A 57,671-nucleotide genomic window follows, 5' to 3' on the forward strand; every position below is an offset into this window, starting at 1 on the left:
GCGTTAGTAGAAGTATTTTTCTTCTTTACAACACGTTTACTTTTAGAAGTTTGTTCTTTTTCGGCATCAACAGCTACAGCTACTTTCGGATTAGCTTTTGCTTTTGTACCTTTCGTGCTTTTTTCAGCTTTCGCATCAACTACTTTGCTTGCGCGGCTCGCTTTTGCATCGACTTTACTGGTACGACCTGCGCCAGATCCTTTTGCATCGACTTTACTGCTACGTTCTGCCCCAGCAACTTTCTCATCGGCTACTTTGCTTGTACGACCAGCCCCAGCGGCTTTCTCATCGGCTACTTTGCTTGTACGACCAGCCCCAGCGGCTTTTGCTCCTGTACCTTTTTCCCCAGCACTCGCACTAGTTTTCGAAGCTTTACCTCCACCTTTATTGGCAGGCTTCGCACCATCCACAACTGCCTTAGAACCATTGCCATTGATTACATCATCTGGCTCCTCATCAGACATGAACAATTCAAGCAAATCTAAAAAGCTTTCCTGCAAGAAGGATTCCGGTGTTTTCTCAGCCTTGCCGCCAGTCCGAGTATTCCCTTTCTTGCCTAAGTACTCTTCATATTTTTGTAAAACAACTTGTTCAATCTTATCCGCAACCTTCCCTTCAAATGACAGAGCAGAAGTGAAAAAGATTGAAATATCATCAACAAAAGGCACTATGTATCCTGATAAAAGTGCACCTTTTGCAGGAATTTCCGTTAATTTATCGATAATCTTAACCTTCTTCGTTTGCTTTGTAAAAATATCAGCAACCACTAGATTTCTATCATCGACCTCAACCACTTTTACTGCAGCTGGCGCTTGTCCAATCCAAGACTGAATAATAGCCTGAAGTCCTGGCCGCAAGTTCGACCCACCTGAGCCCTTTGGTCCTTTTCCATTTACAAATAACTCAACTGCTGTTTTCCCATTCGCAATTGTCTTCGTAAATAACGCCCAAATTCCGACAAAGAAGTAAAAAGTATTTCTCATATCTGTTTCGAGCTTGTACTTAGCAAAATTCTTCTGAACGGCTTGAGAAAAGGCAGAATATGAAAAAGCAAAGCGAAGGATCTCTGACTGCACATCTACAGTTTCCCGTTCCAAAACCGCTTGCTTGAGAGCATCACTTTCTTTCACTCCGCAGCATTTCTTATATTTTTTGCCGCTGCCACAAAGACAAGGCTCATTTCTTCCAATCGTTTGCATACAAAAAATGTCTCCCTTCAAAACAGACCAACATCCATGGACCTAATTCAAGATGTAGAAATTCTCAATTCTCAAAACGACAAATTAAACTGTTAAATATAGTATAACCTATTTTAGTGTAGGGTATTTTTCAAAATCAAGCAACGTTTTTCAGGTAATCTACCCTATAATTTTTCATTAAATTACCACATTTGACAATTTTTCATTTGATTAGAAAACTTCCCTATTATATACAATACCTCTATTATAGCGTTTTCATTCTTTTGATAAAAGGTTTTCTTTAACCGTTCCCCAAAAACCATCTTTTGCAATACTGACAAATACTTTTTCAAGATCGATTAAAAGCAACAAAATATCGTTTTCCTTGAAAAATATAATTTTATACTCGTCCACCAAATTTAATAAGGACAGTCTTTAACATGTTCCCATACATATTGAACGACAAAATAACTAACTCCCCTTTTGGAATTTCAAGTTTTTATCAATTTTTGTTTTTGTAAAAAAGTCCACATGATAACATTCGAAGGGAAGGACACAAACTTACTCATATGTGAATGCTCGTTAATGAATATAAATGTATGTTAAAAAAAGGAATTTTTACTATCATCGCGAATATTAATACCTTATAGGGTATTTAATAGAATGGGGATTTGTCCAGCAAAAGGGGGTGTTTTATAATGGAAATCTGTCCATCAAAAGGATCAATTATTCATTTGATTGCCGGCATATTTGTTTTGGGTAGCGTATTTCTAAGTATCTTTGTTCATAGTCATTGGATCTTTTTCACTGGGTTTGTCGGTTTTATGTTAATCCTCTCTTCCCTTACCGGTTTTTGTCCAATGGCTCTCATTTTAAAAGCAATTGGTGTAAAAGAAAACAAATGTTGTGCTAAATAAAAAATTTCTACCCTTCAAAATTTACAAATGAAAATCACGGCAGGTCAATATGTTCTTTTGATTAAAATTTTAGATCAATCTTTAGCCGTCGTTGAATGCTAAAAAGGAAAGTGGTACACACACTCTACAAGTGTACCACTTTCCTATATTTTCTGTAATTTTACATTTTCAACAAGTGACAGGCACCTCTATAAACGATATAGAAGTTTAGCAAGCTCTTTGTATATTTTAAATAATTGCATCCCGCTTCCTTAGATTAGAAGGTTTTCTCTATTTACCTAACAAGCTCTTTCAATTTGTTTACTAAAGAATCAAATATTGTTACATATTCATTTTTGATATTTTTATATATTTCTAATGCAGTTTCTTCGTCGTAAGTGTGAAATGTTCTGTTTCTGTCTTCTAACATTTTCAGCCATTTCTCTCCCTCAGTTATTAAGCCCACTTTAAATGCTTCTTTTATCACTGTCCTCGGACTATTTACTCCTAAATGACCATTAAATTCCAAGTGACTTTTCAACAGTTTCCATGAGAGCTCGTATGTGAATTCAAACCGTTGAATCGTTGCATCTATTACAAGATCATCCTTAATAGGATCTCTGTCTATACTTCGATGGAGTTTTTCTACAGCTCTTTCCAAATCAGCTAGCTTATCCAGTATTTTATTCATACTGACAATCACATTTCCATCCGAATTAGTCTGAAAAATTATCTTTCCTTCTGTATTAACATAATTCTTTAGCTTGTTATTAGAATTTTTTCATAATCAATAGCGTCAAATGTGGAGATAATATTTAATTGAGAAAGATCATCAATTATTTTATACAATTGGTCATTGCCTTTTCTAAATTTGATCGCAAGATCAATGTCTGAGGTCATTTTATAATCTCCTCTTGCTCTCGAACCAAATAAGGTTACACATTCGATTATTTCTGCATATCGCTCTAAAACATTGATAATCTTATAGAAAACTACTTTGCCAAGACCATACATTCCTTCTTTTCTCAATCATTATCACCACACAATTCATTTATTAGATACTATTATTTTATACTAGTTTCATATGAAATAATCAATGTACGATGAATTTTACAACAATTAAATTGTTTTTCTTTCTTTACCGCCGTTCGGCCTATAGCACATTCTAACTATATTTGTGCTTGTAACATTGTATCAGGAAAAATTTCTTTGCATTGACTTATTTCTAGTCGAATTTGGCCAAATCTAGGATCGGATTCGGCGCAAACAAACGGACTCCAGATCCGTTATTTGTTCAAAACCCTATGCTACAGCTATTTTGCCGGACACCAGGTCCGTTATTTGATGAAAAATATACATAAACAGCTCTTAGAAACGCAAATAGCGGAACGTGTGTCTGTTAAATTCAAAATACAAGCCTTTTTCGCTAGATAACGGATCTCCTGTCCGATAATTTTCAAATACCCATTGAATAGGATCTTTTTAATTCTTTTACGTGACCAACAGGGCACCTCGCCCTTCCCATTTTGAGAGCAAATCTAGGATCGGATTCGGCGCAAACAAACGGACTCCAGATCCGTTATTTGTTCAAAACCCTATGCTACAGCTATTTTACCGGACACCAGGTCCGCTATTTAATGAAAAATATACAAAAACAGCTCTTAGAAACGCAAATAGCGGAACGTGTGTCCGTTTGATATAGCCATAGGAAAACTGTAAATTTTTTGAGCAATAAGTCACTTTCAGCATTATTATCAAATACTTTTGACACACAAAAAACATCAAATAACTATTGAAATTTTCAGACATAATACTATAATAAAAATCAGTAAGTGCCATGATTAATTTTAGTGATTTATCTTTTTTTATGCAAATGTCGACTGAATTACTCAACAATTACACTGCTCCAATTGACGTGTTCAAGCTTATTCTTTACATGCTTATTCTTTACAAGCTTATACTTTAATTACTATTTTGACTTGATCAGCTTAATAATGTGTTGTCTATCAAATATCCTTTAAATATATACTATTTAATTATAACTAAATGTCGACCAGATCACTCGACATTTAAGCGAGGTGCAAAAATGAAAGTATCTAGTAAAGGTGAATACGCCTTACGTGCACTACTAGTATTAGGGCAGCAACAAGGGAAAGTAATTCCTATCCAGGAAATATCTGAAAAGACTCTTGTTACGACACAATATCTCGAACAAATATTACTTCAACTAAAAAAACTTGGCTATGTCGAAAGCAAAAGAGGATTGATGGGAGGCTACTTATTACAAAAAAACACAAATGAAATTATTATAGGAGAGGTAATTCGAAGTCTGGAAGGTCCATTATCACCAATGGGATGCGCTTCAGTAACAAAGTATGAGCCATGTGTATTGGAAGAAGGGTGTCAATTAAAACCTTTATGGTCTTTAATACGAGATACAATCGCTTATATTCTAGAACGAACAACACTTGAGGATTTACTACAAAATAACATCAAATTAAATGTAGGGGATGATTTAGTTGTTATCAAAAACTCAAATTGATAATGAGATTATTGAAAAAATAATCAGCGACTTGGAAAGTCTAAAATTTGGAACTATCCAAATCACAGTTCATGACTATCAAATTACACAAATCGAAAAAATTGAGAAACATCGTTTTCAATTACAAAAGACTCAGGACTCGAAAAAACATGCTAATTAATTTGAATAACCACAAATCAATACAATGCCGATCGGACACCCGAAGGCCCCTTTAGATTCCATTGTACTCATATGTACAGATGTCTATAGGGGCTTTTTATATTTTAGTTGCAAATTCAAAATGGGAGAGATTAATAAATGCTAAAAAAAACTCTAACTGCCTTAATAATACTGACCTTTCTTATTGGAATTGCGGGATGTGCTAATCAAAGTACGAAGGTAGATAAAAAAAATAATCCTTCAAAAAACGCAGTCGAGATATTGAACGTTTCATATGACCCAACAAGGGAATTTTACGAGGAGTTTAACAAAAGTTTTTCAGAATATTGGGAAGCAAAAACAGGTCAGAACGTAACAATTAAGCAATCACATGGTGGTTCAGGAAAACAGTCACGCTCTGTTATAGATGGTCTTGAAGCTGATATCGTGACGTTGGCACTTGCCTATGATATTAGCGCCATTGCTAAAGCAGGAAAACTATCAGAAAACTGGCAAAAAAGGCTAGAATACAATAGTTCGCCATATACATCTACAATAGTTTTTCTCGTTCGAAAAGGAAATCCGAAAGATATTCGGGATTGGAATGATCTGGTTAAAGAGGATATATCAGTCATAACTCCGAACCCTAAAACTTCTGGTGGAGCAAGATGGAACTATTTAGCAGCTTGGGGTTATGCTTTAAAGAAATATGGTAATGATGAACAAAAGGCTGAGAAATTTGTCACTAGCCTATTTCAGAATGTACCTGTGCTTGATTCCGGAGCCCGTGGAGCAACAACTACCTTTGTCGAAAGAGGCATAGGAGATGTATTAATTACTTGGGAAAACGAAGCTTTTCTTGCATTAAATAAGATTGGTAAGGATAATTTTGAAATTATTATTCCTTCTATAAGTATATTGGCAGAGCCACCTGTCACCATAGTGGATGAAATTGTGAAAAAACATGGCACCGAAGAAGTTGCAAATGCATATATTAATTATTTATACACTAAAGAAGGGCAAGAAATTGCCGCGAGAAATTACTATCGACCACAATTAAAAGAAGTCGCTGACAAATATGCAAATCAGTTTCCAGATATCAACTTATTTACGATTGATGAACTTTTCGGTGGTTGGGAAAATGCACAAAAGATTCATTTTGATGACGGTGGGCTTTTTGATAAAATTTACAAACCGTAGTTTATTCAAGAAATATTTAAAGTTTTACAGTCTTTTTGTAAAAACGGAATAAGGAGAACACCCTATGATTCATAAAAAAATTCAGCGCCATATTTTACCTGGTTTTGGTCTATCCCTTGGCTATACAGTTGTTTATTTAACTCTAATTGTATTAATTCCAATTTCACTCTTATTTTTAAAAGCTTCAGCAATGAGTTTGGAAGACTTTTTGACTACAGTTACTGACCCAAGAGTTGTAGCTTCCTATAAATTAAGTTTCTACACTTCTTTTATTGCTGCTCTTGTAAATGTTCTATTTGGTACATTAATTGCTTGGGTCTTAGTGAGATATGAGTTTACCGGAAAAAAGTATGTTGATGCGATGGTTGACCTGCCATTTGCGCTACCAACCGCAGTAGCTGGTATTGCTCTAACAAATATCTATTCTCCGAATGGCTGGATTGGGCATTTTTTTGATCAAGTGGGTGTGAAAATTGCGTATACGCCCATTGGCATTATGATTGCATTAACATTTATCGGACTTCCTTTCGTTGTTCGTTCTGTCCAGCCTGTATTACAAGATATTGATTTTCAGTACGAGGAGGCTGCGGCTTCACTTGGCGCCAATTCAACTCAAATTTTTTTGAAAATTATATTGCCCACCATCTTCCCTGCTATTCTAACCGGTTTTGCCCTTGCTTTTGCTAGGGGTCTCGGGGAATACGGCTCAGTCGTTTTTATATCCGGTAATATGCCAATGAAAACAGAGATAGTTCCACTCCTAATTATTACGAAACTAGAGCAATTTAACTATACAGAAGCAATAGCTATTGCTACAGTAATGCTTTTGTTTTCGTTTGCAATATTCTTTTTAATCAATGTTTGGCAGTCAAACACTATTAAAAAACAAAAGGCACTTTGAAAGGTTATTGATAAATATGATCAATAAAGAAAATAACAAAAGTATAAATAAGGAATATTTACATTTTCATCATGAGCAATTAACAAAAGTAGGATTGATCGGAATAGCTCTTAGTTTTTTAGGATTACTTATTTTAGTACCTTTACTTGCAATTTTCGCGGAAGCTTTTAGAGAAGGTTACCGAGTCTATTTTTCATCATTAGTAGAGCCGGATGCAGTAGCAGCAATTAAGTTAACTTTATTAACATCATTAATAGTTGTAACGCTAAATACAGTTTTTGGTATTCTAGCAGCATGGTCAATAGCAAAATTTGATTTTAAGGGTAAAAACATACTAGTCACTCTTATTGACATTCCTTTTGCTGTTTCACCAGTTATTTCTGGTCTTGTTTTTATTTTATTATTCGGTTCCCAAGGCGTATTTGGATCATTTTTAGAATCTAGGGAAATTCAAATTATATTTTCCACTCCTGGAATTATTTTAGCAACAATCTTTGTAACTTTTCCATTCGTTGTAAGAGAATTGCTTCCCCTAATGCAAGAACAAGGGATAGAAGAAGAACAGGCAGCGCTCTCGTTAGGAGCAAACAGTTGGCAAATGTTTTATCATATTACTTTACCAAACATTAAATGGGGACTACTTTACGGAATTATTCTTTGTAATGCTAGAGCAATGGGTGAATTTGGTGCTGTTTCTGTAGTTTCAGGGCATATAAGAGGGTTAACTAATACGATTCCTCTCCATGTAGAAATTTTATATAACGAGTATAATTTTGCTGCAGCATTTTCAGTTGCTTCCCTACTCGTATTTTTGGCACTTATAACATTATTAATAAAGACCATTGCGGAATGGAAATCAAGGAGAATATAAATTTATTCATATTCGAGCAAATAGGTATTGGGGGATTAACATGGGTGTATCAATTAAAGATGTAACTAAGTTATTTGGAAAATATCCAGCAGTTAAAGATATAAATTTAAATATTCAAGCAGGCGATTTTGTTGCCCTATTGGGGCCTTCTGGTTCAGGAAAAACAACCCTTCTACGATTAATTGCAGGACTAGAAAATGTAGATTCAGGTAAAATCCTTTTTAATAACATTGATTATACAAATAAAACTGTGAAGGAACGTAAAGTTGGGTTTGTTTTTCAACATTATGCACTATTTAAACACATGACTGTTTTTGAAAATGTATCATTCGGCATAAAAGTTAAGTCCCGAAATTTGCGACCTACAAAAAATGAAATGAAAGAAAGGGTTTTTGACCTATTAAAGCTTGTACAACTAGAACATCTTGCTGATCGATATCCTTCTCAACTTTCTGGTGGGCAACAACAAAGAATTGCTCTTGCAAGGGCACTTGCTGTTGAACCAGATATACTCCTTCTTGACGAGCCATTTGGTGCCCTCGATGCAAAAGTACGCCAAGAATTAAGGCATTGGTTAAGGGATATTCACCAAAAATTTAATATAACTACCGTTTTTGTAACCCACGATCAAGAGGAGGCTCTTGAAATGGCTGATACAATTGTCGTGATGAACAATGGTAAAATAGAACAAACTGGGACTCCAGAAGAAGTCTATCAATACCCAAAAAATTCTTTCGTTTATAGCTTCCTCGGAAGAACAAATACCTTCAAAAATAATTCATTAGAATTCGGAAAAGGTGATTCAAATAATCAGGTTACTGAATATATACGTCCACATGAAATAAAGTTAAATAAGTCATTATTAAAAGATTCCTGGGTTCCATCCCAAGTGAGCCGTCTTCAAAAAATAGGAGCAATTATTAGAATTGAATTAATTCGCTTGGATACTGATGAGCTTTATGAAGTAGAGATGAGTAACGAGCAATTTCGAGAATTAGGAGCTTTGGAGAAAAGTGATATAGTGTTTGCAGATTTTAGTAATATTATGGTATTTGAAAATCAACATTAATTTAAGTGGTTACAACCAGGAGTATAAAATTAAATTATTCAAACCATTATATGGGAAGGATTAGTAGCGCTTCTTCTTGCAGCCTCTACTGTTAGGGTATGGTTGCCAAAAATATTTAGTTTTCCGAGAACCACCCTTTTGCTTGTGACGGCGTAGGGTGGTTTCTTGATTTCTACTACGTTTTTCCGAAAGAAATAGATGCTTGTTTCACGCAATATCTCTTTCAGATTTTCTCGTAAAAATTCATGAAACATCTCCATGATTATCACCCCTTTCCTAAAACAGAAAGAAGAGCAACAACGAAACCACCCTCACAATATTCAGCTACCTCTTTATTTTACCACACTATGAAAACCCCTTATCTCCACATTATTAGACAAATTTCAACAGTGACAGGCACCTAAAACTAGTACACTATAGTACGTTATTTTGGCAATACTTGTGTTACAGAAATTTTCGAGGATAGCTACCTTGTTATTCCCGCAAAATCCTCTGTAAGCAACTTTTGCGATAGACACCAGGATTCCGCTATTTTGGCAATATCATCTGCTGAGGCATCTTTTGCAACGGACTCCAAATCCGTTATTTTGCTTAGATCCTCTGCTGCTGCCATTTTCGCGGACTCCAGATCCGTTATTTGTCCAAAACTCTATGCTACAGCTATTTTGCCGGACACCAGGTCCGTTATTTGATGAAAAATATACATAAACAGCTCTTAGAAACGCAAATAGCGGAACGTGTGTCCGTTAAATTCAAAATACAAGCCTTTTTCGCTAGATAACGGATCTCCTGTCCGATAATTTTCAAATACCCATTGAATAGGATCTTTTTAATTCTTTTACGTGACCAACAGGGCACCTCGCCCTTCCCATTTTGAGAGCAAATCTAGGATCGGATTCGGCGCAAACAAACGGACTCCAGATCCGTTATTAGTCCAAAACCCTAAGCTACAGCTATTTTACCGGACACCAGGTCCGTTATTTGATGAAAAATATACATAAACAGCTCTTAGAAACGCAAATAGCGGAACGTGTGTCCGTTAAATTCAAAATACAAACCTTTCACGCTAGATAACGGATCTCCTGTCCGATAATTTTCACATAATCATTGAATTGGACGTTTTAGAAGGAATTTGGCGATATACTAACAGATTATTTGGTTGCAGATTTGAAATGGCGGTTGACTGTAAGAGGAATTTTTAGCATCTGAAAATTTATATGCAATTCAACTTCTAAGTCCCCAGCTAAAATCCCACTAAACCGAAAACGGTCAACCTATTTTTCTATAAAACTCCGAGAATATTTCCTTCGCAATTTCTGCAAGGCATCCCGGCGCCATACCTTCACATGGCTTACAGGGACACCTTCAAGCTCCGCAATCTCCTTTGGCTTTTTATTTTCGATAATCCCGTAAATAACCCACTTTCGCTGATTAGCAGTTAACCCATGGCAATACGATAAAACGATTTCCCTTTCTAACATCTGACTCGGGCTAGGATCGGCCACAACCTCAAGCATTTCATCACTTAATTCCGCTTGATGCTCGGCATGACGATTCTCTTTTTTGATGTGAGTGAGCAGCTTCCCTCTAACGGTCGCTTGTGCAAACGGTGGGAATGGTCCTTTCTCTGGATTATACCGGCAATAGGCTTCCCATAAACCGATTAAACCGATTTGAAAAAATTCATCGTGATTTTTATAAATCCGAAGCGCACTTATTTGCTTCTTAACGAGCGGCTCAAATTGCTGCAACACCTCTTCGAATGACTGATTTTGATACGGCAAGAAATGGTCCTTTCCAAAATGCGCACTTTCGTGAATTCCGCGGTACCTATACTGTAGTCGGACAATTTCCATTCGTCATTCCGGTAAACTTTGAGTATGTGGCTATTGAATAAGGCCAAACTTGAAGTTCAACTTAGGTAAACTTAAAGTTTAACGACTCTCGAACAACTTGTTTATCAATTTTTTATATAAATAAAAATTTTTATAGAAATAAAAAATAACATCCACTTCATATCTAACCTGTTCAAAATAAATTCCTTATTTTTACCAGTTTCTTACATTTTTAGTGTCTTAACACTTGGTCATCTCCTTGCAAATGGATAAATAATGATCTTAAAAGGAGTAACCACTAGATGGATAAGAGTCTGGAAAGAAAAATAATTTCAGAAATTATTGGCAAACACATTAGACTTGCCAGAACTGTTAAACATAATCTGACACTCGAAAATACAACCGAGTTAACAGATCTTGACTACAACAATTTGGCCAAAATCGAACGTGGAGAGCAGCTTCCATCTGTTCCAACGCTAGTAAAGCTATACGAAACCCTTGGCATCAGTTTTGATGAAATTTTTGACGAAATCATAAAAGCATTAGCTGAAATGAGGAAATCATAATAAGTATTCCTACAAGTTCGTTGTTTCCCGCTTGAACTTTCCGATTCGATATTTACTTCTTACTCCGTTTTATGCTGTTTCCTACTGGAAGTCCGATTCGATATTTACTTCCTACTGGAAGTCCGATTCGATATTTACTTCCTACTCCGTTTTATGCCGTTTTCCGCTTGAACTCTCCGATTCGATATTTACTTCTTACTCCGATTCATGCTGTTTCCCGCTGGAAGTCCAATTCGATATTTACTTCCTACTCCATTTCGTGCTGTTTCCCGCTTGAATTCTCCGATTCGATATTTACTTCCAACTCCGTTTAGTGCTGCTTCCGCTTTTTCCCATGATTGTTTGCGATTTGTTATCCGCGTTTTTTTTAAATCCCCAGCTGTAAAGGAGTGCAATTCCGAAATGAAAGTTGTAGTGGAAGATTATGAAGTGAATAAAAATACAATGGCGTTACTTTCAGCAGCAAACATTGACTTCGCCACGATTGTTATGGAACAACACCGAATGCTTTACGTAAAAAAACCGCCGCTCAAGCTCATTCAAACAGCCTGTTTAGACGGCGGCGCCACCTATGAAGGTAGACGAAAAGCAATGTGCTATCATACCGGTGCAAAACAAAAAGTCCCCATTCCAATCAATCCCCGTGATCATATCTTTGCGTTTCCGACGCTGTCACCAGAAGCCTTTAACTGCAATTGGATTTTCTACAACCACGTAAAGTCCATTCAATCCGTTCCATCCACACATGAACAGCCAGCCCAATCGATCATTACTTTCCAAAATAATCAACAAGTTACATTACCCGAATCCGTTTACACATTAGAAAAACAAATGCAGCGAACCGCAATATGTATTTTATTGTTTAACCCCCCGGCGTTTACATAATATTCTCATCTTCGTATTGTTGAACAACAGCGATCTCCCGTTTTATGCGAATACTCCCCGAAAGGTCGGTTAAGGAAATGAATATTTGATATAAGTCATAAGAAAATGACCCCATTTCAATCAAATAACGGAATCCGCGTTCGTAAGATTTAAAATACAAACATACAAGCCTGTTTTATCGATTACCGGATCTCCTGTCCGCTTATTATCACATAATCATCGAATTGGTTTTCTTAACTTGTCCTTCAGCAACTTGCGCCACGAGGTGATTATGAACTAACTTTTTCACAGTTAAAGGAACCCATAACCAATACTTGATAACAATAGTAAAGGGTGTTAAAGAATGATTAAAACTGAAAGTGCCTATCGCGAAGCCGTTGAAAGATTAAAGCAAGATCAAGAATTTATTAAACAGCAAAAATTAAAGTTTACTGAAATGGGTTTAGATTCTGATCATATTGAATTTGCACTTCAACCCTATATTTCGTTTCACGAACAATTAAAAGAAGAAGTTGAATATTACGAACAAATCAAAAGGGGGGAATTCGAGCCTATTATCAATCTAAATACGATAGGAAAAACACTTATTGCCTACCGCATATATTCCGGAATGAGCCAACAGCAATTAGCGGAAAAACTACAAGTTAGTCCTTCTCAAGTATCAAGAGATGAAAAAAATGAATATTATGGTGCAACGATAGAAAGAATCAGGGACGTAATGGAAGCGTTAGGTATGGTTTCTATAACTCGAATAGACCCTCAAGGTATAGTGTCCGCTTAAATAACAATAAAATATTTAACTCGTTAAGAAAAAAGACAAGTAGTTTGCCGTGTCTGGCAAACTATGCACATCACATGCAGGCGCCAATGGCGTCTGTATTAATAAATTCCTTTAAACATAAAATTTCGACTAAATGTTGCTTCAAATGGATTTCAGTTACACCAGTCTAAAAATTATGTCTTTTAATATTAAAAGGCTGCAAAAAGAAATTATCTGTTAACAGCTTCAGATCTATATTTACATCATTAAACACAGACTTAAAAAGTAATAAATAGTGTACTAAATTTAAACTCTATACTTCAATCTAATAATTTCATCTTTCTCATCATTTATGCTGTATATTGTAATATCCGAAAAATATTGTTCTTTAATATTTAACGCTTCCCTAGTATTTTTAAATATTAATTCCCTTAACACTTCTGGTAAGGTAACCCATAATTTATAATCATCCCTGCCATAAGGCGTAATTTGGAGTTCGAGTAAATTATTATCAGGGTAAGACTCGTTAATATTTATTTGATGAGTTGGATTATTTATTGCAAAATCCCTAAATTTTTTAGGGTCATCCGATTTTAAAACTAGTAAAAATGGTCCGTTTGCCATTCCAACAAAAAGTTCATTATATTTTTTAATAACATCTATCATTTCTTCAAAAATACCCTCAAATGCTGTACTATTAAACAGACTAAGATTGATATAGGGTCTAGACACTTCTTCTGGCAAAATATTAAATTTTGATCTTAAATAATGTCTGATAGTTCTTACAAAATTACTCCTTGTTGTATAACCGCGACTACCGTCTTCCATTTCTTCACTACTAGCAGCAAATTCATCATCCTCTTGAAAACTACTTATAATTCTGGTTGCGGTATCTTTAATTACTTCCCTTAATGAATAAAATTCACTACCACTTAAATCTATTAAAGAAATCTGGTGTGCAGTCGCCATATCAACTGCATTTTTGCTGAACCCTGATGTCGAAAAGATTGCATAATTATAACTGTATCTCTTAACAGGCAATCCTGACCTTTGATCCTTTAAATAGTTCTGATTTAAATCATCAGTTATTCCTACTGCATTTCTAACGACATCAATTCCTGTTTTTGCTTGTCTAAATTTCGCTTCTACAAAAATTCTGATTGGATATGTAAAAGCTGGAATCCATAATAATTGCCCTAATACATCTGCTTGATGCTCACCACCTCTCCCTTTAACTACAAGACCATTTCCACGGTTTTTCAATTCGGTTGGATCTTGACTTTCGTGGACAAGAAGCTTATAGCCAGTATTTCTTATCAAAAATGCTAAAGCTTCCTCTAATAAATATCCCATTAAAGATTCTTTAGAGATTCTCATATTGATATCAGCTTCTATCAGAAGGAAATTATAGGAATATTCTAAACGATAACCATTTGCTAGTTACTAAATATTTCGATAATTTTATGTCCTAAGATTAACATTTTTAATTTAATAGTTAGCACAGTATAGCCGGATTTTAGTATTTGTTATTAAAAATCCCTTTATTTTTTGTAATATAAAGGAAATTTATGTTGATTTGTATAATACATAGTAATAATTGAATTAATTCACAACATAGATAAGTAGTAAATCTCTGAAGGAGAAATAAAATGAATAAAACAAACCGTAAAAATCTAGCAAGCTTAGTTTCGGGATTATTTGCAATTATATGCCTTTATTTATTTTTTATTGTTTTTAAAAGTACCAACTATTTCATATTTTTTGGAATTATTTTGTGTACAGCAATAATAAATGAATTAGTAAATCGTTTATTACCTAAGAAGAAACGTAATACTCTCTCAACAAAGAAAATCGCAACAAAGCAACAATCAGCAACCAACACATATTCGACTTCTAATTTATTACGTTCAGATGAGGAAATATTAAAAATTCCACTTCAAGAGCTTTCGTGGCGGGAATTCGAACGGTTGTGCTACCTTTATTTCAAGACTAGAGGTTATAAACCAAAAGAAACATCAGAAGGAAAAGATGGTGGTGTTGACTTAATCTTATTTGATCGTCATCATGACGCAAACATTGCCGTACAAATAAAGCATTATATTAATTCTTCTAATCAAATAACTGTTAAAGAAATTAGAGAACTAAACTCATCCAAGCGAAACCATAACTGTATGCTAGCAATGTTCATTACTAACTCGACATACACCAATGATGCTTTGCAACAAGCAGATAAATTTAAAATAGATTGTAAGGATATAAACTGGGTTGAAAACCATATTTTAAAATGGCAGCAAAAGGAAGCGAAAAAGAGGACATAGAGCCACCATAAAATGCCAATCCATAAAGGAATACTTAGTAATACACCTCATCGCACATGTAACAAAGTGGTCTCTTTTAGTTGGAACTTTTTTAAGAATGTCTCCCTATGTGAAGGGCATCCCCACCTCATATGTATTCGAGCAATATTCTTTCTTCCGGTTAATCCAAGATCACCATTTGGTCCGCCGATGCCAAAGAACTAGGACAAGTAGGATTTAAAATGGGACAGTGAACCTGTCCCACCTGATTACGATGCCAACCTATATATTACTGGCTGCAAGCTATTAATCTTTACTTCTTTTATGTTGTTTGCAGAAATTTCTTGGATACTCCCATCTGATAAATTCCAATATTCAAAAGACTTCGTAGAACTTGGGAGTGATTTTTCTGCATAAAAATTACACATCACTTTCATAATTCCGAAATCCGTCCCAATGTTATTGCTTTCCCCATATGATATTATGATAAAGCGATCACTACCTACATCATATAAATAATGAAATCTTATTGAAATTTTATCGTAATAGCAACCCGGCGTTTCAACTACTAATTTATTTTGACCGCGAATAAAATTTTGATAAAATCTTTCATAGGTATATGAGATAGTAAGAAAGTTCTCCAAAAACTTAGCAGTCAACGCATACTTGTACTCTTTATTTAAATAATTAATTATAGGTGTCTCCGATCGGCTAACAAACGCTTGACTAATTACATTTTCAGTAGCACTAATAGCCATACCAAAATTCTTTCGCTGTTTTAATGACAATCGTGATTCCTTTCCGTAATACACTTGATAGAAAGGATAAAAAGAACTCATTGGTTTTGTTTTTTTCGACATAATTTTCCCCCTCTATTTTTATTTTTTTGAAGGAATCGGGGGATTTGTATCGAATATTCTATAATGGATACATATAAAATAGGGATACAATAATCCCGAATCCTGTAAAGCTCATTGTTTCTGCCAAAACAATGGGCTTTTTAATTTGGTGTTGAACGACGATGTCCACGGACCTTGACTTTCTTATTGCCAACTGTTTTCGTGTGCGACTTAACAGGCACAATCTTCTTGCCTTCTTTCGTTTTAGCCATTCTCTCACCTCCAAACCCTAACTTTACTAGAGGTAAAATATTCCTATTACTCTAGCAATCTTATTATATTCTGAATTTTCCGTTCAGTCAACTTTCACAAAATAGCGTGACATAATATTATTTTCATTATCATCTAATAAAAACGGTTATCTATTAAATAACTAGACAATAACTGTTTATTTATTTTATATTAAAAGTAGTGTGACATTATTTTTATTGAAATAATTTAACTGACTGGTAGCGAGGGAATTGTATGAGTGAACATATAACAAGTGAAGACTATTGTGTGAGAATACTCAATGAGAACGGCCCCATATTGGGAAGTCATCTAAGTAAACAATTGCAAAACGAATTAAAAATAAGTCCCGTAAATGCTCGAAAAATTATCCAGCGTGCAACAAATAAAGGAATTATTCTGTCAACTAAACCCGTATCATTTCGCCATGGACAATTTTTATATTATTTACCCCACCAAAATATTTCAGAAGTATTAACTAACGTATTGAAGCAACAACGTAAAGGTTTAAGTCGCGTATTTTCAAGTCTACTTCATAATAATGGAGTGATTTTACGGGATGAAGCAATTAAAATTGCTGCTAGTATTACAAATAGTGACTTTTTCCCAAAAAATCAAAGCCTAGATAAAACATTAGATGACCTTAAGCAATTACATGTCATTAGCAATGTAGTAACTTATAATCATGTATCTTTTATAAAAGCATCGACAAGATTTTTAAATAATATGGATATTGGATTTGCACATTACCGCCGACATATAATAAACCGGCTTTTTACAATAGACGCAGTCCATTGGTTAGAACAAATGAATCTTCTCTCTTGGAATCAAACTCAAGTTTTTGATACCACTCAAAAGCGGGTTGATTTCAATGGTCATTTGTGGGATGTTGTTGGCTTTACCTATTTATATGGGCATTATGAAACCAAGTTTGAAAATACTGAACTAACTAAAATTCCTTCATTTGTTTTTATTGAAGCAATATTTCATCGGCAGACATATTTGGAAGATGTTATGGGGTTTATGACAAGAATTGAAATGCAAAGTGCGAGGATGAAAAATTTCAAAACAGGTTCACGAATTACTCCGATTTTGTTGTATATTTATTTGAATAAAGAGGCTTTTGAATTCTGTAAAGCAAATGGAATTATGATGATCAACAGTAGGGGGTGGCTTGGGGAATTCGCTCCTGATTTATTCGAATTTCTTTCACACCCAAAAAACGATGACGTTGTAAATACATGTGATTATTATATTCAGCGACTATTAGATCGTGGCTTTGATAAAAGTCATTTAATGCATGAATTACTTGTTATAAAACATTTAAATCCACTTATTGCAAAGGGATGGAAAAGCCAACGACACGTTCATTACGAGTATGATAATATTCTATATTATTTTGACTGGGTTATGTATGACTCTAAAAATACTCCTTATATATGTACTGTAATATTTAAAGATGCTTTAGTAGAGCAAAAAATTAAGAGTTTCGTTGCTAATGAATATCAAACATTTAAGAAGGTTTTTAAAGCTTATTTTAACTCAGATCAGGAGGTCAAGTTGATGATATTTGATGAGGATGGAAAAATACATGAGGAGTAAATGGAAAAAATGAAGTACACTACATCGAAAATACAGCAAATTTTATAGGGAGCCGGGTTGACCCAGCTCCCATTGCCACTATCCGCAGACCTGAAGTAGTCGTTTTCAGTTCAAAACTATTTTCATTCATAAAAAATGATTACTTCTTTATCCTAATGTTAAAACAGGCTGTATTTATTTCATCATCAATTTTCTTATACACTCAATAACCCGCTCTTGCTCGTCTATCGTCATATTTGTCCCAGAAGGCAAACAAACCCCATATTCAAATAAACGGTCAGATACGCTTTCGTCACCGCTATGAGGATAATAGGAGCAGCCCTCAAACACCGGCTGCAAATGCAATGGTTTCCATACTGGTCTTGCTTCAATATTTTCAGCAGCCAAAGCATCAATCATATCATCCCTACTAAAGCCACATTTCTCTGGGTCGATGGTTAAAGTTGTTAACCAGCGTGTTGATCGACCATAGCTAGGTTCTGGCATGAAGTCAAAACCTTTTACATTTTTAAAAGCTTCAACATATCGTTCAAATATTTCTCGTTTCACTCTTACCCGCTCGTCCAGTACTTTTAACTGACCGCGACCAATACCAGCTACCACATTACTCATGCGATAGTTATAGCCAATTTCACTATGCTGATAATGCCTTGCCTGATCACGAGCCTGTGTAGCCCAAAATCTTGCCTTTTTCAACGCTTCAACATCATCAGAAACAAGCATACCACCACCAGACGTCGTAATAATTTTATTACCATTAAATGAATAAATCCCATATTTCCCGAACGTACCACTTGCTTTGCCTTTATATGTAGCACCTAATGATTCTGCTGCATCTTCTATAACTGGAACGCCATATCGGTCACAAATCTCGATAACTTTATCCATATCTGCACTCTGCCCATATAAATTAACAACAATTACAGCCTTAGGCAGTTTCTCCTCGTTCGCTGCATCTACGAACGCTTGCTCCAATGCATCAGGAGACATATTCCAAGACTCAGGCTCCGAATCAATAAAAACTGGCTCTGCTCCTTGATATAAAATTGGATTTGCACTTGCGATAAATGTTAGGCTAGAACAAAACACACGATCTCCCTGTCCGACATTTAACAATCGTAGCGCTAAATGGATTGCGGCTGTCCCGGAACTAAGCGCTGCTCCACCTTTAGAACCAACAAATTCTGCAAGTTCCTGTTCAAATGCATTTACATTCGGACCCAGTGGTGCAATCCAATTCGTATCAAATGCTTCTTGTATATATTTCAATTCATCTCCACCCATGTGAGGGGAAGAAAGATAAATTCTATTTTCTGTCATATCGATACCATACTCCTATTTATAAGATTAATTACTCTATATTAGAAAAACATCAATAGAAAGGGACCATGCTAAAGTCATAGACTAGTATATTTACTTATTTATTCTATAAAACCTTCTCTTCTTACGATAAACCAAGGGTTTAATAAGTTCTCTTTATTATAATTCAATCTATCCCTAGTTTCTGTATGGACTACTGTACCACCTGCTTGTTCAACGATTGCTTGACCAGCTGCAGTATCCCATTCCATGGTTGGTGCAAAACGAGGATATACATCAGCCTTTCCTTCAGCTACCAAACAAAGCTTTAATGAGCTACCTGCAGATTTAATCGATACCTCTCCAAATTTCGATCTAACTTTATTAATATAGTCTTCTGTTTCCTTCGACATATGCGAGCGGCTAGCAACAGCTGAAATTTGTTCGTTTTTCATAGCAGGTAATTTAATAGCAACTTTTAAGATTTCCGCTTCACTAGTCAAATTACTTTTCATAGCATTATTTATTTTAAAAGAACCTATGCCTTCTTTGCCAAAATAAACAATATCTAAAATCGGCGCATAAATAACCCCTAACACTGGTGCTCCATTATGTATAAGAGCGATGTTAACGGTAAATTCACCATTCCTTTTAATAAACTCTTTTGTCCCATCTAATGGATCGACAAGCCAAAAATACTCCCATTTCCTGCGGTCTTCATAGCTAATATGCTTGCCTTCTTCACTAAGAATAGGGATACCATCAAACCGACTTAACAATCCTTTTACTATCGTTTCATGCGATTGTTTATCTGCAAGTGTTAGTGGAGATTGATCTTCTTTACTTTCAACTTCAAATTCTGTTTCATATATATCTAAAATCTTTTCACCAGCATCCATTGCAATTTTAATAACGTCAACTATATTGATCTTATCTAGCAAAAGAAATCTTCCTTCCCTATCAATAATTTTAAAATTATTATAACACACCTTCATAATGAAAAAGAGCAAACCCATTTAACGAGCTTGCTCAAGAAATCAGCTAGAATTTAAAGCCAAACCATATATACAATCGACACCGCTACAACCATACATAGGAGATTTAACGGAATCCCTACTTTCATGTAATCCTTGAAATGGTAACCCCCTGGTCCATATACTATTAGATTCGTTTGATAGCCTATCGGGGTTGCAAATGCTGCAGAAGCAGCAATCGTGACAAGAACAATTACAGACATTGGGTTAATACTTAATTGATTTGCCATTTCTACCCCAATTGGGAACATCATGACAGCTGTTGCTGTATTAGACATAATTTCAGTAAAAATATTTGTAATCAAATAAATAATAAGTAATACAAAAAACAATCCTAGAGGCTCAGTAAACGAAACAAGACCATTGGCAATCCAAGCAGCTGTCCCTGTATTTAATAAAGCTGCACCGATTCCAAATGAACTTGCAATCAAAAGCAACACATTAAATTGAATCGACTGTTTTGCTTCTTCTGGCGATACGATTCGTAGTAACAATAATATAATTGTCGCCAGTGCCATCGCTTTAAACATCGATAAAACATTAAAAGTTACGAATATAATCATTACTAGCATTGTAATTAATGCAATTAACGCACCTTTAGTATTATCTTCAACAGTTTTAGGCGTTTCTAATGGAGTTACGACATAAAAATCATTATAATGATCGCGTTCTAGAAAATCTGAACCAGTTAATAGCAACAATGTATCTCCAGGTTTTAATACGATCTCGCCAATTTTACTTTTTACACGTTCATGATTACGGTGCACGGCAATAATAGCTGCATCATATCTGCCCCTAAATTGTGTATCTCTAATTTTCTTATATACTAGTGGTGATTGATCAGATACAACTACTTCGACAAGCTGCGAATTCCCATTTTTCAATGTTTCAAGTGTTAAATCCGTACCGGTTTCAATCGCCAAGCCTTTTCTTTGTTGAAGTTCAGCTATTGTTGATAATAACCCGGCAAAGATTAGGCGGTCTCCGGCTTCTATTTTTGTCGTTGATTTAACAGGTGAAAACTTCATATCGTCTCGAATAATCGCGACAAGAAATAGGCCTTCTAAGTGGCGAAGCCCTGCTTCCCCAACTGATTTGTTAATAAATGGATAGTCGCTTCCAACGACAAACTCACACATATAATCTCGGGTTTGTTCCTTTAATTTTTCAGTTGGTGATACTTTATGATTCGGTAATACTTTATGACCAATTGTTAAAAGATAGAGGATACCAATAATTGTAATTGGTATACCAACAACAGCCAGTTCAAACATTGAAAATCCTTTCATGCCATAATCAAGCATTAAACCATGAACGACTAAATTTGTAGATGTGCCAATTAATGTGATCGTCCCACCTAGAACTGTGACATACGAAAGAGGTATGAGGAATTTAGATGGTGATAAGCCATTGTCAACGCACCACTTTCGAAGCAATGGAGTAAATGCCACAACAATTGGTGTATTATTTAAAAATCCAGACAGACCTGATACTGGAACTAATATTTTAAACAATGACATTTTTTCCGATTTCCCAGAGCCAAGAATTTTTCGTATCGCACTTTCGACAACACCACTCTTTTGAATAACACCGGCAATAATAAAGAGAAGGGCAACAGTTAACATCCCTTCGTTTGAGAAACCTCTCAGCGCTTCCTCAGGTGTTAAAATACCAAAGAGTAAAAAGATCGTGACTGTTCCGAATACAATCATATCAGGACGGGCAACCTCAAAAGCTAACCCCGCCATCATCAATATGATCATAACTAGTACAAATATCATTTCGAATGACATAAGAATGTCTTCCTTTCAAACCTAACTTTATAAAAAGCTAGATATAAATTAAGAAAAGCTACTACCATAATACTATAGATAGTAGCTATTTCGTTTGCTAATCTAAATATTTCATAATTTTCTTCACAACGTAATCTGTTGCTTCTTCTAAAGAATATCTACTTGTATCAATTTCTATTTCTGGATTTTCAGGTGATTCATATGGGCTAGAAATACCTGTGAAGTTCGGAATTTGACCTGCACGTGCTTTCTTATATAAGCCTTTCACATCTCGTTTTTCGCACTCCTCAAGGGGCGTGCTAACAAAAATTTCGATATATTCTTCACCAATGATTTCTCTAGCATTTTTACGATCACTTTCATATGGTGAAATAAATGAAGTCAATGTAATAAGTCCTGCGTCATTCATCAGCTTTGCAACTTCTGCAATGCGACGAATATTTTCAATCCGATCGCTTTCTTTAAAGCCTAAGTTTTTATTTAAACCATGGCGAACGTTATCTCCATCAAGTAACATCGTATGATAACCCATTGAAACTAATCGTTTTTCCACTTCATTTGCTAGAGTAGATTTCCCCGAACCTGAAAGACCTGTGAACCATAATGTTAATGGCTTCTGTCCTTTTTGCTGGGAACGAATTTCTCTCGAAATATCAGTATCTTGCCACACAATATTGGTTGATCTACGAAGGGCGTGATTAATAACCCCACAGGCAGACGTCATATTCGTGACACGATCAATTAGGATTAAACCACCTAACGCTTCATTATTTTCGAAAGTATCAAATACCATATTTTCTGATAAAGAAATATCACATTCTACTAATTCATTTTTAAAGGTGCGATCTGCAGGAATTTGCTTCCCGGTATTAATATCGATTTTGTGTTTAATCGACATAACAGTACCTGGAAGAATTTTTGTTCCTACTTTTACTAAATAGTTTCGACCAGAAACAAGCGGTGCATCATCCATCCAGAGAATTGTAGCTGTGAACATATCAGTAACTTGAATATCCTGCGCTGTTGTTAACACACAGCCACGAGAAACATCGACTTCACGATCTAATTGAATCGTTACAGGTTGTCCAACAATTGCAGCGTCCACTTCTTTATCTGTCACTAAGATACTCTTTACTTTTGCTTTTTCATGACTTGGAAGAGTTGTGACCTCTTCACCAACTGAAATCCTTCCAGCCTCTATTTGGCCTTGGAAGCCGCGGAACGTATGGTTTGGTCGACTTACACGTTGTACTGGCATTACAAAGCTTTTTTGTTCATTTTCTTTACGAACGTCAACACTTTCTAAATATGGTAATAATGGTAAGTCATCATACCAAAGTGTATTTCCAGATTTTTTCGTAATGTTATCCCCTTCTGTAGCAGAAACAGGAATGACTTGAATACTTTCAAGATTAAAGCCATACGTCATTTGTATAAATTCTTCTTTGATTTCATTAAATCGTTTTTGATCAAAACTGATCAAGTCCATCTTGTTAACGGCTAATACAAGATGCTTAATTCCCATTAATGAGCAAATCCGTGCATGGCGTTTTGTTTGCGAGATTACCCCTTTTGTTGCATCAACAAGAATAATGGCAAGATCAGCGAACGATGCACCAACCGCCATATTGCGTGTATATTCTTCATGACCTGGCGTATCAGCAACAATGAAGGAACGATGATCAGTTGTAAAATAGCGATAAGCTACATCAATAGTAATACCTTGTTCTCGCTCAGCCATTAACCCATCTAGTAAAAGAGAATAGTCAATTTCACCACCACGACTACCTATTTTACTATCAAGCTCTAACGCTTCCGCTTGATCAGCAAATAATAGTTTTGCATCATATAGCATATGACCAATTAAGGTTGATTTCCCATCATCTACACTACCACAAGTAATAAACTTTAATAGACTCTTCATTTTAGAAATACCCCTCCCGCTTCCGTCTTTCCATACTGCCAGCGCCTTCGTGGTCAATTACACGACTAGTACGCTCTGATGAAACAGCACCAAGGGTTTCTTCAATGATTTCATCAAGTGTATCAGCTTCAGACTCAATCCCGCCAGTAAGAGGGTAGCAACCTAGTGTACGAAAACGAACTTTTTTCATGACTATTTCTTCACCAAGTTCTAATTTCATCCGATCATCATCTACCATTACGATATTTCCATCACGGTAAACAACCGGTCTTTCTTTCGCAAAATATAATGGAACTATATCAATATTTTCTCTACGAATATATTGCCATATATCTTTTTCCGTCCAATTTGAAAGTGGGAAAACACGCATACTTTCGCCTTTATTAATTTTTGTATTATAGAGCTTCCACATTTCAGGCCGTTGATTTTTCGGATCCCAGGCATGATTTTTATTACGGAAGGAAAATATCCGCTCTTTCGCACGAGATTTTTCCTCATCGCGTCTCCCACCGCCAAAAGCAGCAGTAAATCCATACTTATCCAATCCTTGCTTTAACGCTTGTGTTTTCATAATATCGGTATAAGCAGCACCATGATCAAATGGATTAATACCTTGTTCGATACCTTCTTCGTTCATGTGGACAATTAATTCAATCCCTAATTCTTTTGCTCTACGATCGCGAAATTCAATCATTTCTTTAAACTTCCAAGTTGTATCAATATGCATAAACGGAAATGGTGGCTTTTCTGGGTAAAAAGCTTTCATCGCTAAATGCAGCATGACAGAGCTATCCTTACCAATCGAATAAAGCATAACTGGATTCTCACATTCTGCCGCTACTTCACGAATAATATATATTGCTTCAGCCTCGAGCTGATCGAGGTGTGTTAGTTCTTTCATTGATGAAGTGCCTCCTATTAGCTAATAAATTAGTTTATTGATACCGAAATCTTCTTAATACTTTTCAGGAAGATTTTCTTATATTACAAATATGTTTTTTTATCACTTTGCATAGACTGTTAAAATATAATCTCTTTATTTATTCAAGTGTATTGAGTATTCTATTTACTATAAAACACTAAGGTTCAAGTTTAATTGTATGAACAGCTACACCAATTTCTCTTGGAAGTAAATCATTAATATTAATCTCATTTTTAACTATATTAAAATCCTCATTATATATTTTTAATAAACAAACATTATTACTTCCGCGACTAGGGGTAAAACCAACAATCCAACTATCATTCACTTTCTCAAGTCCTCTAATAAAGTAATTTTCAGGTTTTAATTGAATCCGCTCTATTTTATTATCCGAATCTTTCCAGGCGATAGAATTATTGTCGGCTTCAGTTACATAATATTTACCATTGAAAAAATATCCATCATGTGAACCTATAAAGCCTCCAGGTTCTACAAAAAACTCTTCTTCTAATGAATCTATATTTAACTTAATAACAGCACTAGTCCTTGTGTCAAACCAACCTTTCGTATTAACATACAAGTGACCTTGGTTATATGTTATGTTATTCATATGATGTCGATAATAAGAAGAACATGTTTTATGGATATATCTTGATTCTATAATTTTATTAGGTGTGCGCACATATTTTAATATATTTAAAATATTATAGATCTTTCGCTGATAACGATTTTTTACAATTGGTAAAAATTTAAAACGGCCTCCCTTTAAAATATTAGAATTCGGCGCTCCCCAATACCATTTCCTTTTCAACGTACTTAGTTCAAAACAAGATATTACTTCACTTGCTGTAGATACTACGTATAAATGATCATCAACAATTTCAAGGCTATGAACATCTGAAAATTCGGGTGAAGAAAATGCATCAATAGTCGTAAAAGTATCTAAATCAACAATAGCAATGTAATTCCAAAGGCCTACATATGCAATACCATCTTTTAAAACCAAACCTTGTGCATTACTTGTCATAAAAGACTTATCTGTTTTAAATATAGCGGAAGGAAATTTTAATAACTTTTCTACTTTTCCACTTTCTAGATTCACTCTAGCAATTCCAGCGTAAGAAGCTTTTGGATTCATGTAAGATACCGGTTTAAATGAAATAATAATATTCAAATTAAATCGCTCCAGTTCAATATTTTAAAAATTTTTTTGGAGTAAAGGGTATGGTAACGATATTTAATCTTTTATAGACCAGAAATGCTAAATAAAGATTCCAAATTACAGTACTTATTGCAGTAGCAATTGCAGCTCCTTCTATTTCAAGCAAAGGAATCAGTATAAAATTTAGAATAATATTTAGTATTGCTGCAAGAGCTACACCTTTTGCTACATCTTTTTCGTTTCCAGTCATTGTCAGTATCAAAGCTACACTACCTAATGATGCATTAACAAATTGACCAATAGATAAAATTATTAATGCGGAATAACCATTAGCATACTCCTCTCCAAAAGCATGATATAATATTATTTTTCCACAAATAATAAACAATACTAATATTAAAGATGAATATACCGTGATAACTCTTGTTGCATTTGTTACAACTTCTTGCATTTTACTAAAATCATTATTATAAAAGTATCTAGAAATTATTGGAGCTAAAATAATATTGAAAGCAGATAAAGCAAATAAGACAACTTCTCCTACCTTACCAACGATTTGATAAACCGCAGTTATTTCAGAACTTGTAAACATACCTAGCATAATAATGTCTGTTTTTGTATTAATAATTTTCATCCCTCCAGCAATTAACAATGGGATTGCCGGGAGTAACCATTCTTTAGTTTCATATTCTGCAGTATGACCATTTACATAAGTTGGAAATTTTATCCAAACAAAATACTGACCAACAAGAAAGGCGATTAAAGCTGCGATTACTGTAATTATCATCACATGTATTCCTAGAATATCTACACCCATTAGATAATAAATTATTACGGAAAATGCCAGTATCAATAAATTTTTAATAATCAGATCCGGAATTTGAGATAAGTAGATACTTCCTACGGAGCGTAATAGTGACGTTCTAATTTTTGACAATGCTAAAAGGATTATTAGTGACAATGAAAGAAAGGCAGTATTCTTATCTAAAGCAGGTATCATACTATGCGCTTTAACAATTAGCATATAACAACCAGTAATTATTATAATAGACATGATAACTACTATTTGATTTAATCTAATAACAATACCTTTTAAAAAACCCCATTTTTTTTCAACTATATACTTAGAAGAAAATCGAATAAGAATGTTAGGTAATCCTAGCACGGTAGGAACTGTTGCTATAGAAACTAATGCCATTGCAAAGAAGTAATACCCTAACTGTTCAGGAGTCACAATTCTAGTTAATATAAGAACAACCATCAAATTCAGCACAACAGAAGAGAAGTTTATTGCAAAACTCCCGATAAATTTTTTAAATATGAAATTTTTTTTATTTTGGCTATCGTTTAATTTTTTCATTATCAAATTAAATGGTACCTCTTTCTATTCAATGAATTAGAAAAACGTATAATAGTATCTTAGACTATGCCAATATTTTATCTTATTAAAATTATATCGATACATTAAATATTTAATAGATAGCTAGACAAAAGCATGCCTCAGTAATAAATATCATTTACTATCAACTTTAGTAATATACTATGAGTTTATAGAGGTTAATCAATAATAACTGCTAAACAAAAATAAGATTAATTTGACACCTTTTCATTTAATTCATTACTATACAAACACAATGACAATACTATACCTAAAGAAAGTGGTAATAAACCTATCCCTCCAAACGAAAAGTTTCTAACCATTGCATTAAATAAAAAGAATACAATTATACTCATATTATAACGGTTAATATAGAAGAAATTTTTCACTTTACCAAGATTATAAATCAGACAAACAACCATTAATCCATAAGTACAAATAAACAGAGTTAAACCTCCACGATATAGTACAGTTAAATAAGAATTTTGAAACGATCTTTCCACTCCATATAAATTAATAAAATCTCTTGCTTTAAATTCCATTGATCCCCAACCTAAGAAAGGTCGTTCTTTAAACCTATCGACCCATACCCCCCATAAATCTTCTCTACCATTTAAACCACGATTAAATCGTAAATCTTCTAAAATAAAATTATTAATGTATTGGAAATTTTGCGTGACCCATACTACTAACAGAATTATTAAGACAATCAACCCAAGAAAAATTTTAAACTTTTGTAACGTACTACTGTAAAAATAACTGATAATAACAATAGTTAAGAGAGATAGAAACAAACCAAGAAGGACTCCACGTGATGACCCAAAAAAAGAGCTTACAAAAATTAACATCAAGAGAGGGGAGTCTGTTCTATTATATTCTTCTTTTGAAATATATTTAAGTAATATAATAAGTAGTAATAATACTACTTGAGTTGTTGAATAATAGTTTACATTATTATTTAATCCTGTAGAAGAAGGGATGTTTGTACCAAAAATATATCTTCCAGTCTCAATTTCTCCGAATAAAGGAATGCTTGAAATAATTCCAAATGAACCTAAAACTGCAATAAAACCATTAATTAAAGCTAAAATCAATAAAACTCTCTTGATTAAAATTATATTAGTATATAAAATCCTGTATCCGTAAAGTAATAATATAAATATATTTATTGGATAAATTACACTTTGTTGAAAATCAGTAAAGGTAAAATACTTCGATGTAAGAAAGATTGGAATTAATGAAAATATACCTATTAATGATGTAAATGTAAAAACTAAAATAAATTTATTTAACGATTTAACAGGCCAAATAAGTACCAGTAATATTATTCCTAAAAGGGAGAGGATATACCCTCCGAGTTTAATTATATCCATTGAATCACCGAAATAAGACAAAACACCACCAAGAAGCATTATTATAAATGAGATTGTACTGAATTTTTTTTGAAATTTACTTGGTTGATCCTTCATAATATCTTCCTCAGCTCTTCAACGTAATTTTCGTATAACAGTTCCTTCATTGCAAATTGTAATGCATTATGTTTCATTTCATTAACAAAAGAGTAATTTGCACATATTTTAATAATAGAATTAGCTATTTCTTCATTAGTAAAATTAATCAATATCCCTCCTTTAGAGTTATTAATAAATTTTTCTTGTAGCTCAATTCCTTTACTTCCAATAACCATTAAACCATGACTCATATATTCTACTAATTTTGTAGGTGATGATTCTGCATATATATCATTACATGGAATAATACTTAATCCTACATCATAATGGCGTAATTGTTCTAGTAACTGTTTCCTGGGAATCTTTTCAATAAATTGAATCATCCCATTACTCTCGTATTTCTCAGTTCCAGCTATTTTTCTTAGTAGATTAACTTCTTGATCATTACCACCAACAAATGTAAATACAGCGTTTACTTTCTGCGAAAGTGCATTAGTAATACCTTCTAAAACTACTTCTAGTCTTCTCGAAGATGCGTGAGTTCCGATGTATATAAAATGAATAGGATCATTTCCATTTTTATTAATTAATTCATCGGTACTTATTAACTCTTTTTTGTTTATCAATAGAGGTATATACATGTTATTTGTTGAATTTGGAAAGAATCCTTTTAATCTCTCTAATCCTTTAGGACTAACAGTTACTATTCCGTCTACTTTATTTTTCACTAAACTAAAAATTGTTAGTGTTACTTTTTTCTTTAATAGATTTGTACTTGCTCTTTCATGAGGGAAACTTTGTTGATATATTAACTTATCTACCTTATTTCTTAGCAAGGAAGATGCTAATAAATATACAGGCTCATTTCTTACAAATAAAATTACCCTTTCTTTTTTATTTATTAACTTCACAATAATATTATATACTATAAAAAAGTTCCAAAATCTGCTTAAACCTTTTCTCTTACATAAAGTTGTAATACAGGCACTGTGAAAATATTTTTTCACATTTTTTTTTGATTTACCTTTAGAAACAATCAATATAACTTGATAATCTTTATTTGGCAACACATTTGATAACATACCATCAACAAACGAGTGACTAGGTGGAAATTCTTTATCAAGTATGCTAATCACTGTAGTTTTCATTAATCCATTCTCTCCAATTCAATAAAATAGTTCGTTTAATTATAGTAAATGAATTTTTTAAGCAAATTTTTTGTGAGACTTTATCTATCTTTTCTCTTGGTATAAATAGTTTGTTCAAGAAAAAAGTATTTTAGTAAATATACCTCACCGGTGAATATATTTTCTCCCTTTAAAATATCATTCCCATTATCACTAGCTTGATAAACAACAGGCTAGGCAATGAACAAATATTTATTGAATTCCATAACGATATTTACAACTTATTCTTATACCAATCTATAGCAACTTCAATACCTCTCTCGAAACTCCAATCAGGATTGTAATCCAACATTTGTTTCGCATTAGTTATATCAGCATTACTATGTTTAATATCACCCTTACGTTCTGGGCCAAAAATCGGCTTAATATTTTTTCCTAATAATTTACACAACACATCATAAATATCAATCAAATACTCCCTACCACCATATGCAATATTATAAGCCTGACCAGCAGCTTCCTGATGCGCCTTACAAGCCTTTAAATTAGCCTCGATAACATTCTCAATATAAGTAAAGTCACGGCTTTGTTTTCCATCCCCATTGATAGTAGGCTTCTCATTATTTAATAAAGTCTTAATAAATTTAGGAATTACAGCAGCATATGCCCCATCGGGATTTTGTCTTCTTCCAAATACATTAAAATAACGAAGACCATAGGTATCAAGTCCATACAACTTAGTATAGAGTTTTCCATATTCCTCATTTACCTTTTTAGTTAAAGCATACGGTGATAATACATTACCCTCTCGTCCCTCTTGTTTCGGAAGATTTGGTTCATCACCATATACTGAAGAACTTGATGCATATACAAATTTCTTCACGGAATTTTGTCTTGCTACTTCCATCATATTTATCGTACCTTTTATATTAATCTCTTCATATAACAAAGGCATCTCAATACTTCTAGGAACACTGCCCCATGCCGCTTGATGTAAGACATAATCAATACCTTCACATGCTTTCATACATGTATCAAAATCACAAATATTCCCCTCAATAAATTCGTAATTTGAATTACCCAAAAATTCCTCCACATTTTCCTTTTTTCCAGTTGAATAGTTATCAAGTCCTATAACTTGATATCCTAATTTTAGTATTGCTTCTACTAAGTTTGAACCGATAAAGCCCGCTGATCCAGTAACTAGAAATTTAGTTCCTTTTGGAAACTTAATATTTTCATATCCCATTTTATAGCCTCCAATATAAAAAGCCCTCATTCTCAGCTTCTTTCCTATCAAACATTCCCTTAATGTCCATAAGTACACAATTATATCTTTCATCGTTAACATTAAATTCCGATGCTACAGCAACTTCATTCATTACTTCTAATTTATTCAATTTTCTTCGTCCACACAACTTCTTTAAATCATTTAGGTTTAAAGCTTTAAATTCTTCATGAGGAACCGCAAGTATAAGCGCATCTATTTCTTTAATTTCCTCTACTTCACAAAGTTTTATTCTATATTCATTCCATAAATCTTCTTTATCCGCTACTGGGTCGTAAACTTTGACTTCTACCCCATACTCTTCTAATTCCTTGATCACATCCACAACTTTTGTATTTCGAACATCAGGACAGTTCTCCTTAAAAGTAACACCCAATATAGCAACTTTTGAGCCATTTATTTGTTTATTGGCTTTTATCATTTTTTTAACTGCGCTTTCAGCTACATATTTACCCATATTATCATTAATTTTTCTACCAGATAGAATGATTTGAGATTGATAACCTAGTTGCTCCGCTTTGTATGTTAAATAGTACGGATCAACACCAATACAATGACCACCCACAAGTCCAGGAGAGAATTTCAGAAAATTCCACTTTGTCCCTGCGGCTTCAAGTACTGCTTTTGTATCAATATCCATTTTATTAAAAATAATAGATAACTCATTCATAAAGGCAATATTGATATCACGTTGCGCGTTTTCAATTACCTTAGCTGCCTCTGCTACCTTAATACTTTTAGCTTTATAGACTCCAGCATCTACAACTAATTCGTATACATTAGCAACTATATCTAGCGTTTCCTCATCTAAACCTGAAACTACTTTTATAATAGTTTCTAATCTATGTTCTTTATCACCTGGATTAATTCTTTCTGGAGAATACCCAACTTTAAAATCTACTCCACATTTGAGTCCTGATTCCTTTTCTAGGATTGGAACACAGATATCTTCTGTTACACCAGGATAAACAGTAGATTCAAAGACTATAATCGAACCTTTTCTTAGGTTTCTTCCAAGAATTTGACTCGCAGATTCTACTGGTGACAAATCAGGTGTATGATCTTCCTTTACAGGTGTAGGGACCGCAACAATATGAAACTTTGCCTCCCTTAGCCTTGTTTCATCTGATGTAAAATCAACCGAAGTATTGGAGATTACTTCATTACCCACTTCTTTTGTAGGGTCTATCCCCTTTTTATAAAGTTCAACCTTTTCCATATTAACATCAAAGCCAATTACATCAACTTTCTTAGCAAAAGCAACAGCTATTGGCATTCCAACATAACCTAATCCAACTAATGAAATTTTTTCTTCTCTATTAACAATTCTATTATATAATTCCATACAATAATCCCCCTTTTTAGCTGCTTATCCTATTTAATTCATTAGCCCTTTGGTATACTTCCCATGTAATGGCTTTTACCTCTTCAATTTCTTCTTGACTTAATTGCTGGTACCCTTTACCGATACTTGTTTTTTTCACTGAATCAACTGCAGTTATTATTTTATTTTCATCGATATCTATCTTTAAAAATGTTATTATTTTTTTAAGATAATGATTAGGGTTATTAATGAAACTGTTATATTCAATATTAATTACTCTATTATTATCAATTTTAGAAAATGAATTAACTGATTTTTCCACACATTTTCCCCATTGGTATGCACAAATCTTATGCAAAGGCATATCTTGAATTAAAACTTCTCCCATATTTTTATACACAGGTCCCCAACTTGAAAGTCTGTTATTCTTATTTCTTATTTTATACATTCTATTTTTAAGATATTTAAAACCATAAATAGGAAAATCACTCAATGGAACATATTTTGCCTTTTTCAATATATATGGTATGTCTAAATCTGCAGTCCATCTTTTCATCGCAGAGGCCACAGTGTCTATAGGATCTCGATATATATGGATATAATAAGGTTTATCTAAAACTTCTTCAATAAAGTCTACCCTGAGTGAATTAGCACACGTCTTTTCAACTATAATGTCACAACTTAATTTCTTTTTCATTTTATTAAATTGTCCATTTATATATTCCTTTACTTGAGGTTTTGCACAATTTTCATCTAATTCATCATGGGGGATTCTAATATTTCCATGTTTCCAAATATAATTTATCTCATCACACGGCCAAGTACCTAATTCATCAAATGAAACAAGAATATCCCTTAACATATTAGTACCTGATCTGCCAGCCCCTACAATAATTACTTTCATATTATTTTTCTCCTAATGAATAAATTTTCTTAAGATATGAATCCACAACATGTCTTTTATCAAACTTTTCTACAACAATTCTCCTTGAATTTTCACTCATATTTGCCCAGTCATTATCACCTTGATTTATTAAACTATTAATTGCTTTAACTAGCGAATCTGTAGATCTAGGTTCACATAAATATCCATTCAAATTGTGTTCAACAATCTCCTTACAGCCAGGTATGTTTGAAGCAATTAAGACCCTCTTCATTGCGGCGGCTTGTAGCAATACATTCGACATTCCTTCTGTATAGGAAGGTAATACTACACAATCTGCTTTACTAATTTCTTTTCTTACATCATCCGAGTAACCTAGATACTCTATTGTTCCTTCTGCCTCTAGTTCTTTTATTAGGTTATTAATTTCCTCTTGTTCTTCGAATTTTCCTAATAATTGAAACTTAACATTGTATCCTTGCTGCTTTATTTTTATAGCAGTTTCTATATATTCCATAATTCCTTTTGTTCTTATGAATCTCCCTATAAACAAAAAGGTTTTTATTCTATTTGGTTTAAATGATTTAGAATAGTTGAAATATTCTACATTGACACCCGAACCAGTTACCAAAGTATACTTTTTTAATTCATTAATCTTGTTATTTTTGAAAATCTCTAAGTCATATTTATTTTGAAAAAATATAGATTCTGTTTTCTTTAGTGCAAATTTATACATTATCAAGATTAATTTTGAAAAAAACCTCTCACCAGGACTATTACTATTCTGAGATGCTTTACCTAATCCAGTGATAGTAGCAATAGTAGGAATTGATTTTATTCTACCTATAGTACTCCCATATAATACAGGTTTAATATTATAAAGCATGATTATATCAGGTTTAACTTCCTTAATATTTTTTAAAAGTTTTAAAAATAATCCGATATCTTTCAAAGGGTTTTTGCTTTTCCTAGGAATAGTGAGGTTTTTATAAATACACCCCATATCAACTAATTCATTATTTCTCGAATTTTCATTAACAGAAAAATAAACCTCTTCACCATTCCTTATAAGCTGTTCTATCAATTCTTTTCTATTGTTATAAAGTCCTGTGAATTCATTACCGATGAAATAGATCTTCATTTTAACCTCTCATTTTGTTGAAATTATTAATAGATAGAGAATTAAATTTTTATTTTAATTAATGATTTAGCTTGATTAATTTTTTCTTGGTACTCACCTAAGCTAATCTTTTTTTCTCGTAATAAGAAATCACCAAGATCTTCAGCTGTTTCCATTCCTTCCGCACTAATGCCGTCTCTATTAAATACTTTACTAATAGTCAAAAAAATTATTTCCCAATCTTTTGAAAACGAAACTTCCCCAAGATATTCTAGATCATAGGATAATTTCTCTTCCCATGTTACACAATTCCTTCCGTTAACCTGAGCCCAACCGGTAAGACCTGGTAAAACAGTATGTCTTTTCCTTTGTTCAGGAGTCATAAATACCATATCACGTACTAACTGTGGTCTTGGCCCAACAATTGACATTTCACCTTTTAAAATATTATAAAGTTCTGGAAGCTCATCAAGGGATGTAGAGCGTAGGAACTTTCCAAACTTTGTCAACCTAATACTATCAGGTAACAATTGACCATCCTCATCTTTTTCATCATTCATTGTTCTGAATTTATACATCGTGAATATCTTTTCATTAAGTCCTGGCCTTTTTTGTTTAAACAAAACTGGACTACCTAACTTCACTCTTACGAGTATAGCAACTAGCAAAAGTACTGGGATTAAAACTATAATAGCAATTAATGAAAGTATAAAATCCATCGGTCTCTTTATAAACCTTTTATATATACCGCCCTTTCCCTGTCGCTGAGGGGATAGCTTTATAGTTGTTTTAATGTTGGTTTGCATATTATTTCCACAGCCCTTTTATAATCTCTACGATTCTATCTATATCCTCATCCGTCATCTTTGTATCGGATGGTAAACAAACTCCGTTTTCAAATAGTTGCTTTGCGACATCATTTCCAATAAAATCATAGTTCTCAAAAAACGGCTGCATATGCATCGGCTTCCAAATAGGTCTAGACTCAATATTCTCATTTTCAAGAGCAACCATGACATCAAGCGGCCTAACATTTCCAGTTAATATCATTGAACTTAACCAATAATTTGGTTCATTCCACTCATTGTTTGGCATAAACTCAACACCATCAAGTTCACCTAATTCCCTCTTATAAAACTCAAATATATATTTTTTCTTGGCAACTCTTTGATCTAACACTTTTAGCTGCCCGCGACCAATCCCAGCCACAACATTACTCATACGATAATTAAACCCTAACTCGCTATGTTGATAATGTCTTGCCTGGTCTCTTGATTGAGTCGCCCAAAATCGAGCCTTCGCAATTCTTTCTTCATTATTAGAGACTAACATACCACCGCCCGAAGTTGTGATAATTTTATTTCCATTGAATGAAAAGATTCCATAATCCCCAATAGTTCCAGTATGGTGGCCTTTGTAGTATGTTCCTAGACTTTCAGCAGCATCTTCAATTACTGCAACATTATGCTTTTGACAGATTTTCATAATTTTACCCATATCAGCTGACAGTCCATAAAGATGAACAACAATAACTGCTTTTACTTCTGGATACTTCTCAAATGCTTTTTCTAAGGCTTTCGGACACATATTCCAAGTTTCATAGTCACTATCTATAAAAACAGGAACTGCATTTTGATAGATGATTGGATTTGCAGTGGCAGAGAAAGTTAGTGTTGGACAGAATACAATATCCCCTTCTCCAACTCCTGCTGCTTTGAGAGCAAGATGAATTGCTGCTGTACCAGATGCTAATGCTGCAGCAGCTTTTACTCCAACTTTTGCTGCCAATTCTTTTTCAAACTGATTTACATTTTCCCCAAGAGGCGCAATCCAATTCGTATCAAATGCTTCCTTTATATATTGCATTTCATACCCTTCATCACTCATATGGGGTGATGATAAGTAAATTTTTTCTTTATACATAAGATTTCCCCCATAGGGACAGGTTTGTTGTCCCACTTATTGACTTACAATTACGCGTAACGGTTACGATTCTTTTCTTATTTTTGCTAGTTCGTCCTCTGAATTCCACGCCACTATAGCTCGTTCACTTACGAACTTATCTTTTAAATTAGCAAACTCTTGATCTTTCAGTACAAGAGTGCGGATTTTACGATGAATTAGCTTTTCTGATTTTTCGACCAATATATGTAAATAGGATTGATCAATTTCACCGACAATGACAAGATCAATAATCCCCGAATCAATCCCATTCGCATAATCCCCAGTAATAAGCGCAAGCTCCACATTTCCAAGCTTCTTAACGACTTCTTCAATAATTTGATCAATACCGAGGAACTTTTTTACGATGCTGTGAAGCTCGTTGTATAACGCATGTTTTCGATTAGCCTGATATACCTTTGTTCTGCCTTCCGTTTTCGATTCTAACAGGTCGGCTTCCGTTAATCGATTCAATTCAACACGAATCGAATTGGTCGACTCATTAAATTCCTCAGCAAGCCCGCGAAGATACCCCTGTGTATTTGGATTCAAAAAAAACTTTAACAATAATTTAATTCTCGTTTTTGAAGTGATTAATTGTTCTAACAAAATTGACAACTCCGTGGGGACAGGTTTCGTGTCCCAGTTATTGATTAGGTGATTGATTGGCTACTTTGCGTTTCGTGGCTAGGGACAGGTTTCGTCTCCCACAAAAGGAAACCATAAAAAACACCTATTACGAGTAATATTCTTACTCATGATAGGTGAAATGTCAATGGTTTGGCGAAAATTGTTAGGATTTGTTAATGATTTATTATGGGAATAGGGACAGGTTTGTTGGCCCACTTTAGCGGGACAACAAACCTATTACTATACTAAATGCTGTATTACAATTTCCTCCTTTGTATGTTGTTGTATATACTCAGCTAGTAATCTTCTATGACAATGATGCGGCTTATCCTCGCTACACAAAAAGCAAACCGTTTCATTTGCCATATGATGATGAACAAGGTTTAGAATTTGCCTTTCTTCTAACAGACTTAAATAGGCTTTTTCATATTCTGACCATGCCATTTCTTTCTTTTTATATTTTTTTAATATATCATCAGTTGGTGCCAAGCGAGGTTCATGCACATATTTGATACCGACAAGTTCCATAATATAAGCAAGATCATCTTTCTTCGCAAATCCTGCAAGCTGTGAGGTATTGTTTAATCTTGTGTCAATCAGCTTTGTAACTCCACCATCTTTAAGAAGCTTTATAAATGTTTCCAAAGACTTTTTTTGCAAAACCGATAGTACAAATTGTTTGAGGCATAGTACCCTCCTAAAAAAGCGCTATTTGTTCTGTTTTTACTGGATTCAACTCAATAGCTTCCACACCGTATTGCTTAAAAAATTCGCCAACTAATCTTCTATGACAAATACGATGATCATCACAAAAACAAATTAACACAATATTGTGACCTATGAGCAGACGCTTATAGATTGCACGTAAACCTTTCAGTTTTTCTTCCGTTTTCATTTCATTCATAAACTGCTCTTCGTAAAGAGGCCACCATTCTTCGGATGGTTTATGTCGCCACGTTCTAACATAAGATTGAAACAGTTGATCAGAGGGTGATAATTCTTTTACTCTTATTGTATTGGAGAGGTCGGGCCCCGCACGCATAATTTGCCAAAGTTCAGCTTCTTCTTTTATAAATTTTAAACCAGCAGGATTAGAAGTATACAATTTACCAGTTGGAACAGATGGTATCAAAATTTCACGCCTCCTCGCTGATGGGGACAGGTTTGGTGTCCCATTGAAATGCAAAGAATAGATACTTACTTAGTTCCTACTCCTTGTCGACGTTATAGGACATGGTGCCTGTCCCCCTGTCCACTCCCTAAATCACCTCTAGTAATCTACTTGTTAATTGATATACCGTTGTATAAGGATTTGCATTTTTGTATTTATTCTGGCTTAGATTTTGCTGTTGGATATGTTCTAGGTATTGTGCATTTTGAATTGCTGTAGTTGTTTTATCAGAAATTTGATTATAAATATCCTTGCCTTTTTGATAGTTTGGTAGGTAGTTCTTCAAGCGATTAAGTATTTCAGTACACTGCAAGTGAGTGCTGCACTTTTCAAAATGTATAAGAAACCATAATTCAAAGCAAGGGTTAGAATAGGCTACATTTATGTAATTTTTCCTAGCATTAGTTATATTTTGTAAAATCTTGTTATCTTCAGGCTCTGTATCAATGTCATATATGCACCAAGCCTCATCTATACCGGATCTTACATATAGTTCGTCGTCTTTAATCTTGCGCAGCATTTCTTTTATCATGCCATCTGGATTACGGAACTTTGCTCTTTGTGATATTACTTTTATATTCACTCTCCTCGATTTGAAATTTTTAATGTATTTTACCTCTGTTTGTCCTTCACATAAGATCAAAATTCGTTTCCGCGGCTCCCGGTGGCGAGGATTCCTAAATGTTTCCAGTATTTTACGTATGCTTTTTTTATCGTGTTTACGCAAAAAAATCACCCCCGCTGATAAAAGGAATCGCCCCATATCTACCCATTAAATACCCTTTTTGAAAATTTTCATCCTTATTAATTTTTAATTCCACTAAGGAATATAGATCGGTAGCACCAGTATCACCATATTTTTCAGTTAACCAGATTTGATCTCTACGAAAAAGCCCCTTATTTAATAGATTTGTATCATGCGTTGTAAAAATTAGTTGGGCATTATATTTATTTGTTGAAGGGTCATGGAAAGAATCAATGATAAACTGAGTTAACAATGGATGCAAACTTCCTTCTAACTCATCAATGCAGAGAACCCCACCTGATGCTAGTACATCTAGAATTTGTACAATTAAACTAAAGAACCGCCTTGTACCTTTTGATTCTTCATCTAAAGAAAAAGCCGTTATAAATTCCTTATTTTCATCAATGTATGCTTTATGGAAGGTCGTTAAGTCATAACTAAGTAGTTCTTTCAAATTTTTCGGTAAATTTTTTGGAAATCTCGTTTCATCAAAGTCTATTTCAATCGGTTTTATATTGTAAATACCAAAATCAGCAATGTTTAATATTTCTTTTGATAAAGCTTGCAAGTCCTCATTTTCAAAGACTTCTTTTATTGCGACTTTCTCGAGAAGCGGCGTTGACTCAATTGAGCATTGTAATATCCTTGAAAACCATTCAAATGGTTTCGTTACAAGAGGATAATTTAACTTTGCCGCCATTGTGAAGTAAAGTGTATTTTCAGCAGTAAGCTCACTAATCGTATTTTGTTTTGATTTATCCTTTACAAAACGGTACTCATTTGTTTGAAATCTCTCAAAAACAACTCGCTGTTTCCCATGTGGCCAATAGTACAGATACTCTTCTATTATTTTATTTTCATTTAGCATAAAACCATATGCATATTTAATACTCTCATATATAAATTGAACATCAAATTTAGAAGGAAGTTCAGAATATTGCGGATGTAGTTTAAAAGGTGTTATATCAATCTTTTCATCCTTTTGATAAAGCTGGCTTTTTTTAACTAGCGTACTCATAAACTCTAAAGCCATTAAAAGATTTGTTTTGCCAGAAGCATTCGCACCGTATATAACAGCTGATTTTAATAGAAACTTATTATGGCTATATTCAAAATAGTTTTCTATTTCATTTTTTGTAAATCTATCGAAAACCGGAATCATGCTTAGCGTAACTTTCTCTCTAAAAGATTTAAAATTTTCAACACTAAATTCTACTAACATACCGCTACACCTCCTTGGGGACAGGTTCGTTGTCCCACTTTAGAAAAATCTACCTTTATTAAACCACTATTTTTACTTGATCTCAATATGGCACAGGTTTGTTGTCCCAATTCATTTTAATGTCTAGGGCGTGTATTAAGCTCAATAGGGATATGGGTTTGTAATCGTACTTCAAATAGTGGTTTTAGGGATGTGTATAAGGTCAAGAGGACAGGGTGGGGCGGGTATTATCGCGGATATACATCAGGTGATAAAATCCTGTCCCTCAGTCCCACTTTTCAAATCCTTCTCCAATACCCATTCCTGAAATACCAATCCATTGATTGCCTTCAGGATCTTTAAATGATACCTCAATCTTATTTTTATTTCTATTTTCGGTTATGAAGAATGTTATATCCTCAGCTTGAATTATTGATTTTGTCTTCGTTATTTTATGGTCTAGTAAATAATCTCCTTTCTCATATAACGGCTTTCCATTAGCATATATTGCTACAATAAAGTATTTGTATAATAATACTAGCACTTGAAGAGAATCGCCAATTACTGCATGGTAAGCATTATTTAAAATATTCGGTACTGATAGATTTTGTGAATGTCCTATTCTTTGATATTGCTGTAAATTTATTAATTGCGAAGGAATTTGATCGCAATGATTAGGTAGAGGTTTATTATTTTTATATACCTTTCCACCCCAATTTCCAAAAGCCATGAATATATTCTCCCTTAATATTTTTTAGTAATATTGTTTCCATATATTAGGTATATATTCACTTGTTTTGAATGTATGCAGGGACAGGTTTGTTGTCCCATTTTAGGTTTTAGAAAAATCTACCTTTATTAAACCACTATTTTTTCAAGATCTCAATTGTATCGGCAGGTTCGGCAATAGTCTTAGCCGTGGTCTCTAGCCTTTAACATTTGGTTTGTAGCTAAAAGGCTTGCTGCCATCCGATATTCTTTCGACTTGCAAATATTATATTCTCGGTTACGCCGGATCGTGGTGTTGGGTGGGACGCGGAACCTGTCCCTATGCACGGTCAATGACACTTTTTGATATTCCGGTTACCCTTGACAGCTGTCTTGTTGAGATACCATCCATAGCTTTGAGTGATGATATTACTGTATTTCGTGCTTGTATGTCCATTTGCTGCAACATACTAATATTCGCAATTCCCATTTCATGAAGAAGATCAGCAACTTCCTGATCAGTCCACCGTACTAATGACTTGTCATCTAGACAGTGATCGTCATCATTTTGTTCCTGCATGAATTCAATAAATAGATTAATAGCCTTATCTTTGTCTGGGGAAAATAATTTAAGCACAATTTCTATATCAACGAGGCTCTCTTCGAGGTTAGGTACACCGATATACTCATGGATACTTGTCCACTTATTTTCAAATACATTTTCAGCGAGGCCTGCTTTGAGTGGGTTCTGGTGGATATACCTCAAGACTGTCAAGAAATACCTTCTATTTTCAACACATTCGCTTCTAAACCGATCCTGGAATAAATGTCCACATCGTTTGTACTTTGTATTGTACCAGTGGACATAGCTTGAACTAATTCTTTTTATTGATTCCGATATTGTTTCGTCCTTTTCCTTCAACAATAGGTGAACATGATTATCCATCAAACAATAGCTGAAAAGCTGGAATTTACTAATCTCTTTATATTTTTTAAGCGTGTCTAAAAACCTCGTTCTATCTACATCATCCTCAAATATCAATTGTTTGTTGATTCCACGAAGAATAATATGATAAATACCGCTACTACTTTTTTCCCTCGGCTTTCTTGGCATTAAATCACCTCCAGGGACAGGTTTCTTGTCCCACACTATTCGAGTATTGCGAGAGACAAATCTTGTCTCAGCATTATCACTGCTATAGTTGGCTGGTATCCCGAACCTTCCCTAACGCTATCTGCTTAATATTCCTTCAACCAGCAACTGGGACACTGAACCTGTCCCTTTTGCGATTTTCCCATAAAGGGTGGATAGTGACAAATGCGAGATTTTCAGATTTGGATGGGGACTTTGTTTGAAATTTTGTTTTTTCTATAGAGAGAAATTGAGTTTTGTCCTTAAATTACGAGGAATTTTATCAAAACCTATAAATGTTGAATATTTTCCAAATCAAATGAGGCGGGGACTGGTTTCATGCTTTCGGTGTAGACGGGACACAAAACCTGTCCCCACAAAAAAAAGGACAGAAAACCTGTCCCTACCGATTTGCCACTAGGCTAGTATCTATAATCCGATTATTTGCGATATCCAAAAGCGTTGTCCGTATCTCGTCCTCTGGCATTTCTACAAACCGTTCCATGAAATCATGGCAAATTTGTTGTTGGACCAATGAGGCTTTCCCGATAAAAATTTTCGGGAAGACTTGCTTTGGATAAATTTCGCTTTCGTTTAGAAGCTCTTCGTACATTTTTTCTCCTGGGCGAATGCCGGTGAATTCAATTTTGATTTCTTCTTCGGTGAAGCCTGATAGTCTAATAAGATTGCGGGCTAAATCAACTATTTTTACTGGGTCACCCATGTCAAGAACGAAAATTTCGCCTCCCCGAGCAAGTGCTCCAGCTTGAATTACGAGTCGTGATGCTTCCGGTATCGTCATAAAATATCTTGTCATGTCAGGATGGGTAACAGTAACTGGGCCCCCTCTTCGGATTTGCTCTTGAAATACTGGTACAACACTACCGCGACTACCTAGCACATTCCCAAACCTAACAGCAACAAATTTTGTTGAGCTTTTTTGGGCAAGATCTTGAATAATTATTTCTGCAAACCGTTTTGTAGACCCCATGACGTTTGTTGGGTTAACCGCTTTATCAGACGAAACCAGCACAAACGTATTTACCCCAAACGCATCTGCAGCCTCAGCAACGTTCCTTGTACCGAAGATATTGTTTTTTACAGCTTCCGCAGGATTACATTCCATTAACGGAACGTGCTTATGAGCAGCAGCATGGAACACGAAACTAGGTTTATATTTTTCAAACACTTCAAAAATACGCTTTCGATCCTGAACATCAGCTATAACTGTTGGATACTCAATATGCTTATATGTTTTCTTTAACTCTAACTCAATATTGTAAATACTATTTTCTCCATGACCTAGCAAGATGATTTGAGATGGATTAAACAAACTAAGCTGGCGACATAGCTCTGAGCCGATTGAACCACCTGCACCTGTCACAAGAATCGTTTTGTCTTGAATTTGCGAGGCAATTCCTGCTGTATCAAGTTTTACCGGCTCCCGACCAAGAAGATCCTCAATTGATACGTCGCGGATTTGGTTGACAGAAATATTACCAAGCACTAAATCTTCGATCATTGGAAGTATTTGCACATTTTTACATAGCCTTTTCGCATTGGTGACAATTTCTCCAATTCGTTTTCGATTAACGGATGGCATCGCAATGATAATATGCTCAATCCCTTTAACGCTTACAATTTCATCCATTTGGTCTACTAAACCATACACATTGATCCCCGATATTTTTAATTTTTGCAGTGATAGATCGTCATCAAGAAATGCTACCGGGGATAATTCTGATTTTGGATTCTCGCGAAGCTGTCTTGCCAGCATACGGCCAGCTGAACCTGCTCCAATTATGAGCGTTCGTTTTTGATTATACCTTTTATGCTGCCCATACAATGGCTTGAATGAAATTTTATATAAATTATAATAGCGCCATGCAAAGCGAACACCGCCGATCAGCAGCACATGCACCATCCACGTTATTATCAATGCACGCTCATATACATTTCCCCATGTCATTGCTTGAACTGCGGCAACTAATAGAATGGAAGACGACACAACAACAATTATCCCAAACAACTCTTCCAAGCTTGCATAACGCCAAGCACGCCTGTATAATCCTAAAAAATATGAAAACACATGGTGACTTAGCAATAATAAAATCGAGCTTATTAGAATTACCTCATCAAACTTCGCTCGATATGGATTTAAAAAAAAGTGCGACATGTATATAGAAAAAACAACAATCAATGAATCAATTGTAATTAATCCTAGTAATCTATATTTATAGTGCATATCAATTCCCCCAACAGGTGAAGTTTAATTGGTAAATTAAACTATAAGCGTATAAAATTCCAAATATACGTTTTGCTCATTATTCATATAATAACATAGATACAACACAATGGGTATAAGGATGAAAAGCTTTGACATAATCTTACAATCTTTTCGTCCATAAAAAAAACAAACCTTATTGAACTAACTCAATAAGGTTTTTCTAGAGACGCTTTCGCCTGCTTTTACTATAATTGACAAGGACAGATTGTATTATACTGACAATCCATTACCACCCTGTTCGCGGTTTAATTGGGACATGGAACCTGTCCCCGTGTTTCGCCAGTAAGCGCGGAAGAAGGCTACAAATACTCCAAGCATTAAGCCAACAACCGTAGCAATTGCTACATTTAACACTTTTTTCGGTGCAACTGGGGTTTCTGGTGCAACTGCTTCTACTAACGGTGTGATTTTGTTTTTGGCTAGAGCAAATGAGCTGATGCTTCGTGCTTCTTCATATTTTTCACTATAGCCATTATATAACTTTGTTAGTTTTTCAATTTTTGAATTAATTTGGTTTAGTTCAATCTGTTTTGTTTTATCGAGGTTCTGGAGTTCATCAAGTATTTCCTTATTTGTCTCGATTACAAATTGTCCCCCACCAATTGCTTCTTTAAAAAGAACGATTGACGGCAACCCACTGCCAGCTTTTAATTGGTTATATTCCTCGATTGCCTCGTCTAATTTTTTTTGTTCATTTTTCATTTGAACTTCATACTCTTCTAGTAAAGAGCCAATTTTCCCGCCTATTCGTTCAGCTGTATAAGCAGTTGAATGCTTAATTATACTATTAATAATAGTTGCTATTTCTTTAGGGTTTTCGCCTTTTAACTTAATTGAAACTAGGTCTGTTTCTTTTTCAACCTCAATATTCAAAGCGTTTCTTAATGCTGCTGAAGTCCAACCGGACTCTTCAAGACCTTCACTCTCTATCACTCGATCTATCAAAACAGGCGACTTTAGGCGTTCTGCATAGATGTTAGGTGATACCATTTCATTTACATAACTATCCAAGAAGCTTGGTTCACTTTCTTGAATAGCATTAATCATAATTGTCGCTTCAGCTTCATATGTTGGTGAAATAACAAAGAAACTAACAATCCCACTAATAAGAATTGCAATCGCTGTAATTGCGGCAATTATCCACTTTCCTTCTAATAACGTTTCAATTATCTCTCGTAAGCTAATTTCTTCTTCCATTTTAAACTCCTTTTGGGACAGGTTTCTTGTCCCGTTTTTGGTCTTTCTGACTCTGTATCACTCTTTTTGACGAAGATACTGAATATATCGAATTACGGGGACTCTTACCCTATTCCTTATGTGGGTTCCCCTGTCCTAAAGTCATTACTTTTAATTTGGGACACTGTTCCTGTCCCTCTTCCCCACCGCTGAAACAAATGCTCCTAATAAAATCCAGAAAATAACTGCAGAGCCGACTACAGAATCGTTGACTAGACCTTGTATTAAGTACGCGATTGAAGCGGTAAAAAAGGCAATGGTTAATGGTGCAATTTCTGCTTCAATCTTTTCACGGTTCCAAATGAATCGAGCTCCATTTAGTAATACGCTGGCCACAAGTAGAACAAACACCAATAATGCTATAATTCCTGAACCTATTAATAAACCTAAATACAAATTATGCGGTTTATCTACTACTACATTGTACTTATTTAAGCCTGAAATTTTATCAATTTCATCCTGAGGAAACACATACGTAAATGTATCTAAACCATATCCGAATATTGGTCGCTTCATAGCCGTTTCAAATGTCTTTTCCCAAATGTATTCACGCCCTGAACCTGAACTTCGTCCTCTCTCTGGTAAAACAGGAATTTCGAATTTTTGTATCTCATTATTGATTTCATCTTCAGCGTAAACTCTATATGGGTGAAATACATTTCGTATTCCATTTTCCAATTTTAATTCATTACTATTTTTCACATTATTGAATTCAATTTGTTTATTTAATAGGCTATAATTTATTGCTTCATTCTTATTTTCCACTTTTACTGTTGCTTGCTGTTTTTCGAATGGGTTTTCTATGGACATAAATCCTAATGTTTCACGCCAAACTCTAGGATTCTCTTTTACCATCGGAACATATACAGATGTTGCTAAAACAATAAACGCGGATAAAACAACAAACGATTGTATTTTCCTATTATGAAGGAAGATTAAGATTAGTACGATTGGTAGTAATACCAACATTGTTAAAAATCCACTTGTTGAAAATGATGTTAACACCGTTACAAACGACATTAACGCTACTACAACATTTACAGCAGATCTAATTTTGTTTTTGTCGAAAATTGCCCATGTCAAGAAAAGGACTGCCATTACAGACCCGATACCACTAATATAGTTTGGATTACTTACAGTGGCCCATAGTTTTGCGCCTTCTGAAACCTGTGCACCTTCAGGAATGGATCCAAGAATAAGACTTGTTATCCAGCCAACTTCAAGTAGATCCTTTTCATTAAACAGTGCTAATCCTAAGATCATATTTATGATTACAAATGGATAAAGGGTGTATAAGAATCCTTGCATTTGTTTAACTGAAAACTTCATATTTGCTGCAACAAAAAACAAAGCAAAGTAACACATAAACGTTAACGTTCCTTCATGACGATTATACATGCCGTGGAGTGCTAAACTTTTGTAGGGTGAAAAAATGGCAGATAGTATAACAACTACTGCAAGTATACCTATGAAAAGGTTCGTATAGCTTTTTTTTATTTCATATTGCAGAAACATAATTTTATATATGAATAAAATTCCAATTATTACAGTTATTATGGCTAGAATAATATATTTGTAGTATGAAAATATATCTGCTTGCATACCCGAACTCAGAAATGTAAGTTTTGGGCTTACATATTCAAAAATGTGCGCTTTTATAAATAGAGGTACTATTAATAAGGCTGTTAGCAGCAGTATATAGATCGTTTTATCAATGGTTACTGATTCTTTTAAGTCTATATTTTGATCTCTTTTGTCTTTTTCTATTTTTACTTTTTTATAGTACTTATCATATCCCATAAGTATCTCCTCTAAGATTTTAATTGTTTATTAATTTGCTTAATCAATTTCTTTCTTTCTTTTTCCAATTCTTTTGGCGCTTTTCTAGCTTGCAAATATTCTCTTGCAATTTCTAGTTCTTTCATATTGTATAGACTTTCTCCCATTCTATAGGTAAAAGTCCCGTCTTGCAGAAGTGCAGGTCTAATATCAATAGCTTGTTGATAGTGAGTAGCAGCTTTCTCGTAATCCTGCTTAGCACTATATGCTAGTCCAAGATTATAATATAATTTGTGTTCATCTGGATATCTTATTATTAAATCTCCTAATATCTTTATTCCTTGTTCCAGCTCATTATTTTGAATAAGCTGCATTGCCTGTTGGTATTGCAAAAAATCTTGTTTAAATACTTCATCTTGTTTCTTTCCAGCCACATTCGTATATAATAGTCCAATAAATATAAACAATATAATTCCAAAAAATATATATTTCACAGTGTTAGGCTTCATCATCCAAACTCCTCTAAAAAAAACTTGTAAACATAAATAAATTTTAGTTGATTTATAGAAATAGTTCAACCTTTCATCGATATAATACGACAATAATCTTCTGGAAAAAATGAAAAAGCAACTATCCTTTACTGTCTAGCTAGGAATGTTGCTTTTTTAAATCTTCAACCTAAATCAAAAGGCTTATAATTATTTCTCTCAATTTATTTACTTATTAATTGCGCGTTGAATAACCCAACTTCAGATGTTTTTTCTGAATCAAACGATGTTACAATTCGAAGCTGAATAGTTTCCTTTACGTCTAATTCAATGCCTGCTGGTAATTCTCCTCGTTCAATTACACCAGCATAAACACGTTTATCATCCGCATAAATATTAACAGGTATTGTACTATCGATCATGTCATTTCCTTTTGTAAATCCAATATTAGCAGTAAACTTTGTATAGTTTTTGTTTAAATTAAAAACAAATTCACCAGATGGTCTTTCTGTCATAGTTGGTTGATATTTAAATAATAAATAATTAATATACTCGTTTCCAAGATTGTCTGTGACTTTCTTAACACCATCACCATATTCAGAACTAAGAGCAGTTGCTTTATGCTCAATATGTTTGATGTCATTACCAAAATAAATTAATTCACCATCAAATTCACCAATAAAAATAGTTTGTGTTGAGGCATCGTATTTTATTGGCTGTCCTAACTTTTCTGCTATAAAACGCAAAGGAACAAATGTAGTTCCCTTATACGTAAACGGTTTTTCATTAGGCATTTGTGACACCTTATCAATTTTAATTTCCTTGATTCCATAGTTCACATCAATGAGTTCAGCATTTGAAGAGGTAGCGCCAACTGTACCAAATAGAATTATTCCTATAATTAAACCTTTAATTAAATTGCTTCTCAATCTATACACCTCCTAATATAATATATATTTTAATTCGACAAAGTATCATTAAATCCTTTATATATATTATAGAAATTAAATTATTATCAAACAAAAATAGCCTCGTAACTATATTTGTTACAAGGCTGTTTAAATCATATAACAATCTTATATCATAAAATTAATATTACCATTCAAAATCAAAGGTATATTTTAATACTTTTGGATTAATTCCAGTATTTTCAACTACTTCAACATAGAATGTCCCTTGCTGGTCATCTTCTGATATTTTTGGTAACATAATGTAACCCTCAACTTCTTCATCCTCATCTATATCATTAAACCATGCAACATCTTTCCAATATAAAATATTTCCTCTAATATTTTTATGTTCATATACTTCTGATACTGATTCAAATTTTGCTGAATCTTGACTTAATTGATATTTAATATCAGTTGTATTTTTAACGATAACATACATTTTTGTAAAATTATTTGTTGTTTCTACTGAATATACCTCTAGCCGCACACCATCAATCGTTTTTGATACTGGCAATTCATCATAATCCAGGTCCGGATTGTCTTCTATGTCCTCATCCTCTTCATCATTTATCTCAACATCTGGTACCGGGTTTATGTCTAGCTCATCCATAGTGTCTTCTTCTTGAATAGGATTCTCTGTTATATTTTTTCGGATTTCCACTGTGTTTGTTGTTGAATTCCAATATACCTCAGCATCAAGTTCTTCAGCTAGAAAACGAGCAGGAACATAAGTTCTTCCTTCGTAATTTAGCGTAGTATAACCACTTGGCAATTGTTTTTCAATTCCGTTGAATGTATATTTAACCCAATCAGTAATCCTTGGCAAAGAGTCGGTATTTGCTAGTACATTCCCCCCGGAAATTAAAACAGTAGCAACAATAGCACCTGAAATAAATTCTCTATAGTTTTTCATGATGAGTCCTCCTTATTCGTATTAATATTTTTTTAAAATATGAACATTAAATGCAGATATAAAATGAGGGAATTCCAATGATAGTCAAGAAGATTTTTGGTTCTCTGTCAAATGTGGTGGTGGAAAATTGATTCCACCATCTCTTTTTGACCACTTAAATCATGATTTGTTTAACCTCTTGATGCCATAAGATTTTGTTTCTTAGTCGATTGAAATCTTTAATACCGTAAGAGTTTCGTTTTAAAACCTTAATTGTATTGTTTACTCCTTCGATATATCCATTACTAAATGGATACACAAAAGATTGTAATATCTCTGTCTTCCAACGTCGAAACGTCTTACTGACTTCACGAAATGACTCTATACTAGATGCTTCCATTGCTTTTAGACAAACTTCTAATCCTTCCTTTGCTGTGGTTTCATCACTCTCTTTGAACCATTTATCTATTTCGTTTTTCAACTCATAAGCTGCCTCAAGTCGAGGATGAACGGCTAGTAGTTCTCTCACTTTTTTCTTGTCATCTTCTGATAACTTGTACGGTGATTTCCATAATAATTTTTTACTTCGTTTCATGCGAATTCTGTCTGTCTTGCTTAGATCACGTTGTACTTCACGTCGAACTTCATCCAGTGCCCAATATACTTGTCGCATATAATGAAAGCGATCTGCAATGATCAACGGATCTCCTAATGCTTTTTTTACAGCCTGTTTAAAAGACTTTGATAAATCCATGACGACAATCTCTACAGCTCCCGTGTCACATGACTGTAGATATTTCATGATTGTTTCTACCTTTCTATTCGGTAATATTTCAACAATCTCTCGATTTTCTACATCCGCAATCACGGTTTGGAATCTTTCTCCACCTGCATCCCCTTTAAATTCATCAATGGAAATGGTTCGTGGTAGCACTATTCTTTTCTTAATATCGCGTTTATCAAAAAGTCGTAATAACCGATTGGTTGTCATTCCTGCTAGTCGGGCTGCCGTTGTAAAAGAACCCATTGCTGCATACGTTAGTGCGGTTGTTTGTAAAGATGTTGTACAACGTTGATAATGATCCACCATCTGGAGTCGCTCAAAAAAGGTATGCTGACAATCTGTACATAAATACCGCCGCTTTCTTAAATGGATTTGAACTCGTTTGTTAGATACTATGGGCCCTTGTATTATCTGATTTCGATATCCATGAATTCGTTTAGTGATCCCTTTACAGGAAGGGCATCTTTGCCTTTTAACCTTTGTATCTAATTCTACGATAAAAATCCCGGACTGCTCACTAATACTCCATACATCCACATGTCTATCTTTAATCCCCAACAATTCTATGATAAAATGATTTTGCACTCTTTCCCTCTCCTTTTGCCTTTTGTCTAGTCAACTTAAGGTTATCAAAAAGAGAAGGGATTGAGTGTATTTTTTTATATCCTTTTATCCCTTGTTGGTATTGGGGGCACCACCACATTTAGTATAGAGCCGATTTTTATAGATCCTATCCTTTATATCAAATACATATATTTTAGTAAAAAAGGCCCCCTAACGGAGGCCCCTTTTATTAGATTTGTGTTATTACTTAACTGTTACAGTTTGAGTTGCTTCGTCCCATTGAACGTCAGCACCTAGTGCTTGAGCTACATAACGAAGTGGTAATACAGTACGACCTTCAACTGTTTTTACTGCAACATCCATTGGAATGTTAGCACCATTTACAGTTAATACATTGCTACCAAGTTTTGTTTGAGCAACACGATCACCTTTAATGATTGTTACTGTTCCAGTAGCATTGTCATAAAGGATATTAGCATCTGATACACCTAATGCGTTAGCAACATAACGTACTGGTAAGAATGTACGTCCAGCTTCAACGAATGCTGCTACATCCATTTCAACTGTTTGACCATCAACTGTGTACATTGTTGAACCGATTGTAAATTTAACTTCATTTACTGTTGCATTACCTTCTGCTGGTGTTACTACTGTTGCAATTACTTGTTTAGTAACGAAATCTTGGTCAAATTCACCTGCGTCAACTTCGCCAGTTAAATTGAACTCTGTTTGATCAGGGTTTGCTTGATTATAATTATCTACATATGTTTTATCACCGAATTTGATGTTTGTTAAAGCGTTGTCTGCTACATTTTCTGCTCTTGCAAACGCAAATCCATCTTCAAAGCTAGAGTTTTGTACAATTGCGTCACCACCAACTTTGATAGTTACATCGCCTTCTGGTACTGAACGAGAAAGGTCAAGTGATAAACCAGAAATCACGATTTTACTTGCTCTTGTACTTTCGCTACTAACGTCAAATGTTAATTCATTACCATCAATATCAATAGAATCTTGATCTATTTTAACATTTCCTTCTTCTACTGTGATTGTTGGTTCTTCATCAGTAAATACTCCGTCTGATAGTACAATTCTTACTTGTTTATCTTCTAATAATGCACCTTTTACTGCTTCAGTAATAACAATGTCATTAAGTTGTTGTTTTTTAATACCAGTTCTTACATCAACTTTTTCAGTTTCAACAGTCACTGGAGCAATTACTTTTGCAATTGTAGTTTCTGGAATTTCAACTCCTGCTCTGCCGCTAACTTTTACTGTTAGATCTCCTTCAGCGTCGGCTTTAGTAGAAACGTAGAATTTAACCTTAAATTCTTTTTTACTACTACTTGCATCTAAATTTGGAATATCGAAGTTTACCTCATTGCTATCGCCTTCAATTTCCTCATTTACAATCGCAGCAAGATCACTATCCCCTACTTGGTTTCCGCCCATCTCAATGTTTTTAACATCAGATACATCAACACCTAGTACTTTAACCCAAGATGGGAATTCTACATCAACGCTACGATTAGATAACCAAGAACCCGCGATAGATTCTTTAATTAGAACTTCAACAGTCTCTACATCTACATCATCATCTGTTAGGCGACCTGCTAGTAATGTTGGAACATCACCTTCTAATTTTGGAGCAGTTCCATAGTCAGCGTATTTTGCAATGACAATTGTACCACTTGATACTTCATCGCCATCAAGGTCAACTTCAATATCGCCGTAATCAGCGTCTTTGTCTGCATCAATCGCTAAATTTTCAAGATAGAATGTTCCTAATTTAGACGGCACACCTGTGAAAACAAATGTATAAGTAAGTTCATTTCCGTCAATTGATACCCCAAGTTGTGTACCAGCAGCAGCACCAGTAGGGTCGATTACACCATTACCATCTACTGTTCCTTGATCTGCTACGTTACCAACAAAACCGCCAGCTAGTACGACACCGGATCTACCAGCAACAGGTCCTGTTGTAATTAATTGCCAATCAAAATCTGATGGTAATGTTAGTGTAATTTCTTGTACACCATCATAATTCGGGCTTGTTGTATCATATCTATCGGAATAAAGAGATCGAATAGATGTTTCATCCAAGCGGATTGTATCAAGTACCCCATTATCACCAATTGTTTTTACAGTATCGATTGAAACAGCTGTACTACCTGCTCCAACAACTGCAATTGTGTATTGGCCTGATGAGAACGTTGAACCTCTTGGATCAAGAGTTACTTTCACTTCACCTTCTGCTCCATCAATTTCAAAGTATAACGGGATATCGTATTGTACATTCACAGTGTTTACTTCCAACTCTAAATCTCTGTCAGATACTGAAACAACATCTAATTCACCACTAGAAACTGCTACGCCATAATCACCTTTTGACCACTTAACACCACTAGGTAATGACAATCTAAAAGTTTCACCAGTAGTGAAAACAACATCATCTTCTTTAATAATGAAGTTGTTATGTCCAGTAGCAGCACCTGGATCTGATACAAAATCATCGTCAACATACATTACTCTGTCAACTAAATTCGTACTATTTGCACTTACTGTATCAACAGCAACAGGTGCAACAACGCCAGCTAATAAAGCTGCTGAAGTCATAACTTTTAAAGTTTTACTCATTATTCTTTTCCTCCCTATGATTGGATATTATTTGTATATTTACACTAAACCAAAAGGACAGGTTCCTTATGTACTAAATAGGTTAATAGAATTGTCCCCTTGGGTTAGTAAATACCAAGAAACAAAGTTTCATTGTGTAGTATAGTATTGAATATTACAATTGTCAACTCTTAACAGTAGTTTGTATGATTGAAAGTTTGACAGATTCTTGACAATTGCGCGTTTAAATACTACAGTTTGTGCCATTTGAAAATTTTTACTTTCATCATGGTACAATCATATTATAGGATGATAGTACAACAGGATGCAACAAATTTCTGCAATGTTACAGAAATGTAATATTGCTAGTGTTATTTTTCATTGGATGCCAAAGTTCTAACTTGGTACTTTGATAAAGTTGTATATTCGTTGTGATACTTATTGTGAAATGGAAAAGCCTTGTCAATTGGATATTTCCACGGCCTTTTTTATTTGGACGATACCCTTCACAATATTTATCTATACTTGATTATAATGGAAATTATGCTTTATAAATAGTTAAGCTTTGCTTACTTTGTTTACAGGAATGTTACAAACTTTATGGTGTGTCGTTGATGGAAATATGCAAAAAGACAGACCTTTTCGGATCTGTCTTCGTGGATGCATATGTGGTTCATATGTGGTTATTTAGATTTTGTAAAGGTATTTGTATTGGTATTGGAATTTCTGGTTTTTATAATTTTAATTTATTTCTCTTCCTCATCGTCTTCGGTTGGATCCATTCCTACTCCACCCTCTTGGCCACCGGTATCTGTTCCAGTGTCAGTTCCTGTATCCGTTCCTACACCATTATCGGTTTCGGTTCCGTCATCCATCTCCATTCCTTCGTCTGTTCCCATTTCTTCTTCATTATTCATTGTACCTGTGTCTTCTTCCATTCCTCCCTGCTCTTCTGTGCCAACACCTTGATCTTCATCCACCGGTTGTTCCTCATTCGTCGCACACGCTGTCACTAGTGATAGTGCTAATAATCCTGCTGAAAGTTTAAATAACCAATTGTTTTTCATTTTGTTGCCTCCTCAAGTAATTTACTAAATTGGACCGTTATGTAGTGGTCTTATTTTAGTTTTGCCAAAGGAGGAAATTGTTATTATATTTTTTTCGTTTAATTTTGCAAAAAACCAGATTGTGGAAGTTCGTTCTAACTTCTTCCTATTATATCGGTATTTTTCAATTTTGGAGCGTTATATAGATTTGCATTCTTCTTTCTATATGTTCTATTGTTTATCCCCTAACGCAAACATCATTTCAAGCTCGCATGCTATTTCACCTTCAACAGTTGCCACCGCTTTCCCTTTGCCAATTCTGCCTTTTGCTCTTGTGATTTCGACTTCAAGACGGAGCTGATCTCCAGGGTAGACTTGTCGTTTGAAGCGACAGTTATCGATACCAGCAAAAAAAGCCAATCTACCTTGATTGTCCGGAAGCTTAAGTAAAGCCACTGCTCCTACTTGTGCTAACGCTTCAACAATTAACACCCCTGGCATCACTGGAAATTCAGGAAAATGCCCATTAAAGAATTGTTCATTTGCAGTTACGTTTTTGATGCCAACTGCGCGTTTTCCATCCTCCACTTCGATGATACGGTCGACTAACAGGAATGGATAGCGATGGGGAATGATTTTTTTGATTTCATTAATATCTAACATATGTATTTGGCTCCTTTATGTTTATTTTTGTTAACTGCTAAGTTAAAGTATAGCAAAAATTTAAGGTGTCAGGCACCTCTGGTTTTACATTTAGCTGTAAGTAGAATTTGTTACAGTAAATGTTTTTTCCCAGAGTGAGCCAAACACCTTAAAAGCCAGCCGCCTATCCTATTCCTGTTTCGAGTTTGTTGGAATTTTAAAATGTCCTCTTTAGATATTTCTGTAAACTTGATGATGCTATCTAACTTTGACTTATGGGACGATGAACCTGTCCCTACATCCCATGCACATCGTCAGCACATTGGATGTTTAACTCTTTGTTTTTGCGGTGCTTAATTTTTGCCCGTTTTGTTTCGACCATACAGTATAACACTGGAATCACAAAGAGCGTTAGGACTGTTGAAGCGATTGTTCCAAACATAAGCGAAATGGCAAGCCCTGAAAATATCGGGTCAAATAAGATTACGACCGCCCCAATGACAACAGCTGCTGCTGTTAACACGATTGGCTTTGCCCGCACAATCCCTGCTTCAATGACGGCATCCGAGAGCTTAGCACCCTCTTCACGGCGCATGATGGTAAACTCAACAAGTAAAATTGAGTTCCGAACGATAATCCCCGCCAGGGCTATGACCCCAATCATTGAGGTTGCTGTGAAAAAGGCTCCGAATGCCCAGTGCCCAGGGATGACACCAATTAACGTTAATGGAATTGGTGACATGATGATGACAGGTGTAATAAATGACTGGAACCAGCCTGTCACAAGCAAATACATAACGATAAGTGCAATCGCAAAAGCAATTCCTAAATCACGGAACACTTCATAGGTGATTTGCCATTCACCGTCCCACTTCATTTTAATATCATCCTCAAGCCATGGCTGGTGAGTGAGATACTGTTCAATTTTTGTCCCTGATGCCGTTTCAATACTTGCAATCTTATCCCACATTTTCGCCATTGCATAAGCCGGACTTTCTTCAAAGTCTGCGACATCGCCAACGACATAGGTGACGCTTTGTAAATTTTTCCGATAAAGTGGTTGTTCAACGTCGCCCTCTTCGATTTCGACTAGCTCGCCGAGCGGTATCAACTTTCCATTGGCCGTTGGAATTTGAATACTTTTTATATCTTCAAGATTGGCGCGATCCCCTTTTTTCGGTTGTACTTTTATCTGTACTGGAGTTAATTCATGCTCTGGATGAATTAATCCAACCACCGCACCATCGATCATCATTTGAATGGTTTTGACGATTTGTTCATCAGAAACCCCATTCAGCCTAGCTTTATCTTGAATGGCAAACCGGTATTCGGTTTGAATATCCTCCATATACGTATCGACATCAACGACGCCTTCGGTTTCCTTGAAAATCGCTTCCGCTTTCTTTGCCACTTCAAATTGCTCTTCACGATTGTTTCCGTAAATTTCTAATACTAACGTTGATAGTACTGGCGGACCCGGTGGAACTTCAACCACTTTCGCATTCGCACCGTATTTTGCAGCAATCGCTTGAATATCCGGTCGAATACGTTTTGCAATGTCATGACTTTGATGCTCGCGATGCGTTTTTTCAACTAGATTGATTTGTATATCTGCCTCGTGTTTGTCAGAACGCAAATAGTAGTGACGAACAAGACCGTTGAAGTTAAACGGCGAGGCCGCCCCAATATACATTTCATAATCGGTTACTTCATTTATATTGGATATATATTCACCGATGGATTTTGTAGCTGCTGCTGTTGATTCAAGTGTTGTCCCCTCTGGCATATCAATAACAACTTGAATTTCGCTTTTATTATCAAACGGCATCATTTTCATCGGTACTGCCTTTGTGTAGAAAAAGCTAAACGAACCAAGCAGCAACCCGACAATTCCAAGTAAGAATATCGTTCTTTTTCCTTTATTAAGCAGCATTTGTTGAATCGTATCAGCATACCATTTCGAATAGCCTGTTAGGCGATTACGGTCAAACGTCGGTTCTTCATGACCCGGTGTCTTCTTTAAAAATCGGTAAGCAAACCAAGGTGTAACGATAAAGGCAACGAGTAATGAGAAGAACATTGCGACCGATGCATTAATTGGAATTGGCGCCATATACGGACCCATGAGACCGCCAACAAATGCCATAGGCATTAGTGTTGCAATTACGGTAAAGGTCGCCAAAATTGTCGGATTCCCAACCTCATCAACAGCTAAAATTGCTGCTTTCAATGGTTTATGCGTTCCTTTTTGGAACCACCGATGGATGTTCTCTACGACAACGATGGC

At 34.7% G+C, this 57,671-nt stretch carries 53 protein-coding genes (2 of these 53 running past the window's edge); 12 read left to right on the top strand and 41 right to left on the bottom strand.

The annotated features are described in order from the left end of the window. Positions 1–1,199 carry the 5' portion of an SEC-C metal-binding domain-containing protein gene (locus D612_RS0116005; protein ID WP_017756507.1) on the bottom strand. It extends 343 nt beyond the left edge of the window, so 1,199 of the gene's 1,542 nt are visible here — the first part of the coding sequence; the start codon lies at positions 1,197–1,199; its stop codon lies beyond the left edge, outside the window. A gap of 677 nt (positions 1,200–1,876) precedes the next feature. Here D612_RS0116005 and D612_RS0116015 point away from each other — a divergent pair. After that, complete coding sequence (locus tag D612_RS0116015; RefSeq protein WP_017756509.1) at positions 1,877–2,095, top strand: YgaP family membrane protein; 219 nt, start codon at positions 1,877–1,879, stop codon at positions 2,093–2,095. 274 nt (positions 2,096–2,369) lie between these two features. Here the strand turns inward: D612_RS0116015 and D612_RS20075 are convergent, their stop codons facing one another. Then, complete coding sequence (locus D612_RS20075) at positions 2,370–2,765, bottom strand: nucleotidyltransferase substrate binding protein (RefSeq protein WP_017756510.1); 396 nt, start codon at positions 2,763–2,765, stop codon at positions 2,370–2,372. Positions 2,766–2,833: 68 nt separating this feature from the next. Continuing rightward, positions 2,834–3,103, bottom strand: coding sequence for a nucleotidyltransferase domain-containing protein (locus D612_RS20080; RefSeq protein WP_017756511.1), 270 nt, complete (start codon positions 3,101–3,103; stop codon positions 2,834–2,836). 1,057 nt (positions 3,104–4,160) lie between these two features. Here D612_RS20080 and D612_RS0116025 point away from each other — a divergent pair. The 6 genes from D612_RS0116025 to D612_RS0116050 all read left to right on the top strand — a co-directional run bounded on the left by D612_RS0116025 (position 4,161) and on the right by D612_RS0116050 (position 8,795). Beyond that, entirely contained in the window at positions 4,161–4,616 is a 456-nt protein-coding gene (locus tag D612_RS0116025) for an RrF2 family transcriptional regulator (protein ID WP_017756512.1), read from the top strand. Beyond that, positions 4,594–4,776, top strand: coding sequence for a YezD family protein (locus D612_RS0116030; protein ID WP_017756513.1), 183 nt, complete (start codon positions 4,594–4,596; stop codon positions 4,774–4,776). Before D612_RS0116025 ends, D612_RS0116030 begins: the two co-directional genes overlap by 23 nt. Positions 4,777–4,913: 137 nt before the next feature. Continuing rightward, positions 4,914–5,954: a sulfate ABC transporter substrate-binding protein gene (locus D612_RS0116035; protein ID WP_017756514.1), complete on the top strand. Its 1,041-nt coding sequence runs from the start codon at positions 4,914–4,916 to the stop codon at positions 5,952–5,954. Positions 5,955–6,018: 64 nt separating this feature from the next. Further along, complete coding sequence (gene cysT / locus D612_RS0116040) at positions 6,019–6,855, top strand: sulfate ABC transporter permease subunit CysT (protein WP_017756515.1); 837 nt, start codon at positions 6,019–6,021, stop codon at positions 6,853–6,855. Between the two features lie 16 nt (positions 6,856–6,871). Continuing rightward, positions 6,872–7,726, top strand: coding sequence for a sulfate ABC transporter permease subunit CysW (gene cysW / locus D612_RS0116045; RefSeq protein ID WP_017756516.1), 855 nt, complete (start codon positions 6,872–6,874; stop codon positions 7,724–7,726). A gap of 40 nt (positions 7,727–7,766) precedes the next feature. Further along, positions 7,767–8,795, top strand: a complete 1,029-nt coding sequence (locus D612_RS0116050; RefSeq protein ID WP_017756517.1) for a sulfate/molybdate ABC transporter ATP-binding protein — start codon at positions 7,767–7,769, stop codon at positions 8,793–8,795. A 38-nt stretch (positions 8,796–8,833) separates the two neighbouring features. Here D612_RS0116050 and D612_RS0116055 read toward each other — a convergent pair whose 3' ends face one another. The 3 genes from D612_RS0116055 to D612_RS0116065 form a co-directional block, all read right to left on the bottom strand. Next, positions 8,834–9,055, bottom strand: coding sequence for a hypothetical protein (locus D612_RS0116055; RefSeq protein WP_017756518.1), 222 nt, complete (start codon positions 9,053–9,055; stop codon positions 8,834–8,836). 206 nt (positions 9,056–9,261) lie between these two features. Continuing rightward, on the bottom strand, positions 9,262–9,408 hold the full coding sequence (locus D612_RS19585; RefSeq protein WP_017756519.1) for a hypothetical protein: 147 nt from the start codon (positions 9,406–9,408) through the stop codon (positions 9,262–9,264). Between the two features lie 661 nt (positions 9,409–10,069). After that, positions 10,070–10,651, bottom strand: coding sequence for a sigma-70 family RNA polymerase sigma factor (locus D612_RS0116065; protein ID WP_017756520.1), 582 nt, complete (start codon positions 10,649–10,651; stop codon positions 10,070–10,072). A 281-nt stretch (positions 10,652–10,932) separates the two neighbouring features. Here D612_RS0116065 and D612_RS0116070 point away from each other — a divergent pair, with 281 nt between their 5' ends. The 3 genes from D612_RS0116070 (at position 10,933) to D612_RS0116080 (ending at position 12,862) form a co-directional block, all read left to right on the top strand. Next, on the top strand, positions 10,933–11,196 hold the full coding sequence (locus D612_RS0116070; RefSeq protein WP_017756521.1) for a helix-turn-helix domain-containing protein: 264 nt from the start codon (positions 10,933–10,935) through the stop codon (positions 11,194–11,196). Positions 11,197–11,598: 402 nt separating this feature from the next. Beyond that, the gene (locus D612_RS0116075) at positions 11,599–12,081 is read left to right on the top strand and encodes a competence protein ComK (protein ID WP_017756522.1); all 483 of its coding nucleotides are present in this window, start codon (positions 11,599–11,601) and stop codon (positions 12,079–12,081) included. Between the two features lie 343 nt (positions 12,082–12,424). Further along, complete coding sequence (locus D612_RS0116080; protein ID WP_017756523.1) at positions 12,425–12,862, top strand: helix-turn-helix domain-containing protein; 438 nt, start codon at positions 12,425–12,427, stop codon at positions 12,860–12,862. A gap of 285 nt (positions 12,863–13,147) precedes the next feature. Here D612_RS0116080 and D612_RS18510 read toward each other — a convergent pair whose 3' ends face one another. Next, on the bottom strand, positions 13,148–14,218 hold the full coding sequence (locus D612_RS18510) for a PDDEXK family nuclease (RefSeq protein ID WP_017756524.1): 1,071 nt from the start codon (positions 14,216–14,218) through the stop codon (positions 13,148–13,150). A gap of 272 nt (positions 14,219–14,490) precedes the next feature. Here D612_RS18510 and D612_RS0116090 point away from each other — a divergent pair, with 272 nt between their 5' ends. Then, the gene (locus D612_RS0116090) at positions 14,491–15,159 is read left to right on the top strand and encodes a restriction endonuclease (RefSeq protein ID WP_017756525.1); all 669 of its coding nucleotides are present in this window, start codon (positions 14,491–14,493) and stop codon (positions 15,157–15,159) included. A 248-nt stretch (positions 15,160–15,407) separates the two neighbouring features. On the opposite strand, the gene D612_RS0116095 is transcribed toward D612_RS0116090, so the two are convergent. Next, entirely contained in the window at positions 15,408–15,998 is a 591-nt protein-coding gene (locus D612_RS0116095) for a hypothetical protein (RefSeq protein WP_017756526.1), read from the bottom strand. 504 nt (positions 15,999–16,502) lie between these two features. Here D612_RS0116095 and D612_RS0116105 point away from each other — a divergent pair. Further along, a complete protein-coding gene (locus D612_RS0116105; RefSeq protein WP_026092549.1) occupies positions 16,503–17,867 on the top strand; it encodes a hypothetical protein in 1,365 nt (454 codons plus the stop codon). Between the two features lie 174 nt (positions 17,868–18,041). Here D612_RS0116105 and D612_RS0116110 read toward each other — a convergent pair whose 3' ends face one another. The 33 genes from D612_RS0116110 to D612_RS0116270 all read right to left on the bottom strand — a co-directional run. Beyond that, on the bottom strand, positions 18,042–19,187 hold the full coding sequence (locus D612_RS0116110; protein ID WP_017756529.1) for a DegT/DnrJ/EryC1/StrS family aminotransferase: 1,146 nt from the start codon (positions 19,185–19,187) through the stop codon (positions 18,042–18,044). A 101-nt stretch (positions 19,188–19,288) separates the two neighbouring features. Continuing rightward, positions 19,289–20,107, bottom strand: coding sequence for a 3'(2'),5'-bisphosphate nucleotidase CysQ (cysQ, locus tag D612_RS0116115; protein WP_017756530.1), 819 nt, complete (start codon positions 20,105–20,107; stop codon positions 19,289–19,291). Between the two features lie 107 nt (positions 20,108–20,214). Next, positions 20,215–21,993, bottom strand: a complete 1,779-nt coding sequence (locus tag D612_RS0116120; RefSeq protein ID WP_017756531.1) for an SLC13 family permease — start codon at positions 21,991–21,993, stop codon at positions 20,215–20,217. Between the two features lie 97 nt (positions 21,994–22,090). Next, positions 22,091–23,917: an adenylyl-sulfate kinase gene (gene cysC, locus D612_RS18515; RefSeq protein ID WP_017756532.1), complete on the bottom strand. Its 1,827-nt coding sequence runs from the start codon at positions 23,915–23,917 to the stop codon at positions 22,091–22,093. 1 nt (position 23,918) lies between these two features. Then, on the bottom strand, positions 23,919–24,818 hold the full coding sequence (cysD, locus tag D612_RS0116130) for a sulfate adenylyltransferase subunit CysD (RefSeq protein WP_017756533.1): 900 nt from the start codon (positions 24,816–24,818) through the stop codon (positions 23,919–23,921). 178 nt (positions 24,819–24,996) lie between these two features. Beyond that, the gene (locus D612_RS0116135) at positions 24,997–26,013 is read right to left on the bottom strand and encodes a hypothetical protein (RefSeq protein ID WP_017756534.1); all 1,017 of its coding nucleotides are present in this window, start codon (positions 26,011–26,013) and stop codon (positions 24,997–24,999) included. Between the two features lie 16 nt (positions 26,014–26,029). Further along, complete coding sequence (locus tag D612_RS0116140) at positions 26,030–27,361, bottom strand: flippase (RefSeq protein WP_233275030.1); 1,332 nt, start codon at positions 27,359–27,361, stop codon at positions 26,030–26,032. A gap of 230 nt (positions 27,362–27,591) precedes the next feature. Then, positions 27,592–28,848 (bottom strand): O-antigen ligase family protein, encoded by a 1,257-nt coding sequence (locus tag D612_RS0116145; protein WP_017756536.1) that lies wholly within the window; start codon positions 28,846–28,848, stop codon positions 27,592–27,594. Next, on the bottom strand, positions 28,845–29,978 hold the full coding sequence (locus tag D612_RS0116150; RefSeq protein WP_017756537.1) for a glycosyltransferase: 1,134 nt from the start codon (positions 29,976–29,978) through the stop codon (positions 28,845–28,847). The genes D612_RS0116145 and D612_RS0116150 overlap by 4 nt, the downstream gene beginning before the upstream one ends. Positions 29,979–30,231: 253 nt before the next feature. Then, positions 30,232–31,206, bottom strand: coding sequence for an SDR family oxidoreductase (locus D612_RS0116155; RefSeq protein WP_017756538.1), 975 nt, complete (start codon positions 31,204–31,206; stop codon positions 30,232–30,234). 1 nt (position 31,207) lies between these two features. Further along, on the bottom strand, positions 31,208–32,590 hold the full coding sequence (locus tag D612_RS0116160) for a nucleotide sugar dehydrogenase (RefSeq protein WP_017756539.1): 1,383 nt from the start codon (positions 32,588–32,590) through the stop codon (positions 31,208–31,210). A 16-nt stretch (positions 32,591–32,606) separates the two neighbouring features. Further along, entirely contained in the window at positions 32,607–33,473 is an 867-nt protein-coding gene (locus tag D612_RS0116165; RefSeq protein ID WP_017756540.1) for a sulfotransferase family protein, read from the bottom strand. Position 33,474: 1 nt separating this feature from the next. Further along, complete coding sequence (locus tag D612_RS0116170; RefSeq protein ID WP_017756541.1) at positions 33,475–34,593, bottom strand: glycosyltransferase family 4 protein; 1,119 nt, start codon at positions 34,591–34,593, stop codon at positions 33,475–33,477. A 41-nt stretch (positions 34,594–34,634) separates the two neighbouring features. Next, entirely contained in the window at positions 34,635–35,378 is a 744-nt protein-coding gene (locus tag D612_RS0116175; protein WP_051023182.1) for a sugar transferase, read from the bottom strand. A gap of 1 nt (position 35,379) precedes the next feature. Further along, positions 35,380–36,495 (bottom strand): DegT/DnrJ/EryC1/StrS family aminotransferase, encoded by a 1,116-nt coding sequence (locus tag D612_RS0116180; protein WP_017756543.1) that lies wholly within the window; start codon positions 36,493–36,495, stop codon positions 35,380–35,382. A 63-nt stretch (positions 36,496–36,558) separates the two neighbouring features. After that, the gene (locus D612_RS0116185) at positions 36,559–37,122 is read right to left on the bottom strand and encodes a helix-turn-helix domain-containing protein (RefSeq protein ID WP_017756544.1); all 564 of its coding nucleotides are present in this window, start codon (positions 37,120–37,122) and stop codon (positions 36,559–36,561) included. 261 nt (positions 37,123–37,383) lie between these two features. Beyond that, positions 37,384–37,788 (bottom strand): DUF488 domain-containing protein, encoded by a 405-nt coding sequence (locus D612_RS0116190; protein WP_233275005.1) that lies wholly within the window; start codon positions 37,786–37,788, stop codon positions 37,384–37,386. Positions 37,789–37,840: 52 nt separating this feature from the next. Next, positions 37,841–38,275 (bottom strand): DUF488 family protein, N3 subclade, encoded by a 435-nt coding sequence (locus tag D612_RS0116195; protein ID WP_017756546.1) that lies wholly within the window; start codon positions 38,273–38,275, stop codon positions 37,841–37,843. A gap of 127 nt (positions 38,276–38,402) precedes the next feature. Next, positions 38,403–39,041 (bottom strand): RloB family protein, encoded by a 639-nt coding sequence (locus D612_RS0116200; RefSeq protein ID WP_017756547.1) that lies wholly within the window; start codon positions 39,039–39,041, stop codon positions 38,403–38,405. Beyond that, positions 39,034–40,281 carry an AAA family ATPase gene (locus D612_RS0116205; protein ID WP_017756548.1) on the bottom strand — a complete coding sequence of 416 codons (1,248 nt, stop codon included), beginning with the start codon at positions 40,279–40,281 and terminating at the stop codon, positions 39,034–39,036. Before D612_RS0116205 ends, D612_RS0116200 begins: the two co-directional genes overlap by 8 nt. A 265-nt stretch (positions 40,282–40,546) precedes the next feature. Continuing rightward, positions 40,547–40,990, bottom strand: coding sequence for a hypothetical protein (locus D612_RS0116210; protein WP_017756549.1), 444 nt, complete (start codon positions 40,988–40,990; stop codon positions 40,547–40,549). Between the two features lie 318 nt (positions 40,991–41,308). Next, positions 41,309–42,082, bottom strand: a complete 774-nt coding sequence (locus D612_RS0116215) for a transposase (RefSeq protein ID WP_017756550.1) — start codon at positions 42,080–42,082, stop codon at positions 41,309–41,311. 421 nt (positions 42,083–42,503) lie between these two features. Continuing rightward, positions 42,504–44,345, bottom strand: coding sequence for a polysaccharide biosynthesis protein (locus D612_RS0116220; protein WP_017756551.1), 1,842 nt, complete (start codon positions 44,343–44,345; stop codon positions 42,504–42,506). 252 nt (positions 44,346–44,597) lie between these two features. Next, a complete protein-coding gene (locus D612_RS0116225) occupies positions 44,598–45,584 on the bottom strand; it encodes a Wzz/FepE/Etk N-terminal domain-containing protein (protein WP_017756552.1) in 987 nt (328 codons plus the stop codon). Between the two features lie 150 nt (positions 45,585–45,734). Continuing rightward, entirely contained in the window at positions 45,735–47,423 is a 1,689-nt protein-coding gene (locus tag D612_RS0116230) for an O-antigen ligase family protein (RefSeq protein ID WP_017756553.1), read from the bottom strand. An 11-nt stretch (positions 47,424–47,434) separates the two neighbouring features. After that, positions 47,435–47,914 (bottom strand): tetratricopeptide repeat protein, encoded by a 480-nt coding sequence (locus D612_RS0116235; RefSeq protein WP_083888529.1) that lies wholly within the window; start codon positions 47,912–47,914, stop codon positions 47,435–47,437. Positions 47,915–48,114: 200 nt separating this feature from the next. After that, the gene (locus tag D612_RS0116240) at positions 48,115–48,819 is read right to left on the bottom strand and encodes a stalk domain-containing protein (protein WP_017756555.1); all 705 of its coding nucleotides are present in this window, start codon (positions 48,817–48,819) and stop codon (positions 48,115–48,117) included. Between the two features lie 166 nt (positions 48,820–48,985). Next, positions 48,986–49,753: a stalk domain-containing protein gene (locus tag D612_RS0116245; protein WP_017756556.1), complete on the bottom strand. Its 768-nt coding sequence runs from the start codon at positions 49,751–49,753 to the stop codon at positions 48,986–48,988. 154 nt (positions 49,754–49,907) lie between these two features. Next, positions 49,908–51,101, bottom strand: coding sequence for an ISL3 family transposase (locus D612_RS0116250; RefSeq protein ID WP_017756557.1), 1,194 nt, complete (start codon positions 51,099–51,101; stop codon positions 49,908–49,910). A gap of 222 nt (positions 51,102–51,323) precedes the next feature. Then, on the bottom strand, positions 51,324–53,717 hold the full coding sequence (locus tag D612_RS0116255; protein WP_017756558.1) for a copper amine oxidase N-terminal domain-containing protein: 2,394 nt from the start codon (positions 53,715–53,717) through the stop codon (positions 51,324–51,326). Positions 53,718–54,442: 725 nt separating this feature from the next. Beyond that, positions 54,443–54,763 carry a hypothetical protein gene (locus D612_RS0116260; RefSeq protein ID WP_017756559.1) on the bottom strand — a complete coding sequence of 107 codons (321 nt, stop codon included), beginning with the start codon at positions 54,761–54,763 and terminating at the stop codon, positions 54,443–54,445. 210 nt (positions 54,764–54,973) lie between these two features. Further along, positions 54,974–55,405, bottom strand: a complete 432-nt coding sequence (gene fabZ, locus D612_RS0116265; protein ID WP_017756560.1) for a 3-hydroxyacyl-ACP dehydratase FabZ — start codon at positions 55,403–55,405, stop codon at positions 54,974–54,976. A gap of 274 nt (positions 55,406–55,679) precedes the next feature. Next, positions 55,680–57,671, bottom strand: partial view of an efflux RND transporter permease subunit gene (locus tag D612_RS0116270; protein WP_017756561.1) — the 3' portion only. It continues 1,836 nt past the right edge of the window; only the last 1,992 of its 3,828 coding nucleotides appear in the window; the start codon falls outside the window, past its right edge — the gene reads right to left on this strand; it ends in the stop codon at positions 55,680–55,682.

Origin of the sequence: Calidifontibacillus oryziterrae, from assembly GCF_000331575.1 — a bacterium.
In the GTDB taxonomy this organism is placed as follows: Bacteria; Bacillota; Bacilli; order Bacillales; family Bacillaceae_J; genus Calidifontibacillus_A; species Calidifontibacillus_A oryziterrae.

What these genes read in the sequence shown, in the direction of transcription:
- D612_RS0116070 (WP_017756521.1), top strand. Translation starts at nt 10,933, where the DNA reads ATGGATAAGAGTCTGGAAAGAAAAATAATTTCAGAAATTATTGGCAAA.
- fabZ (WP_017756560.1), bottom strand. Translation starts at nt 55,405, where the DNA reads ATGTTAGATATTAATGAAATCAAAAAAATCATTCCCCATCGCTATCCA.
- D612_RS0116175 (WP_051023182.1), bottom strand. Translation starts at nt 35,378, where the DNA reads ATGCAAACCAACATTAAAACAACTATAAAGCTATCCCCTCAGCGACAG.
- D612_RS0116120 (WP_017756531.1), bottom strand. Translation starts at nt 21,993, where the DNA reads ATGTCATTCGAAATGATATTTGTACTAGTTATGATCATATTGATGATG.
- cysC (WP_017756532.1), bottom strand. Translation starts at nt 23,917, where the DNA reads ATGAAGAGTCTATTAAAGTTTATTACTTGTGGTAGTGTAGATGATGGG.
- D612_RS0116205 (WP_017756548.1), bottom strand. Translation starts at nt 40,281, where the DNA reads ATGTTAGTAGAATTTAGTGTTGAAAATTTTAAATCTTTTAGAGAGAAA.
- D612_RS0116225 (WP_017756552.1), bottom strand. Translation starts at nt 45,584, where the DNA reads ATGGAAGAAGAAATTAGCTTACGAGAGATAATTGAAACGTTATTAGAA.
- D612_RS18510 (WP_017756524.1), bottom strand. Translation starts at nt 14,218, where the DNA reads ATGAGAATCTCTAAAGAATCTTTAATGGGATATTTATTAGAGGAAGCT.
- D612_RS0116180 (WP_017756543.1), bottom strand. Translation starts at nt 36,495, where the DNA reads ATGTATAAAGAAAAAATTTACTTATCATCACCCCATATGAGTGATGAA.
- D612_RS0116235 (WP_083888529.1), bottom strand. Translation starts at nt 47,914, where the DNA reads ATGATGAAGCCTAACACTGTGAAATATATATTTTTTGGAATTATATTG.
- D612_RS0116140 (WP_233275030.1), bottom strand. Translation starts at nt 27,361, where the DNA reads ATGAAAAAATTAAACGATAGCCAAAATAAAAAAAATTTCATATTTAAA.
- D612_RS0116220 (WP_017756551.1), bottom strand. Translation starts at nt 44,345, where the DNA reads ATGCACTATAAATATAGATTACTAGGATTAATTACAATTGATTCATTG.
- D612_RS0116065 (WP_017756520.1), bottom strand. Translation starts at nt 10,651, where the DNA reads ATGGAAATTGTCCGACTACAGTATAGGTACCGCGGAATTCACGAAAGT.
- D612_RS0116145 (WP_017756536.1), bottom strand. Translation starts at nt 28,848, where the DNA reads ATGAAGGATCAACCAAGTAAATTTCAAAAAAAATTCAGTACAATCTCA.
- D612_RS0116105 (WP_026092549.1), top strand. Translation starts at nt 16,503, where the DNA reads ATGAGTGAACATATAACAAGTGAAGACTATTGTGTGAGAATACTCAAT.
- D612_RS0116255 (WP_017756558.1), bottom strand. Translation starts at nt 53,717, where the DNA reads ATGAGTAAAACTTTAAAAGTTATGACTTCAGCAGCTTTATTAGCTGGC.
- D612_RS0116160 (WP_017756539.1), bottom strand. Translation starts at nt 32,590, where the DNA reads ATGGAATTATATAATAGAATTGTTAATAGAGAAGAAAAAATTTCATTA.
- D612_RS0116025 (WP_017756512.1), top strand. Translation starts at nt 4,161, where the DNA reads ATGAAAGTATCTAGTAAAGGTGAATACGCCTTACGTGCACTACTAGTA.
- D612_RS0116245 (WP_017756556.1), bottom strand. Translation starts at nt 49,753, where the DNA reads ATGAAAAACTATAGAGAATTTATTTCAGGTGCTATTGTTGCTACTGTT.
- D612_RS0116150 (WP_017756537.1), bottom strand. Translation starts at nt 29,978, where the DNA reads ATGAAAACTACAGTGATTAGCATACTTGATAAAGAATTTCCACCTAGT.
- D612_RS0116170 (WP_017756541.1), bottom strand. Translation starts at nt 34,593, where the DNA reads ATGAAGATCTATTTCATCGGTAATGAATTCACAGGACTTTATAACAAT.
- D612_RS0116015 (WP_017756509.1), top strand. Translation starts at nt 1,877, where the DNA reads ATGGAAATCTGTCCATCAAAAGGATCAATTATTCATTTGATTGCCGGC.
- D612_RS0116155 (WP_017756538.1), bottom strand. Translation starts at nt 31,206, where the DNA reads ATGGGATATGAAAATATTAAGTTTCCAAAAGGAACTAAATTTCTAGTT.
- cysW (WP_017756516.1), top strand. Translation starts at nt 6,872, where the DNA reads ATGATCAATAAAGAAAATAACAAAAGTATAAATAAGGAATATTTACAT.
- cysD (WP_017756533.1), bottom strand. Translation starts at nt 24,818, where the DNA reads ATGAAAGAACTAACACACCTCGATCAGCTCGAGGCTGAAGCAATATAT.
- D612_RS0116095 (WP_017756526.1), bottom strand. Translation starts at nt 15,998, where the DNA reads ATGTCGAAAAAAACAAAACCAATGAGTTCTTTTTATCCTTTCTATCAA.
- D612_RS0116110 (WP_017756529.1), bottom strand. Translation starts at nt 19,187, where the DNA reads ATGACAGAAAATAGAATTTATCTTTCTTCCCCTCACATGGGTGGAGAT.
- D612_RS19585 (WP_017756519.1), bottom strand. Translation starts at nt 9,408, where the DNA reads ATGGCAGCAGCAGAGGATCTAAGCAAAATAACGGATTTGGAGTCCGTT.
- D612_RS20075 (WP_017756510.1), bottom strand. Translation starts at nt 2,765, where the DNA reads ATGAATAAAATACTGGATAAGCTAGCTGATTTGGAAAGAGCTGTAGAA.
- D612_RS0116165 (WP_017756540.1), bottom strand. Translation starts at nt 33,473, where the DNA reads ATGAAAGTAATTATTGTAGGGGCTGGCAGATCAGGTACTAATATGTTA.
- D612_RS0116215 (WP_017756550.1), bottom strand. Translation starts at nt 42,082, where the DNA reads ATGCCAAGAAAGCCGAGGGAAAAAAGTAGTAGCGGTATTTATCATATT.
- D612_RS0116080 (WP_017756523.1), top strand. Translation starts at nt 12,425, where the DNA reads ATGATTAAAACTGAAAGTGCCTATCGCGAAGCCGTTGAAAGATTAAAG.
- D612_RS0116210 (WP_017756549.1), bottom strand. Translation starts at nt 40,990, where the DNA reads ATGGCTTTTGGAAATTGGGGTGGAAAGGTATATAAAAATAATAAACCT.
- D612_RS0116260 (WP_017756559.1), bottom strand. Translation starts at nt 54,763, where the DNA reads ATGAAAAACAATTGGTTATTTAAACTTTCAGCAGGATTATTAGCACTA.
- D612_RS0116050 (WP_017756517.1), top strand. Translation starts at nt 7,767, where the DNA reads ATGGGTGTATCAATTAAAGATGTAACTAAGTTATTTGGAAAATATCCA.
- D612_RS0116090 (WP_017756525.1), top strand. Translation starts at nt 14,491, where the DNA reads ATGAATAAAACAAACCGTAAAAATCTAGCAAGCTTAGTTTCGGGATTA.
- D612_RS0116055 (WP_017756518.1), bottom strand. Translation starts at nt 9,055, where the DNA reads ATGGAGATGTTTCATGAATTTTTACGAGAAAATCTGAAAGAGATATTG.
- D612_RS0116230 (WP_017756553.1), bottom strand. Translation starts at nt 47,423, where the DNA reads ATGGGATATGATAAGTACTATAAAAAAGTAAAAATAGAAAAAGACAAA.
- cysT (WP_017756515.1), top strand. Translation starts at nt 6,019, where the DNA reads ATGATTCATAAAAAAATTCAGCGCCATATTTTACCTGGTTTTGGTCTA.
- D612_RS0116075 (WP_017756522.1), top strand. Translation starts at nt 11,599, where the DNA reads ATGAAAGTTGTAGTGGAAGATTATGAAGTGAATAAAAATACAATGGCG.
- D612_RS0116035 (WP_017756514.1), top strand. Translation starts at nt 4,914, where the DNA reads ATGCTAAAAAAAACTCTAACTGCCTTAATAATACTGACCTTTCTTATT.